Raw genomic sequence first — 57159 nt, 5'->3', positions numbered from 1 at the left:
AAGTACTGGCCCAGGAAGGTGGCCACCGGGTTGCCGAGCAACATGGCCAAGGTCAGGCCCATCATCACCCGGGCAACGGCACCCGCCCGATGGTCCTTCGCCACCATGCTCGAGGCCACCACTGCGGCAATGCCGAAGTAGGCGCCGTGGGGCAGGCCGCTGATGAAGCGGAAGGCGACCAGGCCGCTGAACGAGGGGGCAAAGGCCGTTGCCAGGTTGCCCAGCGCATACAGCAGCATCAACAGCAACAACATGTGCTTGCGCAGCAGTTTGGCACCCAGAATCGCCAGTGTCGGGGCGCCAACCATCACCCCCAGTGCATAGGCGCTGATGGCGTGGCCCACCTGCGGCTCGCTCAATTGCAGGTTGTTGGCGATGTCGGGCATCAGGCCCATGATGGCGAACTCGCCGGTGCCGATGGCGAAGCTGCCCAACGCCATGGCGGCTTCCATCTTGGCGACGGTGGTTTTGCTGGGGAGAGGGGGGTGTTCCTGGACTGACATCGGGATCCTTACTGAAACATGCTGAAACGTTCAAGGCGGGATCATAGTCAATCTGCGGCCGTAACGTCGAGAAAGCCGGCCGCCTTCCACGCGCGCCTGTTGGGTTCAGGCAGGTTCTGCGTACAGCCATTTTTTACCGGAGTGGACGGCAGGAGTACAAACGTACTCCAATACTGGGCCGGCAGCAAACACCTCCGGCATAACTGAAATGCCGGTAATTGATGGCAGCCCGTGTGCCTGCTCTTTTAGACTGCCGCTTGCGTGCGCCGACATCCGGCCCGCCTTTCATTTGGCTTGCATGGACAAGAACGATGTCGGATACACCACGTAACTCGTTACTGATCGATGGGCCGGTCGGCCAGATCGAACTGCTGATCGACAATCCGGCCGGACCACCCAAGGGGGTGGTGTTGGTCAGTCATCCACAGCCGCTGCTTGGCGGCTCTCCACGCCATATCGTCCCGCTGACGCTGGCGCGGCAGATGTGCGCAGCTGGTTGGCAAGTGGTACGGCCGAGTTTTCGTGGGGTGGGGCAGACGCAAGGCGCCCATGATGAAGGCATAGGTGAGGCCGAAGACAGCATTGCTGTCGTCCGTTACCTGACCCAGGCAATGCCGCAATTGCCCGTGGCCCTGGTCGGGTTCTCCTTTGGGGCCTATGTGTTTGCCCGTGTGGCCTGTGCACTTGAAGGACAGTTGCATGCAGTGGCGTTGTTAGGGCTGCCGGTGGACAATGTACCGGGCGGGCGCTACTACGAGCCTTTGCCAGTGCCGACGGATTGTCTGCTGCTGCATGGTGAACATGATGAAATGGCACCGCTGGCCAACCTGTTGCAATGGGCCGGGCCACAGCAACGGGCTGTTTCGGTTTACGCGGGTGCCAACCACTTTTTCAAAGGCTGCCTGGGAAGGGCGGCAGAACAGGTAATCGCGCATCTGGCGCTGAAGACCGCTCATCTGTAGGAGCGCCTTCAACCACAAAAGCGCCGCAACAGGCTGGCCTCAACGCTCCAGGTAATGTGTCTGCGCGGCAAAATCGATGAACCGCTTGCTGGCCAGCGACAGGTATTCCCCCGACCGCCAGCACAGGCGGAAGCTCATCAGTTGCGCTGGCCGGAACGGCACCCCGACGATGCCCGGTGTGCGCTGCTGCACCGAGCGCAGCAGGGTCGCCACGCCCATGTTGTCCAACGCGGCCTGCACCACCAGCGAGACGAAGTTGCTCTGCAGCGCCACCTGGTAAGTAATGCCATGTTCGGCGAAGAACGCGTCCAGCAGGTGACGTTGTACGAACGTTCGGTCGAACACCACCATGTCGGTATTGCGCAGGTCTTCCGCCGTGAGGAAGGCTTTGCCGGCATAGGCGTGGTCGGGGTGCATGCACGCCAGCATCTCGTCACTGCCCAGCAGGATCGACTCCTTGTCGGGCGGCACGCGCCTGGATTCCAGCAGTGCCAGGTCGATTTCACGCTGTTCCAGGCGGTGGCCAATGTCCTCGGCACTGCCTTCGAACACGGTCATGGCAATGCCGGGGTACAGCTTGCGAAAGGCATTCATCAAGCCGGGCACATAGTGCAGGCCGAACATCGGAGGAATACCCAGACGCACTTCACCGCGTTTCAGGTCGGACATGTCGCGCAGTTCTTGCCGGGCGACATCCATCTCACGCAGGGCCGATGCAATGCGCGGCAGAAACTGTTCGCCTTCGGCGGTGAGGATCACTTTGCGCGTGGTGCGGTTGAACAGGGTGACGCCCAGTTCTTCTTCCAGCCGGGTTACGGCCATGCTCAGTGCCGGCTGGGCGATGTGCAGGTGCTGCGCGGCTTTGGTGAAGCTGCCCTGGCGTACGATCTCGACGCAGCAGCGCAATGCCTTGAGGTTCATTGAGGCGTTCTACCATTCATAACAAGCTGTGATGCTAAGCATCATAACAATATATTTATTATTATTAACCAGAGGGCCTACGATGCGCGCCACTGAGACATCCTGCAACATCTCAGTCACGCAGTGTAATAACGCTGCAATCCCACAAAGATTTTGAGGTAGTACCCCAAATGGCCAAGGCCGCCGATGTCGTTGTGCAATGCCTGGAAAACGAAGGTGTCGAGTATGTGTTCGGCATTCCTGGTGAGGAAAACCTCGACCTGCTCGAATCCCTGCGCAAGTCGAAGATCAAGCTGGTACTGACCCGTCACGAGCAGTCTGCAGGCTTTATGGCTGCCACCTATGGCCGTCTGACCGGCAAGACCGGCGTCAGCCTGTCCACCCTCGGCCCTGGCGCCACCAACCTGGTTACCGCCAGTGCCTACGCCTACCTGGGCGGCATGCCGATGATGATGATCACCGGCCAGAAGCCGATCAAGAAGTCCAAGCAGGGCCGCTTCCAGATCATCGACGTGTGCGGCATGATGGACCCCATCACCAAGTACACCCACCAGTTCGCCTCGGCCGACAACATCCCGTCGCGCATGCGCGAAGCCTTCCGCCTGGCCGAAGAAGAAAAGCCGGGTGCGGTACACCTGGAGCTGCCGGAAGACATCGCCGCCGAGCAGACCGATGCACTGCCGATCCCGCGCAGCCTGCACCGCCGCCCGCTGGCCGAGCATGTGGCCATCGAAGCCGCCGTCGAGAAGCTGCTGAACGCCCGTAACCCGATCCTGGTGATCGGTGCTGGCGCCAACCGCAAGATGACCGCCAAGGTCCTCAAGCAACTGATCGACAAGACCGGCATCCCGTTCATCACCACCCAGATGGGTAAAGGTGTGGTCGACGAGCGCCACCCGCGCTTCCTGGGCAACGCCGCGCTGTCGTCCGGCGATTTTGTGCATCGTGCGGTTGAAGCCGCCGACCTGATCATCAACATCGGCCACGATGTGATCGAGAAGCCGCCATTCTTCATGGTGCGTGGCGGTACTGAGGTCATCCATATCAACTTCCGCTCTGCCGAAGTCGATGCCGTGTACTTCCCGCAGGTAGAAGTGATCGGCGACATCGCCAACGCCGTGTGGCAGATCAGCGAAGCGCTGAATGACACCTCGCACTGGGACTTCACTCGCCTGATGGCCATCCGTGAAGCCAACGAAGCGCAAATCGCCGAAGGCGCTGACGACAACCGCTTCCCGGTCTACCCGCAGCGCATGGTTGCCGACATCCGTCGAGTGCTGCCGTCCGAAGGCATCGTTGCGCTGGACAACGGCATCTACAAGATCTGGTTCGCCCGTAACTACAAGGCGCACAAGCCGAACACCGTGCTGCTGGACAACGCCCTGGCGACGATGGGCGCCGGCTTGCCATCGGCCATGGCCGCGCACCTGGTGCACCCGGACCGCCCGGTGATTTCGGTATGCGGCGATGGCGGCTTCATGATGAACAGCCAGGAGCTGGAAACCGCAGTTCGCTTAGGCATGCACATCACCGTGGTGATCCTGCGTGACGACGGCTACGGCATGATTCGCTGGAAGCAGGCCAACATGGGCTTCACCGATTTCGGCCTGGACTACGGCAACCCGGACTTCGTCAAGTACGCCGAAGCCTACGGTGCCAATGGCCACCGCGTGGAAAGCGCCGAAGGCCTGCTGCCACTGCTGGAGCACTGCATCAAGACCCCGGGCGTGCATGTGATCGACTGCCCGGTCGATTACAGCGAAAACGACCGCATCCTTAACAGCGAGCTGCGTGAGCGCGCGCTGGCGGTGTAATGCTTGACAGGTACGGCGCCACCTCAAGGCTGGCGCCGTACCCTGGAGCGGCTTGCGCTCCCTCCTTCCGTTCAGGAATCCCTTCTCTCAGCGATCAACCAGGGCCTGCAGACTGGTCAGGATGCTGTTGGCGTCATATGGCTTGCGGGTTACGGGCACATCCTTCAGATGCTCGGGAATGCTGATGCCGTCGCCATAGCCTGTAGCGAACAGAAACGGAATTTGCCGGCGCTGCAGTTCATCGGCGACGGAAATCGACGTCCCTGTTCCCAGGTTCACATCCAGTATCGCGACGTCCGGTGTGCGGCTGCTGATCAAGCGCATGGCCTCATCCTCGGAGCTGGCGGTCATCACGTCCTTGATCTGTGCATCGTTGAGAATCTGCTCAAGGCCAACCGCGATCACCAGCTGATCTTCAAGGATCAGCACGCACAAGCCCGTCCGGGCGGCAAAGGCATCGGCTGCACGGGTAACCGGCGCGGCCGTGCTCGCAGGCTCGGCCGCTTCGGCCACGGACAGGTGTTTTGCAGGAATCCTGAACAACCCTTCCACGCCTTCGGGGTGATATTCCACTGCGCTGGTGCCACTCAGGTCGAACGGAATACTGCGTTCTATCAGCACCGAGCCAAAGCCATTGCGGCTGGGCGGGCGAACCGTTGGCCCGCCGCTTTCGCGCCAGGTAATGCTGCAGCCGTTGCTGGCGTCGATGGCCCAGCTCACGGCAAGCTTGCCGTGAGCCTGCGACAGCGCGCCGTATTTGGCAGCATTGGTTGCCAGTTCGTGCAGCACCAAGGCCATGACCGAATAGGCGCGGGCATCCAGGATAACGTTCGGGCCTTGCAGTTCAATCACTCCGGCGGCGGTGCGGTAGGGTGAAAGCTCTGCCTCCAGCAGCTTGGCCAGTCGCCCGCCACCGTCACCGCGTACCACCTGGTCGTGAGCGAGGGACAGCGCATGGATGCGCCCCTTCAATGTCGCCACGTAGTCCTGCAGTGTCTGGCTCTCCGAGGTCGGGTGGGCAACCAGCGCGCCAATCAACGACAGGATGTTCTTGACCCTGTGGTTGAGCTCTTCATTGAGGATGCGCTGGCGCACTTCTGCCTTCGAACGCTCGCTGGCCAGCAACTCGCTGTTATACAGCACCACCTCGACGATAGCAGTACGGATGGCGTCGCCAAACTGGCGGTCCTGCTCGGTCCAGGGCAGTGACTGCTGGTGAACGGTTTCTTTCCAGATCGCAAAGCTCTTGCGTGGTGTCAGGCGGTCGCCCAGTGCGCCGCTGTCATAGGTCTTGTTCGGGTCCCCGGCCCAGTCGAGTGTCTCGACCATTTCCTTGCGGAAGAAGATCAGGTAATCCCTCGGTTGCTGCGACATCGGTATGATCAGCACACCCGACACATCGGTAAAGTACGCCTGGGCCGCAGGCAGCACCATCGACAGGCGGTTGGACGCCCAGGTACGACCGGAGCTGACGATATCTGCCAGGCGCAGCAGGTCGGGCACCGCCGATTTGGGCGGCGTCAGCCCGGCGGATGACCATCGGCCTTGCAGCGACATACCGATGCCGTCGCAGGGGATCAGCGACATAAGCCGGGGCAGGCGCGCACGGAAGAACCCATCGATGTCTGCAGCCTGGTTGGCGTCAAGCAGCATACTGTCCAGCGCTTTGTGAACGTGCACGGCGGCTTCAAGCTTTTGCCGGCTGCGCAGGGTCTCGATATGCAGCGAGAAGAATTCGCCGAACATTTCCGCCGCCACACGTTGCCCCATGGCCAGTGTGCGCGGTGCATAGTGGTGGCAGGCGATCATCCCCCACAGCTCTCCGTTGACGATGACCGAAATCGACATGGAGGCCCCCACGCCCATGTTGCACAGGTATTCGCAATGGATCGGCGAGACGCTGCGCAAGTGCGCATAGGAAAGGTCTAGCGGCTCGCCCGAGGGGTCGAGCACCGGGTCGATGGCGACTGTCTTGAACTGGGCATCCGAGATCACCCGGATCGGGTTGCGCAGGTAAAGTGCGCGGGCCTGCTGGGGGATGTCGGAGGCCGGGAAATACTGGCCCATGAAGCTTTCGAGGTCGCTGCGCCTGGCCTCTGCAACCACTTTGCCGGCGCCGTCGGCACCCAATTGGTAGATCATCACCCGGTCGTAACCGAGCACGGCCCGGACAAAGCGGGCAGCATCGCGGAACAGCTTGCTGGTCTGGTCGATTTCGCGCAGTTGGGCGATCAGCGTGCGGGCCAGTTCGATCGGCTCGGCGATGCTCGCGCCAGCAGGTTCGAACTCGAGGATAGCCGTGCCTTTGAACAAGTGGGCGGCAATGTCGACAGCCTCGCCGCTGGGCAGCTTCACACCGAAGCTGAGCGCCGGCCGCGAGGCCTCCCGGGTGCGGGCCAGCGCGTTGCGCAGGGTATGCGCCACCTCATCCCCGAGCACCGCATGCAGCTTCTGGCCGTTGATGTCGCTTGCTACGCCCAGCATTTGTGCAGCATTGGCCGAATGACGCAAAACGACGGTGGCCGAGGCATCGCATGCCAGCAGGCAGCCATGGGGCTGGATACTGCCGGGTATCTGAATAGGCTCGCGGTCGCAGTTGGTCAGGTTTACTTGGGGGTTGAATGTCATTGGCCGTGCCTGTGGGGGGATGAGGAGGCTGCCAGCAGGGCCGCCAACGTCAGCCTAGCAGGCATGCCGGCCTTTGGCATAGCGAGGCGAAAAGGGCTGTACCGGCTTATGACGGGTGTTCCCCTCGATCATCAGCGAACCCCAGCTCACGGATGAACATCGAAAACAGTTCAGGGTGAGACGAGATATTCAGTTTCGCGTACAGGTGGCGCCGGTGCACCTTGATGGTTTCTGGCGAGATGCCCAGCCGTTGCGCCATCGCCTTCGACGAATAGCCGCGCAGGATCAGGCGGGCAATTTCCAGCTCCCGCTCGGATAACAGGCCCTGGGCAAACCTGGCCAAGGCGTCGCCAACCGGTGGCTGTGCCGGCACCGAGATGCCGCTACGTGCCCAGTGCTGCTCAAGCAAGGCCAGCACCCAGGCACTGACCAGGTTCAACTTGCCCAGCTCTGCTGCGGTGAACGCACGGCGCATGCCCAACGACAGCGACAACACCCCTTCGGGCAACTGCAACAGGAACTGCACTTCGTCCACCAGTACGTGGTTTTGAAAGTAGTTCTGGTAATAGTCCGTTTGCCAGAAGTGGTCCGGCGCCACTTCTTCGAGGTGGTAGCAACCACTGGCCAGGCCTTCGCGCGCGGCCTGGTAGAACGGGTCGAGCAGGTACAGGCCGTCGAGGTAAAGCTCACCCGCAGCGGGCGCTGGCGCGGCGTCGTATTCCTCCAGCACGTGAGGCGCGCCCTGGGCCGCGAAGTGAATCACCAGCGCGTTGTCGAACGGCACCCAATGCCGCAGTACCAGGATCAGCTGGCGCCAGAAGCGCGGGCCGCCAATCTGCTCGATCGTTCTGGCCAGCGCGGTGTGGCCGGCCACTTCATGAAAGAGAATGTCCACGACAGCATCCTTGAAAGGGGTAAGGCATTGGCGCCCGGTTTGCCGCAGCTGTCAACGGGGGTACCCCTTAGTGGGAATTGCCCGGCAGGGTGACGCCGCATAGATTCCATACCCATCAAGCGGGCCGTCGAGCTCGCCATGCTTCGCTTTCTGGTTCTGCCTCCTGACACTAACAACAACGTGAGGATGAACAAATGACGTCCTGCAGTGCACCCGCCCCAGTCCTTAAACCGACGCTGAGCGTCGCAGATGTAGTTGCCATTACCGTCTCTTCGGTAACCCCCGCCAGTTCGGTCTTCGTCATCGCGCCATTTGCCATCGCCCAGGCCGGTACCGGGGTCATATGGGCCTTCATGCTGGGTGGCGTGCTGGCGCTGATGTTCGCGCTTTGCTATGCCGAACTGGGCCGTGCGCACAGTGCAGCAGGTGGGGAGTACGTGTTTGCCAAACGGGTATTTGGCGGCATGGTCGGTTACGCCACCTTTCTTACCGTGCTGGCGATGCTGGTGTTCATTCCACCGGTACTGGCCACCGGGGCTGCCACTTACCTGAATGCAGCACTGGGCACCCAGCTTGACGGGCAGACGGTGGCCCTGGTGATTGTGGCCTTGGGTTACCTGCTGGGTATCCTCAATATAAAGCTGAACGCGTGGGTCACCGGCGTGTGCCTGTTGCTTGAGGTGGCGGCGCTGATGGTGATTGTGGTGCTGGGCTTCGGCCATGCTCAGCAACCGGTCAGCAGCCTCGTCAGCCCGCTGGTACTCGACAACGGAATACTTCACGCGGCGCCTTGGGCGCTGGTGGTTGGTGCTATTGGCACGGCGTTGTTCTCGTTCAACGGTTATGGCGGCGCAGTGCTGCTGGCCGAGGACATGAAGTGCGGTGGGCGCGGCATCCCCAGAGCGGTGATGTGGTCACTGGTGCTGGTGGTGGCCATCGAAGTGATTCCGCTGGTTGCGCTGCTGATCGGTGCGCCCTCGCTGGAGGCGATGCTGGCCAGCCCCGACCCGATCGGCTACCTGTTGACGGCGCATGGCAACGAAACCCTGTCGCGCCTGGTGAGTGCCGGTATCTTCCTGTCGGTGTTCAACGCCATCATCGCCCTGGTGATCCAGAGCGGGCGGGTGATCTACAGCAGCGGGCGGGATGCGTTGTGGATGCCGAGCCTGAACCGCGCCTTTACCCGCATTCACCCCAAGTGGGAGTCGCCATGGCTGGCCACGTTGTTCCTTGCTGTGCCGTCTGCGGCCCTGACGTTCAGTTCCAACCTGGCGGAGCTCACATCGTTCACCGTGCTGCTGATCTTGTGCGTATACCTGGTCGTCGGTTTGTGCGCGCTGTTCAGCAGAGTCCTGCGCCGTGACCGCGAGCACCCGTACCGCATGCCGCTCTGGCCGCTGCCGGCACTGGCCGCCGTGACAGGTGCCGGATACCTGCTTTCGACGCTTTTGAGTTCGGCTTCAGCCCGGGACATTTTCATCATCGCTGGCATTCTGCTTACCTCCGTGGTGCTGTACGGCACCTACGGCAAGTTGAGCCCAGCCTTTCAGAAACTTTAAGCGAGAGACATGATGCGAGCACGCGATTTCGGGATCACGCTGGGCCTTGGCCAGCCAGGCCCGCACAACGCAATCACCGATGTACCCGGCGTACGGGTAGGCCACGCTACCCTGAACAAGGCCCATGCGGGAAAACCGGTGCGCACCGGTGTCAGTGTCATCGAGCCCCGCGAAGGCCCGGCGCGTTATCAGCCATGTTTTGCCGGTTGCCATGTGCTGAACGGCAATGGCGATGCCACGGGCCTTGAGTGGATCCGAGAGGCGGGTCTGCTGACCACCGCCATCGCGACCACCAACACGCACAGCGTTGGCGTGGTACGTGATGCGATGATCGCCCATGAGCATGCAACCTTGGGGGACAGCTCGACCTACTGGTGCATGCCGGTGGTAATGGAGACCTATGATGGCGTGCTGAACGATATCTGGGGCCAGCATGTAAATGCAGACCTGGTTCAGCAAGCATTGGGCGCTGCCCGTAGCGGGCCTGTGGAGGAGGGTGCGGTAGGCGGGGGTACCGGCATGATCTGCCATGAGTTCAAAGGCGGCATTGGTACCGCGTCGCGGGTACTGCCGGCAGAGCAGGGTGACTGGACGGTGGGAGCCTTTGTCCAGGCCAACCATGGCCAACGCCGTGAGCTGCGGGTGGATGGCTACCCAGTCGGCCGGGTGTTGCTCGATTTGCCTTCACCCTTCGAGCAGCAGGACACCCCAGGCATGGGCTCGATCGTGGTGGTATTGGCCACCGATGCCCCGTTGCTGCCGCATCAGTGCCAACGCCTGGCGCAACGTGCTGCGCTGGGCATTGCCCGCACGGGGGGCGGTACCGATGACTCCAGCGGCGATATCTTCCTGGCGTTCTCGACGGGCAATACCGGGCTGGCGCCGGCCGATTACAACCGCCGCGATCTGCCGATGACAGCGCACGTGGCGATGGTCAATAACGACCACATTTCGCCGCTGTTCGCGGCGGCGGCCGAGGCAGTAGAGGAAGCCATTGTCAACGCCATCCTGGCCGGTCGGCCCATGCAGGCTGAAGACGGGCGGGAGGTGCCTGGCCTGGAAGGGGCGCGCTTGCTGACCGCGCTCAAGCAAATGGGTTGGAAGGCCCAGGATTGATACCTGGGCAGGCAGTCGCCAGGAAGGGACGAGAAGGCGGCATGTGCCGCCTTTTGCCTGTGGAGTACAGATGTGCTCTTTTCGATATACCTTGAAGGCAAGCGGCGATCAATGGTCTCATCCGCACCTGAGCCAACTGGTATTGAACGATGATCCGCCCGCTGTTTGTTTCCATCGATGGGCCTAAAGGCACCGGCAAGACCACGCTGCTGGAGGCCGTCACCCAAGCCCTGAGGGTGGACGGGAAAAAGGTGATTCGCCTTTGTGAAAAAAAGAGCGATCCCTACCGGGGCGAAACCATGGCGCTGGTCAACAAGCTCGCCAGAAACCCGTGCCGAGATCTGGAGTTCAGGGTGTGCGAGCGCTTCGCTGAAAGCCGCGCCTGGATTTCCCGGCACGTACTGCCCAAGCAGCCAGCTGACAGCATCGTCCTGATTGATCGCTGGTACCCCTCTGACGCCGCGTTTCGCCGCACGGTGCCGTTTGACCAGATCTTGCGATTGAACCTCGACCTCAGCGTGCAAGTGCCAGATTTGCATGTCGGGGTTGTCACTGCCCCTGAAACCTCGTGGGCAAGGGCGGCGGCACGCACGCGTGGCCTGGGCAGTACGGTGATACACAACCTGAATGAACAGGTTGCCTGCACCGAGGCTTTCGAGCGGGCGCTCGTAAAGCACGGCTGGGTGTTGTGCCGTAATGAAGGAGCCATCGAAGACGCAACGCGGCAGGTGGTTGGCGAGATTGACCGCGTACTGCTAACGCGTTGAGCGCTCGTGCGCCGCTGCGCGAGCTGGCCTGGACAACCATGCGTGGATGATCAGGCGCCCTGGCGGTCGATATCACGGCGCAGGACAACCGACGTGGTAATGTCATCCACCGATTCGTGACGTGCCACGTTGTCGCGTACCTGATTGAGGTCGTCGATTGTCCGGGTTTCCACCTCAACCACCAGGTCAAGCTGCCCACTCACCGAGGAAACCCGCCGCACGCGTGCGTCCGTCGCCAACTGGTCGAGCAGCCCCATGGCAGGGGTGCGCTGCAAGGTCACCAGCAGTATCGCGCGTATGACATTGGCGTCTATTTCGCCGATATCTGCACGGTATCCACGAATGATCCCGCTGCGTTCAAGGTTGGCCACACGCTCGGTCGTGGCGCTTCTGGAAAGGCCGATGCGGCCGGCTAATGCCTTCAGCGCAATGCGCGCGTCCTTCGAAAGTACTTCAAGAATCTCACGATCTTTTGCGTCCAGTTCACGCATTGCACCACCTGATAAGCTCGCCGTCTTTATGCCGGTCGGTACCGGCATAATGCCTGTCGATCCCGACCGTATGCAGGGTGTCGGTTTCGGCAGTGCATGACAAGCTATTCAAAACAATTTGCTCGCTCGGAACGTGATGATATGACAGACCTTTCCCACCCGGCACCTCGGTTTTCGGCAAGCGATGCAGAGGGCCTCGCAAAAGATTTCTTCAATGTCACCGCTACAGCAACCCCCCTGGACGGGGAGCGTGACCGCAATTACCGGTTGGACACGGGCGTCGATGCGGGCTGGATACTGAAAATCGTCAATGCCAGCGAGCCCCGGGTAGAAAGCGAGTTTCAAACCGCGCTACTCGATCATCTGGCCGTGCATGGCGCGCACCTGGGTGTGCCTCACCTTCGGGCCAGTGTGGCGGGTGACTACCTGCCATCCGTGGCCAGCGCCACAGGTGAGCAGCATGCGATGCGCCTGGTCAGCTGGTTGGCCGGCACGCCGCTTGCCGAGGCCAAGCGCTCTTTCGCGCTGATGAGCAACTTTGGCCGGGCACTCGGTGAACTTGACCGCGCCCTGCAGGGGTTCATGCACCCGGGTGCCGTCCGTGACCTGGACTGGGACTTGCGCCATGCCGCACGCTCCCGTTCGCGCTTGCACCACATCAAAAGCCCCGAGCGCCGGGCCATTGTCGAGCGTTTTATCACCCGGTTCGAACACACTGTACAGCCCAGGCTGGCATCACTCAGGGCGCAGGTGATCCACAATGACGCCAACGACTGGAACATTCTGGTCGATGCCGAGACCACCCGCCATGTGACCGGCTTCATCGACTTTGGCGATGCCGTGCACACCGTGCTGATTGCCGAGGTCGCGATCGCCAGTGCGTACGCCATTCTCGACATGGACGACCCGATCGGCGCTGCCGCAGCGCTGGTGGCCGGTTTCCATGAAAAGTACCCATTGCAAGCGCAAGAGCTTGACGTGCTGTTCAACCTGATTGCCATGCGCCTGGTCATCAGCGTTACTTTCTCCGCTTCCCGGCAAGATCAGACAGAAGACAACCCCTACCTGGCAATCAGTGAAGCGCCAGCCTGGCGCCTGCTGGAACAGCTTGATTCGATGAATCCACGGCTGGCTACAGGCATCCTGCGCAAAGCCTGTGGTTTCGATGCCGTCGAGGGGGCGGGTGCAGTGCGCCGCTGGATCGCCGATAACCACACATCATTTGCCGACCTGGTGCGCCCGTCAGCCGCCACCCTCAACAAGGTGATCGCGCCGTTTGGCGACGCCAGCCACGAAATGACCATCGCCTCTGCCGAGCAGCGGCCTGCCGATGCGACGCGCTGGTGGGATGCGTTCTCTGCCGCGCACAACGTGCCGCTGGCCATTGGGCCATGGGGTGAGTTGCGTACCATTTATACGGACAGTGCCTTCGAGTCGCGCTTCATCAAGGGGCAGCGCCGCACCCTGCATGTGGGGGTCGATCTGGTGATGCCCGCCGGTACGCCGTTGTACGCTCCGGTCGCTGGTACCGTCAAAAGCGTTGAGGTTGAACCCGACCCGCTGGGCTATGGTGGGCTGGTGATGATCGAGCACAGCCCGCCAGGTTGCCCGCCATTTCTGACCCTGTGGGGGCACATGGCCCACGAGGCGCTCAGCCGCTTGAAGGCCGGTGACAAGCTCGAAGCCGGCGACCTGGTGGGCTACATGGGCACCGATACTGAAAACGGCGGCTGGATTCCCCACCTGCACCTGCAGATGACCACCGATACCCAGCTGAGCGCGAGTGAGGTCATTGGCGTTGGAGAGCCCGAGTACCGCGAGGTGTGGGCTGACCTGTTCCCTGATGCGTCGACCTTGGCCGGCATCCCGCCAGAAACCTACAACCAGCAGGGAATGACCAAGGCCCAGATCATTGCCAAGCGTAAAGAGCTGCTGCTACCTAACTTGTCAATTTCGTACACCGACCCGATCAAGTTCGTGCGCGGCGATGGCGTATGGCTGATCGACAACTTCGGGCGGGCCTACCTGGACTGCTTCAACAACGTGTGCCACCTGGGCCATAGCCATCCCGACGTGGTCGACGCCTTGACCCGCCAGGCTGCACGACTTAACACCAACACCCGTTACCTGCACGACAACATCGTCGAGTACGCCGAGCGGCTGACCGGCACGTTGCCAGAGGGCCTTTGTGTGGCGTCATTCGGCTGCTCGGGCAGCGAAGCCAACAGCCTCATGCTGCGCATGGCGCGCAACTACACCGGTAGCGACCAGGCGATCGTGCTGGACTGGGCTTACCATGGCACCACGCAAGAGCTCATCGACCTGAGCCCTTACAAGTACAAGCGCAAAGCCGGCAAGGGCAGGGCGGCGCACGTATACGAGGCGGTGGTTCCAGACAGCTACTACGCGCCCGGGCACTGGCCATTGGAAGAACACGGCAAACGGTTTGCCGAATCGGTGGCAGAGCAGCTGGACGCCATGCGCAAAGCCGGCAAGGGCCCGGGCTTCTTCCTTGCCGAGTCGATCCCCAGCGTGGCGGGGCAGGTGTTCCTGCCCGAGCATTACCTCAAGGAGGTATACGCCATGGTTCGCGCCGAAGGTGGGCTGTGCCTGGCCGATGAGGTGCAGGTCGGGTTTGGCCGCGTCGGTAGCCACTGGTGGGCGTTCGAGACCCAAGGCGTAGTGCCGGATGCTGTCACCATGGGCAAACCGATTGGTAACGGCCACCCGATGTCGGCGGTGGTGACCACGCGCGAAGTTGCCGATGCTTTCAACAACGGCATGGAGTATTTCAATACGTTCGCCGGCAACCCCGTGTCGTGTGCAGTGGGCCTGGCGGTGCTCAATGCAATCGAGCGCGACCAGTTGAAAGAGAACGCCTTGAGCATCGGCAATTACCTGCTCGAGGGTTTCCGCAAACTTCAGCAGCAATTCGATGTGATTGGTGATGTACGCGGGTTGGGCCTGTTCCTCGGCATCGTGTTGGTCACGGACCGCACCTCAAAGGCTCCGGCCACGGCCTTGGCCAGGAAAGTTGCCGATGGCGCCAGAGAACGCGGCGTGTTGATCGGTACCGAAGGCCCGCATGACAACGTGCTGAAAATGCGTCCTTCCATGATTTTCAGCCGGGCCAATGCGGACTTTCTTCTTGACGTGCTGCAAGACAGCTTCACTGCGGCGCTGAAGTAGCGCGTTTCAACCGGGCAGGGCGTGCCGATCGGCAAGCCCTGTTCGTGCGTTCAGGCTTTTTGGCGGTCGATATCGCGCCGCAGCACCACGGCAGTGGTGATGTCATCCACTGAATCGTGGCATGCCACGGCATCGCGCACCCGGTTCAAGTCATCAATCGTTCGTGCCTCGACCTCTACAACCAGGTCGAGTTGGCCGCTGACCGAGGATACCCGTTTCACTTGGGCGTTCTGTGCCAGCAGGTCCAGCAGGCCAAGCGCCGGTGTGCGTTTCAGCGAGACCAGAATGATTGCCCGTATAACGTTGGCATCAATTTCACCAATGTCCGCGCGATATCCCCGAATGATTCCGCTGCGCTCCAGGTGTAAAACCCGTTCGCTGGTCGCGCTTCTTGACAGGCCGATTCTTGCCGCAAGTGCCTTGAGTGCGACACGTGCTTCCTTGGAGAGTATTTCGAGGATTTCCCGATCTTTGACGTCTAATTCGCGCAATGCTGACACTCCTGTCTGATCGCCGGTAAAGGGCCGTCCGCCCCAATAAAGTGCAGGGAATAGTTAGCCATTTGCTTCTTTTTTGTGCATTGCAAGACACTACTCCAGTTTCTCCAAGGGTCGAAGTAGCGCCGGCATTATGTCGGTCGATTCCGGCAATGTGCCAGTCCTACACGCACTTTGCAGGGTGATTTCAAGGTTTCAGTGTGCAAAGCTTTCTGTGAAGGATGGGGCCTAAGAGCCCGGAACAATAAGAAATACAAACTTCCAAGGAGTGCCTCGATGCTGGCAAGAAAAACCAGAATGCTACTGGCTTCCACTGCGGTAGCGGCTGTCGCCTTGTTCTCTCAAGGTGTGGCATACGCCGACGACTTGCAGGCTGTTCAAGCGTCGAACGTGTTACGGGTGGCAATGAGCGGGCAGTATTCTCCCTTTAGCTTTGCCAATGAAAAGAATGAAATTGTCGGTTTCGACGCCTCCATCGGAGAAGCACTTGCCCAGCGCCTGGGCGTGAATATAAAAATCATCACTACACCGTTTGACGGCATTATTGCAGGGTTACTGGCCAAGAAGTATGACGCTGTCATCGCCTCGATGACCATTACGCCCGAGCGCCTTAAAGCCGTTGACTTCGTCGGGCCGTATTACCATGCGGGCCGTACCATTGGTGTCAAGGAAAGCTCTCCGATTAAAGAACTTGATGACCTCAAGGATGTTACCGTCGGCGTCACGTTGGGTGATTCGCATGACAAATGGGCGCGTGCGCGCGGCAATCTTAAAGTGCGCACCTATAAAGGCTTGCCTGAAATGCTGGTCGACCTGGATGCCGGGCGTATCGATGCGGTGGTGATGGACAGCATCCCGGTCATGGTTGCGGTAAAGGAAACCGGGCAAAAAGTGCGGATCATCAGTTTGCCGGACGAGCAGGGTGGCCGCGAAGGTCTGGGCATTGCCATTCGCAGAAACAACCCTGAATTCAAGGCCCAGTTGCAGAAGGCTCTGGACGAGATTCTGGCAGACGGCACGTACAAGGAAATTTCAATGAAATGGGTGGGCAGCGACATTCGCTGAAGCGCCCCAGGAATGGCCTGGCCGGTAGGCCGGGCCGGGTTGGCAGACTTTTTGTGAGTGGTTTCATGGACCTGTCATTAATCCATCGCACTTACCCGTTTTTTCTGGAAGCCGCTTGGGTCACCGTGCAGATCTCGTTGCTTTCATTACTACTTGGCCTGCTTCTCGCCATTGTGCTGGTAACCTGCAGGTTTTCGCCGTTCATTATCCTGCGGTGGGTGGCAAGCCTGTACGTCAGCGTGTTCCGCGGCACACCCTGCCTGGTGCAGTTGTTCATCATCTATTTTGGCGGGCCACAAATAGGCATAGAGCTGGAGCCGTTCGCTGCTGCGGTAATCGGTTTGGGCATGAACATCGCGGCCTATATGTCGGAGTCCATACGAGGTGCGATCGCCAACGTTGACCCAGGCCAGGAGGAGGGGGCACGGTCGATTGGTTTCAGCCGTAGGCAAACATTGTTATTCATCATCATTCCCCAGGCACTGAAACTCATGATTCGGCCGCTTGGTGTCAATGCCATTGGCCTGATCAAAGGCTCCGCCTTGGTGTCGGCCATTTCGGTGGTTGAACTGACATACACCGCGCAGCGCTTCATCAGTTCAACGTACAAACCATTCGAGATATTCATGGTGTCGGCGTTGCTTTATATCGTCATGGTCTACTCGGTCAAGTATCTGGTGGAAGTGCTGGACAAGCGATACGCGACCAAGTGAGGGGTTGGCAGTGGAAGGATTAAACCTGAGTGTCATCGCACCTTATTACGACATGCTGGCGACCGGACTGTGGTGGACGGTTGTCATGTTTCTCTGCAGCAGCGTCATCAGCCTGGTCGTGGGTGTGCTCATTGCCCTGATCGACTTGTATGCGCCTCACGCCATGGCGCTGCCTGTGCGCTTTATGACCTGGCTGTTGATGGGCACACCATTGTTGTTGCAACTCTATTTGATCTACTACGGGCTGGTTCAGGTGGGTATCGATATTCCGGCGCTGGCTGCGGGAATCATCGGGCTCAGCCTGCATTTTGCCGTGTACAACGCCGACGTGATCAAGTCCGGTATCGAGGCGGTTGACCCAGGCCAGATAGAAGGCGCGCGCTCAATCGGCCTGAGCAAGGCCATGACCCAGCGCTACATTATTGTTCCGCAGGCGCTCAGAAAAACCATCGCGCCACTGGGAAACAACCTCATCGTGTTGCTGAAGGACACGTCGCTGGTATCGATCATCGGTATTGCCGAACTCGTCTACAGCGCCCAGCTGGCCGTCAGCGAAACGTACAGCCCGTTCGAGTTCTACATCGCCGTCGCGGTGATCTACTACGTGGCCAACCTGGCGCTCGAAGCCGGGTTGCATCTTATTGAAGCAAAGGTCGAGATGTCACGATGAACAACAACGCTATGGTAGAAGTGAAGGGCGCTCGTAAAGCCTACGGTGCACTTGAGGTGCTCAAGGGGATCGATCTGTCGGTGTCGCGTGGGCAGATTTTCGCCATCATCGGCCCAAGCGGTTCGGGCAAAAGCACCTTGCTGCGCTCGATCAATCATCTCGAAGTGCTTAATGGTGGTGAAATCTGGCTTGACGGCGCTCAAGTCAATCAACCCTTGAAAGGCCGCGCCTTTGAGCAGCATATCAACAAGGTGCGCCAGCAGATGGGCATGGTGTTTCAGCATTTCAATCTGTTTCCGCACCTCACGGTCTGTGAAAACATCGCGATAGGGCCTGTGAAGCTCAAAGGCTATTCGAAACGTGCGGCCAGGGAGCTGGCCCTGGAGTACCTGCAGAAAGTCGGGCTGGGCAACAAGGTCGACGAGTACCCGTCGCGCTTGTCGGGTGGGCAAAAACAGCGTGTTGCCATTGCCCGGGCGCTGGCCATGCAACCGAAGGTCATGTTGTTCGATGAAGCGACTTCAGCGCTGGACCCGGAGCTTGTGGACGAAGTGAACCTGGTCATGAAGCAGTTGGCGGCCGAACACATGACCATGTTGATCGTTACACATGAGATGCGTTTTGCTGGCGAAGTCGCTGATCAGATCGTGTTCATGGATGGCGGTGTGGTGGTCGAACAGGGGGCACCGGATGAAATCCTGAAAAAGCCCGTTCAGGAGCGCACCCGGGCCTTTTTGAAGAAGCATCTTCACGACCGCTAGCCGTCACGAATGCTCGGCACTGCCAGAAAGCGCAGTCGTATCACTGCCGCCCAGGTAAGCGTAGGCCGATTCGCCACGGCTTTTCTGGTAGCCATCGCTGATCGTGTGAGCGCCGAATTTGTACCCAAAGTTTGTGCTGAGCGTCCTGTTATCCACGTCACCGGCCAAGGCTTATCCATCGTTTTCAGCATCGAAGTAACGGAGCTCGGCAAACGCCTTGCCAGCTCGACACGCCGCAATCAAGTGCATGCCGAGCAAGCCATCAGGTTGGACTGAGGTGCCCTGGAGGGGCACCAGGGATCAAGCGGTTTTACGGTCGTTGGGAATACCCCAAAGGATGACTGCGGCGCAGATCAGGCAGAACGGCGCCAGCGCTAACATACCCATGTAGGTATTACCGGTGAGGTCGTTTATGTAGCCGACCAGTAGCGGCGCCACCATGCCGCTGAGCTGGCCTACGGTATTGATCGCTGCAATGCCGCCAGCAATTGCCAAGCCTGCGAAGGCCTTCTGCGGAATAGTCCAGAAGATCGGAATGGCAATAAAGACGCCAGCGGTGGCCAGCACCAGAAACGCTGTCAGGAGATAATGATTGCTGTTGAAGTAGCAGGCCGCGAAGTAACCGATACCCCCTACCAGCATGCACTGCCACAAGTAGCGCTTGCGCTCGCCGGTGGCGTCAGAGCGCCGGGTGACGAAAATCATTCCGATGGCTGCGACCAGGTATGGCAATGCGGTGAGGAATCCGACGGCCATCTGATTATTGACGCCAGATGAACCAATCAAGTGTGGCATCCAGAAATTCAGCCCATAGCCCGTCAGCTTCACCATGAAATAAATCGCAGACAGTACCGCTACCTCGCGAGTGAGGATGACTTTCAGCAATGAAGCATGGATTGGCTTCGCGTCTTTTCGGTCATTATCCAGGTTACGCTGCAGTAGATCCTTTTCCGGCTGAGTCAGCCATTTTGCCGACTGGATATCACGGTCAAGCTTGTACAGCACGATAACGCCAAGCAGCGCACAGGGGAGACCTGAAAGGACGAACAGCCAATGCCATCCGGCCAACCCCAGGAAGCCGTTCATGTACTCAAGAATGCCCCCCGACACCGGCGCGCCCAGTACACCCGAGAGTGGAATGGACAGGAACCAGATACCGTTCATGCTGGCCAGATTCTTCTTCGGGAACCAGCATGCGAGGTAGAACAGCAAGGCTGGGCCGAAGCCAGCTTCCATGACGCCGATCAGAAACCGCAAGAAATACAGGGTGTACTCGTTATAGGCAAAGACCAGGCATGCCGTCGCGATGCCCCAGCTGACCATGATTCGGCAGATCCAGCTGGGCGCTCCGTATTTCTTGAGCCCGTAGCTACTGGGTACCTCAAACATCACGTAGCCGAAGAAAAAAATACTGGCAGCAAAGCCATAGGCGGCATCGCTGAGCCCCAGTTCAGCTTGCATCTGGGTCTTGGCAAAGCTGATGTTGATGCGATCGAAATACGAGAAAAGGAAGCAGACAATCGTCAGTGGCAGGATACGCCAGGCAATGCGACGGTAGAGCAATAGCTCTTGCACATCTGAAGCAACGTACGTTGCCTCTTGGGTCAAGGTAGCCATTCGCTTTCTCCATAATTGTATTTGTCGGAGAGATGAATTGGCTGATGGAGGCCCACCAGCCGCTAATCACGTTCCAAACTTGCGCATGATTCTGGCAGTGGCCGCAAGCTCAGTTCGTATTGAGTTGAACCTCGCTCAGCAAAACGCCATCCGCATCGGCATAAAGCCAGTTTCCAGGAGAGAGTCGCGCGCCGCCAATTTCAAGTGTGACGTCGCCCCTGCCGCCGGGCCCATTTTTTGACCGCGCGGGCCATGCACCTAAAGCCAGGACGGGCAGATCGATCGCAGAGAGCGCTCTGCTGTCACGCACGTTGCCGTTTATAAAAAAGCCGGCCCAACCATTAACCAGTGCCTTGATCGCCAGGTTGTCACCCAATAACGCACCAGGGTCGCCCCCGGCTTCGATCACCAGGATTCGGCCAAGGCCTGGCTGGTCTAACTGCTCGCGCAACTCTAAATTGCAGCCGCGTGCCTGGAGCGTGGCGATTGGGCCCGCCATGGAGGCGGCCTTGCCGAACCAGCGCCAGGCGCCTTGAAGAACTAAAAGACCGCCTGCGCCAATCATGTCTGAATGGCTATCGCACAGATCAGCTGTAGTGATCATGCTGACGTTACTTCAGCGGCGACGGACGCTTGCAAGGTTTCGAAGCTGCCAAGCTTTCCAAGCAACGCACTGGCTACCACTGTATACGGGCTGGCAAGCCAGACCTGGCCAGGGCCAGATCGACCTGGAAAATTACGGTTGATCGCGCTGACAGTCACCTGATCGGGTCGCGTTGACGACCCCGGGCCACAGTTTGCGCATGCGCCGCAGCCGGGCATGATCAGTTCGACACCCGCCTTCTCAAAGGTATCCAGGTAGCCTTGTTGCTGGCAGTAATCACGTACGGCGAGCGTGCCAAATTGCAGGAAAAGCTTGGTGTGACCGGGGATGCGGAGCCCGTGGTCGAGGCCCCACGCCAGTACTTCATGGTAGTAATCGAAGTCCTCACGCTTGCCGGCGGTGCAAGAGCCGCCATACGCGATATCGATCGGCACCTCTTCAGCAAGGTCATCCAGTGCAATGCCGTTGCCTGGATCACCAGGCGCTGCCAGCATCGGGGAGAGCGTGCGGCAGTCGATTTTGATGTGCTCTTTGTATTCTGCATCGGGATCGCTGAACAGCCAATCTTCGAGTTCGATCTTGACGCCACGGCGCTCATGAATGAAGTCCACCGCTTTCTGGTCGGGGATCACGATACCGGTGAAGCCCCCCAGCTCAGCGACCATGTTCGTGAGCGTTGCCCGTTCATCAATGGAGAGTGCTGCCACTGCTTCGCCTGAATACTCAAAGACCGCACCGATGGCCTGACCTTGGCGGATAGGTTCGCTGCGTAACAATTCCAGGACAATGTCTTTGGCTGTGACACCGGCTCGCAGCCTGCCGGTAAGCTCAACCTTGATGACCTCAGGCATACGGCAACGAATGAAACCCGTCGCCCAGCTGTTGGCGATATCCGTTGCCCCGGCACCAAAGGCCAGGCAACCCAATGCACCCGAATGCGGTGTATGCGAGTCGGTACCGACCACAACCTGACCGGGGAGTGCGTATTTTTCGGTCAGCAGGGCATGACAGATGCCTTCAGACCCGCTTTGACCTGCCAGAGCACCATGTGCCCGCACCGGATATCGGCGTACGAACGCGTCATGCGCAGATGCGAGGCCGCCGACCGCCCCAAGCAAATTGTCGCGAACATGTGGGAAGCTCTGGTTAGCCAGGATCAGGTGATCCTGGAAGGCAATGATCTCGCTTGGTCGGGCCAGCTCTAGCGCGTGGCCGAATGCGCCATGCATGAGGTGAGCACACATGCCGGTGAAGTAGTCATGACTGAATCGCCAGTCAGCGGACAGAAAAACGCCGTCGCCGCGGGCGAGATTACCTTCCGGTGCAACACGCCGACACTCAATGATCTTCTCGACTAACGTCATGGGTCGACGGTCAGGGGCAGAGGGGTTGAACACTTTCTCAGGGCGGCGGGGCAGATTCGCTTTGCTGTAGGGCAACAAGCCGCCAGCGCGAATCACCTCCTGAGTGACCTCGTCCCGGCCGACCAGAAACGCCTCCAGATCAATCTCTTCACCTGCGCGAATGCGATCAATCAATGAGAAATCGGTAGAGGTGTAAATGCCGATGTTGTCGCAGTTCTGCCGATAGATCCGCTCGAAGCTTTCGGCGATGATCAACCTGATTCCGGCAGACTTTTCTGCCAGTGGGCTGGATTCGCGGGACGAGCCTTTACCATAGCGTTTACCCGCAACCGTGATCTCAAAGCCGCCGTTCTTGACTGTGTCGTTACCGATCGGCAGCTTGCCTTCGGTTTTGAACCCGACGTAGGGGTAGGTACCCAAGCGCTCGTCGTAGGTCATCATGATGACGACCGGGGTAATTTCATCAGTGGAAATGTTGTCCCTGAGCGGCAGCGTTTGTTGCAGGCTGAGATCAGCGCCCTTGATCTGGCGTTGCACTGCTTCGCTGTCACAGGATAAAAATAGGAAGCGCCCGGCAAAGCGGATTTTTTTTGTCATGATCATCTCCTCAACGATGAGCATGATGAAAGCTATGCGATGAGCTTGCCGCGATAATTCTTCCTGCCTGCCACGATAAAATTTCCGGTTACCTATGCAAACCACCTGGCGCTACGACCCAACCACGCTTCGACTGTTTATCGCGACCTGCGCGGAGGGCAGCTTCGCCAAGGCAGCCGAGCGCGAATGCATGGGGGCTTCGGCTGTGAGCAAGCGCATCGCTGAATTGGAGGAGGCCGTAGGGTCTTCGTTGTTGTACCGGTTCAATAAAGGTGTTCAGCCAACGCCTGCCGGCCAGTGCCTGCTTGAGCACGCGCAGCGATTGCTCAACGAAATGCTCAAGATGAGCGCGGATTTATCCAGATTCACGAGCGGCGAAAAAGGGCATGTCAGAATCCACGCAAACCGCTCCAGTATCATTCAGTTCCTGCCCCATGACCTGAACAGTTTCCTCACCGTCCATCCCCATGTCGATGTCGAACTGGAGGAACGCACCAGTGAGCAGGTGATTGAGAACATCATGGGGAATCAGTGTGATATTGGTATCGGGGCAGGGCTGGAGTCGGCGAGCGAGGTAGGCTTGGCTATCCAGAATTATCACATTGACCACTTGGCACTTGTGGTCAGGGACGACCATCCGCTGGCAAGCCGAGCTAGCGTCGATTTTGCCGAAAGTCTCGTATACCGGCACATTGCACTGCATCGCGACAGCCCGCTGTATCAGACTTTGGACAAGGCAGCCTGTGCGGTACAGAGGCCCATCAACTACGGCGTGCACCTGCAGAGTTTTGATGCGGTGTGCCGGATGATTCAAGGTGGGCTAGGTATTGCCGTTCTCCCTGATCGAGCGATTAGCGAATCAGCCGAAGACCCACCTCTTATTACAATCCCGCTCAATGATGCCTGGGCCAAACGTCAGTTCCATGTAGTCAGCCAGCAAAGCGATAAACGCAGTGCAACCACGCAGAGCTTCCTGGATTTCGTGCGGTCGGTTGCTTAAGGGGACGCTGCAACCACTCAATAAGAGTGCTCTTGTCAATCAATGGCATCTACCTGGAGCTATGAATGGATGTACTTAATGCGATGCAGGTCTTCGTGAGTGTTGTGGAAACCGGCAGCTTTACCAACGCGGCGCATTCGCTTCACATGCACCGGCCGGCGGTGTCAAAGTCAATCCAGCTCCTTGAACAGCGGCTAGATGGGCGGCTGCTCAACAGGTCTACACGCAGGCTCAGCATGACCCCGGAGGGTGAGGCGTTTTACCACAGGTGCAAGGCCATCCTGGAGAATGTCGGGCAGGCGATGGCTTCGCTAAGTGGTCGTCCAGCGCGATTGGTCGGGAAACTGCGTGTCGACTTACCGGTGTCAGTTGGCCACCTGCTCATCATTCCGTCACTCATGGAGTTTCAGCAACGCTATCCTGGGATTGAGTTGACGCTGGGTACCAGCGATAAGCCGATCGACCTGATCAGCGAAGGCGTCGATTGCGTCGTGAGGCTTGGCGCACTGGAAGATTCCAGCCTGATTGCCAGCGGAATTGGTTATCTACCCATGGTGACCTGTGCTTCTCCAGCGTACCTCGCGCGACATGGGGTGCCCGAGCGCATTGATGATTTGAGCGAACACCTCGCGGTGAACTATTTCTCGGGCCGCAATCCTCGCACGCTGGAATGGTTGTTTGTTCAAGGCGACGAAATCCAGACCGTTCGGGTCAGGTCGGCAATCAACGTGAACGATACTCAGGGTTTTGTCGCATCGGCACTGGCGGGATTCGGCCTGATACAAGGCCCAGCGCTCAATGTTCAGGCTCATCTTGATTCCGGCGCGCTGGTGCGGGTGATGCAGCATTGTCCGGTACCCTCAAAGCGTGTCTCGATCCTGTACCCCCATCGCGAACTTATTCCGCCGGCGGTCGAGGCCTTTGTTGCCTGGCTACGGTCGCTGATGGCTGACAAGGGCTTGACCCAGCCTTGATTGGTAATTTTGGGATACCAGTCTGTAATTCGGACGCGTCTTTTTCTCCTGCGTGCAGCTCAGTAACTTTGAGCTTTGAGCATTCACAAGAGGAACAAAGACATGTCAAAGGTTATTCGATTCCACCGTCTTGGTGGCCCAGAGGTTCTTCAGATTGATGAGCTTGATGTCAGGGCTCCAGGCTCAGGTGAGGTGAAGATCAAGGTCAAGGCGCTTGGGCTCAATCGCGCGGAAGCGATGTACCGCTCCGGCCAGTACACCTTTACTCCCGACATGCCCGCGGCCCTGGGCTATGAAGCGGCAGGTACGATTGAATCGGTCGGAGAGGGCGTGACCGATTTTGCCGTCGGCGATGAAGTGAATGTGATCCCGGCATTTTCATTTGCGGACTACGGCATGTATGGCGAAGCCGTTGTCGCGCCGGCGCATGCATTGGTGAAGCAGCCAACGGGGCTGTCTTCGGTGGAGGCCGCGGCTACCTGGATGAAGTATGTCACTGCTTATGGCGCCTTGGTGGACATCGGCCAGCTACAGAAAGGTGAGGTTGTGCTGATCCGGGCTGCGTCGAGCAGTGTGGGACTGGCAGCTATTCAAATCGCCAATTCACTTGGCGCCATTCCGGTAGCGTTGACTCGCACCTCGAAGAAGCGCCAGGCGCTCGTGAACGCTGGGGCAGTGCACGTGATCGCTACGGATGAAGAGGATCTGGTCGCCGCTGTGGCTCGCATCACGGACGGGAAGGGTGCACGCATGGCATTTGACCCAGTGGGTGGCCCTGAGGTGGGTAACATCCTGCGGTCACTGTCTTTCCTCGGGATTTTCTTCCAGTACGGCGCGCTGGAGACGTCTGACATCAGCGTGCCGGTGATGGACCTACTTCGCAAAGACTTGACCATCCGGGGTTATCAGCTTTTCGAGGTTACCCAGGATGAGGCGCGGCTGAACAGGGCCAAGGCGTTCATCACCGACGGTTTGGAGAATGGCAGCTTGCGTCCGATTGTCGGCAAGGTATTCAAGTTCGACGAGATGGTAGAAGCGCACCGCTACATGGAATCAAACAGCCAGGTAGGCAAGATCGTTGTAGAACTCTAGATCGAACATGGCCCGGGCGGATGTAATTTGCACTGATGGCCGAGCGGGTAACGTTCAGTTCCACTGAGGACAGACGTGCATTTCAGAGAGGCGCCTGAGTTGTCCATCCGTTAGAGAAGGCCAGGAAGAGCCAGCTCTGGCGTGCCCTGGCCCTTTGCGCCTCTTCGTCTGCGCATTGCTTCATAACAATCCATGACACTGCGGGCAAGCCTGGCAGAGCAGACGCAAAGTGCTTCTAAACCGCCGCATTCAAGATCATACATTTGTACAAATCCATGCTCGAAAACCTGAACATTTAACAATTTTCAGTGCCGCCAAGGCGTTTTAGTCTCCTGTTCAAGCGTTGAACAATAATAACAGGAGACACGCAATGCCCATTCAGTCAGCGCATGATCCGCGCCTTAAACGATCATTGAAAACCCGACACATCAGCATGCTTGCCCTGGGCGGGGTAATCGGTGCCGGCCTGTTCGTGGGCTCCAGCGCTGTCATCGCCTCAACCGGTCCGGGTGCGTTCCTCACCTATGCCATCACCGGCATCATCGTCGCCATGGTCATGCGTATGCTCGGTGAGATGGCAGCGGCACATCCCACCAAAGGTTCTTTTGTTGACTACGCCCGAATGGCGTTCGGCCGGCCGGCGGGGTACATGACCGGCTGGCTGTACTGGTATTTCTGGGTCATTGTCGTCGGTTTTGAAGCCGTGGTTGGCGGCCAGATCATCAATGGCTGGTTCCCGGATATTCCGGTCTGGGTCATTGCGCTGGGGCTCATGATCAGCATGACCTTGCTGAACATGATGTCGGTGCACTCCTTTGGCGAGGCCGAATACTGGTTCGCCGGGGTTAAAGTGGCCGCCATCGTCGTATTCCTGCTGGTGGCGGGTGCATACGTGTTCCATCTGTGGCCCAACTCGACTGCCACGTTTGACAACCTCACCCAGCACGGCGGCTTCTTGCCCCACGGTGTTGGTGCGCTGTTCACGGGCGTCGTCGTGGTTATCTTCTCGATGACAGGTGTCGAGGTGGCGACACTCGCCGCAGCAGAATCGGAAGACCCTACTCGCAACATCCGCAAAGCAGTGAACACCGTCATGCTGCGCATCCTCGTGTTCTTTGTACTGGCCACGTTCTTCATCGTTGTCGCTCAACCATGGACCAGCCTGACCCCAGGCAAATCGCCCTTCGTGACCACACTGGAGCACATTGGCATTCCCGGTGCTGGCGAGATGCTCACTGCGGTCATTCTGGTTGCGGTGCTGTCGGTGCTCAATGCCGGCCTCTATACCTCTTCGCGCCTGCTGTTCGTCCTGGCGTCCAATGACGAGGCACCTCGCTGGATTGCTGGTGTGAACAAAAAAGGCGTGCCGGTTCGTGGCGTACTTGCCTCCACCTTGGTGGGCTATGGCTGCGTCGTCATTGCAGCACTGTGGCCGGATACGGTGTTCCAGTTCCTGATCAACTCCTCGGGCACGGTGTTCTTGTTTGTCTACCTGATGATCTGCTTGTCACAGCTCAAGCTGCGCCGCAAGTGGGTAGAAGAGGGCAGCCTGAAGTTCGCCATGTGGGCCCACCCATGGTTGCCGCTGCTGGTCACCGCCTCGATCATCGCCGTTCTGGTCAGCATGGCATTCGACCCCTCCATGCAAATGAGCCTCTTGCAGTGCGTGATTGCCATCTTCGCCATTGCTGCTTCTTACCTGGCACTGAGTCTCTCTCGCAAGCGTCAGCGAGCCGTCAAAGGCCAGCCCGTCACCACTGCCTAGTCAACAACGCCGTATCAGTACACCCCGGCCCCCGGGGCCCTCAATGGGAAGCCAACAGCATGTCAGCGAAATACGAATTGTCCCAGTTGCCCAACAAACCGCTGTGGTTCGCGCCAAGCCCGTTGCGTGAGCGACTGGACGGTGCGGTCCAAGCCGATGTCGTCATCGTCGGAGCCGGTTACACAGGGCTGTGGACGGCCTACTACCTGCTCAAGAGTGATCCTTCTCTGCGCGTAGTCCTGCTGGAGAAAAACGAAGTCGGTTTTGGCGCCTCCGGGCGCAATGGCGGTTGGGCATCGGCGATTTTCCCAATCTCGCTGCACCGCGTAGAGCAGTTGTATTCGCACAATGCGGCTCTGCATCTGCAGGCTGCAATGAACGAAACAGTCGATGAGATTGGCCGGGTTCTCGCCCTGGAAGGCGTGGACGCTGACTATGCCAAGCAAGGCTTCTTGTCGCTGGCGCGCAGCAAACCACAGATGGAGCGGGCGAGGGCAGCGGTGGAGTCTTCGGCACGCTTTGGTCTCCCCGATCAGTGGCGCGTGCTTGAGGCTGCTGAAGCCCAAACACGCATGGGTGCTCAAGAAACGCTGGGTGGCCTTTATACCGAGCATTGTGCGCTGATCCATCCCGGCAAGCTGGTCCGTGGCTTGGCGAAGCTGGTTGAAGGCCTGGGCGCGAAAATCTATGAGCAATCAGCTGTCACTCAGATGGCGCCGGGTGTGGTGCACACCGCCCATGGCTCGGTACGCGCTGAAATGACTGTGCGTGCCACTGAGGCATTCACTTCTCAGCAGCCCGGGCATTCGCGCTTCGTCATTCCGCTGTACTCGTTGGTTCTGGCCACCGAGCCACTACCTGGTGATCTGCTGGCCAAGCTCAAACTCGATCACCGCATGGCCTTCAACGACATGCGCCACCTGCGCGTTTACGGTCAGGTGACGGCGGAAGGCCGGTTGGTCTTCGGTGGTCGCGGGGCACCCTACAACTGGGGCTCGCGCATGTCTGCCGAGGACGATTTGGTCGACAACATCCACGGCAAGATCTACGACACCCTGCTCGAGTTCTTCCCGGCGCTGCGAGATGCACGCATCACTCACCGTTGGGGCGGCGCGCTAGGCGTCTCGCGCGACTGGTGCCCGACTGTGAGCATCGATCGCAGTAAGCGCATGGCCTGGGCGGGTAACTATGTCGGTGACGGCGTAGCCACCAGCAACCTGGCCGGGCGTCTGTTGCGCAACTTCATTCTGGAGCGCGACGAAGAAATCAACACGTTGCCTCTGGTCAACCACCGCTCGCCATCCTGGGAGCGCGAACCCTTGCGTTGGTTCGGTATCAACAGCGGCCTCGCCGCAGCCTCGCTGAGTGATATCGAAGAACGCTTCACCCACAAACCTTCGCGTACCGCGATGCTGCTGGAAAAGCTCACCGGCGCCCATTGATAAGGAGAAAACCCTATGCCTTCGTTCACCATCATCAAGCACGCCGACATCAAGGCCTTGCCACTTAAACCAGCCGGCCAGCGTGCAGGGGCTGACAAGGGTGACCCACAGATCGCCATCCAGACGCTTGCTCCAGATGCAGTCGGTAATCTCGGTGTGTGGGAGTGCCAACCCGGTGGTTGGCCAGTTATCGAGCGTCCCGACACCGAGTTCACTTACATCATTTCCGGCAAAGCCCTGCTCACCGACAGCAGCACTGACGAAGTCGTAGAAGTGAACGGTGGCGACCTGATCATCCTGCCGCCAGGGTGGACTGGCCGCTGGGATGTTCTCGAGACTGTACGCAAGGTCTACGCAATCTACTGAAACATGAGTACGGCGAGCAAAAAATGCACGCCACCGTAGTTACCCTTTGATGTGAGAAAGACAATGACCCAAACCATCATGAACTGGATCTGCGGCGCTCAAGCCGAGGCCACCAGCGGCCAGCAACTGCCGGTCTACAACCCGGCCACCGGCGTGGTCACAGGTCACGTGCAACTGTCGGCGCAGAAAGACGTGGATGCTGCCGTGGCATCGGCCAAGGCTGCCTTCCCGGCCTGGAGCAATCTGTCGCCGCTGCGCCGTTCGCGGGTACTGAACAAGTTTCTGGCGCTGCTGAATGAGCACAAAGACGACCTGGCGCGCATGATCACCGCCGAACACGGCAAGGTCTTCACCGACGCCCAGGGCGAAGTGATGCGTGGCATCGAGATCGTCGAATTCGCCTGCGGCGCGCCGCAGCTGCTGAAAACCGATTTCACCGATCAAGTCAGCACCAACATCGACAACTGGACCCTGCGTCAGCCGCTGGGCGTGGTCACTGGCATCACCCCGTTCAACTTCCCGGTGATGGTGCCGATGTGGATGTTCCCGGTCGCCCTGGCCACCGGCAATACCTTCGTGCTCAAGCCAAGCCCGCTGGACCCGAGCCCGAGCCTGTTCATCGCCGAACTGCTCAAGCAAGCCGGCCTGCCTGATGGCGTGTTCAACGTGGTGCAGGGCGACAAGGACGCGGTCAACGCCTTGATCGAGCACCCGGATGTACAGGCCGTGTCGTTCGTAGGTTCGACCCCGATCGCTAACCACATCTACGAAACCGGTGCTCGCCATGGCAAGCGCGTCCAGGCACTGGGCGGCGCGAAAAACCATCTGGTAGTAATGCCCGATGCCGATATCGACCAGGTGGTCGATGCCCTGATCGGTGCGGCCTACGGTTCGGCCGGTGAGCGTTGCATGGCCATCAGCGTAGCGGTATTTGTCGGTGATGGTACCGCTGAAAAAGTCATGCCCAAGCTGATCGAGCGCACCCGTGAGCTCAAAGTGCTCAACGGCACCAACCTCGAAGCCGAAATGGGCCCGATCGTTACCCGTGCGGCGCTGGAGCGTATTACCGGTTACATCGAGCAAGGTGTAAAAGAGGGCGCGACCATGTTGGTCGATGGTCGTGGCTTCAATGGCCAGACCGCAGGCGAAGGCTGTGGCGATGGTTTCTGGCTGGGCGGCACGCTGTTCGACAATGTCACGCCAGGCATGCGGATCTACAAGGAAGAGATCTTCGGCCCGGTGCTGGCGTGCATGCGCGTGAAAGACTTCGCCGAAGCGGTCGACCTGATCAACGCCCACGAATTCGGCAACGGCGTTAGCCTGTACACCCGCGACGGCCACATTGCCCGCGAGTTCGGACGCCGTATCCAGGTGGGTATGGTCGGTATCAACGTGCCGATTCCGGTGCCGATGGCCTGGCATGGCTTTGGCGGCTGGAAGAAGAGCCTGTTCGGCGACATGCATGCTTATGGCGAGGAGGGGGTGCGCTTTTACACCAAGCAGAAGAGCATCATGCAGCGCTGGCCGCAAGCCATCGCCAAAGGCGCAGAGTTCGCGATGCCGACCAGCCATTAAGGCTATCGGTTAGCTGACGGAAAAGACCCCGCCCACGCAGCGGGGTCTTTTACATTGCGCCGATTTCAATCGATCAGCTTTGTGTTCTTGCCCGCCTGAATCGCAATCCAGAAACGTGCGATGCCACTGGTAGTGGTTGGCTTCAGCCCTGTGAGTTGCTCAACCAGCTTCAAACGATAAACAAGCGTTTGGCGGTGAATATCAAGGTCGAAAGCGGTTGCTTTCCAATTACCGTCGTTCTTCAGGAAGGTAATCAATGTGGTCAGCAGCGCTGCACCCTGGGTACGGTCGTGCTCAATCAATGGGCCCAGATAGCGACCTACCAGTGCCCGTGCTTCAGGCATCGACTTGGGTGCCATGATCAACCCGGTTTCTGCCTCGCCATAGGCCAGGATTTCTTTTTCTATCTCCTGAGCCTGGGTAAGGGCGAGCCGGGATTGCCGGAAACTTTCCTTCAGGCCAGTTGCTGCGGAGATTGGCCCGCTAACGCCGATCACCGTGCCGGCACCAAGGTTGGTGCGCAATGCCTCAAATATTGATGGCTGATTTCGACTTAGCGCCATCAACAGTCCGCTCTCGACAAACAGCAATGGCGTTAGCGCGTGCAGGGCAGGGCAGTGATGAATATCTTCGATTGACCATGGGCCAGCTGGCCCTGGTAGTACCGCCAGACTTACCAATGTGCCTGTGAGCCCATGACGCTCCAGCATTGGCAACGCTAAAGCAAACTCGGTTGTACTGTCGACCAGGCTGCGGAGCAGCGATGCACCTTCTTCGCGTTGCAGGTCGCGCTGGATCATCAGTCGCTCCAGTTCGACACCCAGCAAACCGGCCAATGACCTCACCAAAATGGAGTCATCGGCCGAACGCCTGGCGCTGCTCGAGATAATGAGATTGGCGCGGGCTCGACCGCCGATCGGTATGCGTTCGATGTGATCGACATCGTCTGGGGATAGGGTTTGGGCTTCGACAATCTTGAGCCCACTGACGGCGTCTTCGATTGTCAGGCTCATACCCAAAGCATTGGCGAGAATCGATAGCCTACCAGCCATTTCTGGCTGCTTGCGCAGTGCTTCTGCGTAAGTCTGAAACAGCCGTTCACTGGCGTTAAACCGCTCCCTCTGCGCCTGCAGCACGCTTTCAATAACCTGGTGCGAAAGCTTGACGAACTCCAGTTGGAAGCTCGCGCGCAGCACCGGAAAGTGCAGCCTGTCGGCAGCGTCTAGCAGTGCTTGTGTCAAGTCTGGGGCATCTTGCCTTGGCGCGATAACCAATGCGCCAGGGTTGCTTTGTACCAGTTGCTCCAGCCATTCGACCTGTTCCTGCGAAGTCTGTGGCAGGCCCACGCCGGTAGTCATCACCAGGTCACCCGGCGACACCCAGCGCCAAGGGTCGGGTAGGTCAACCGTATGCGCCCAGGTGATAGTCCGTCCAATGCCTGCCATGCCGGCGGCAACCTGCAGTTTCAGTGGATCAATAGCAATTAGATTTTGCACCGTCAGCATAGAAGCTCTCGTGTCACGAGGATAGAACAACGCAATCTGCACAGACAGGTGAGCGTTTACCGCAGTGTGCGATAGGGAGGTGGGAGAGTAAATCCAATAGTCAATGCCTCGACTGACGCCATTCCAATCATTAGGTGGCGGTCACAATGAGGACATCACACAGACAGAGACGACGAGCTATATGGTATTTAACATAATATGCATTATGGGGTTACTAGATATTTCAAACGGCACCGTGGAGTGCCAGATGTTAAGCCAGCTCAAGCGCCTGGTTCATCCTTGCCGGCGAATTCGTTGACCCAGGTTAAGGTTGGGTACCTGTGCCTTGATTAAAATCCAGCCTACGCACCCTTACGGGGAATCTGGCATGACGATCATCGTAACCGGCGCTGCAGGCTTCATCGGCAGCAATCTCGTCCAGGCACTTAACCGGCGTAACGAAACGGAGATTATCGCCGTCGACGACCTGACCGATGGCGACAAATTCCGTAACCTGGCCGACAGTGAAATCGCTGATTACCTGGACAAGGACGATTTTCTCGATCGTTTTGCCCGTGGTCAGTTTGGCAAGGTTCGCGCCGTGCTGCACCAAGGCGCGTGTTCAAGCACTGTCGAAGCTGATGGTCGTTTCATGATGGACAACAACTACCGGTACAGCCACGAATTGCTTGTTTCTGCGCAGCGCCAGCAAACGCCGTTCTTATATGCGTCGTCGGCAGCTGTGTACGGTGCAGGACGAGATTTTCGCGAACAGCGCGAATGCGAGCGACCGCTGAACGTTTATGGCTATTCCAAATTCCTGTTCGATCAACAGGTACGCCGACAATTGACTACAGCACGCAGCCAGATCGTCGGTTTGCGTTATTTCAACGTGTACGGCCCCCAGGAACAGCATAAAGGCGCCATGGCGTCAGTGGCCCTGCACTGCTTCAACCAGTACCAGGCTCAAGGAAAAGTGACGCTGTTTGGCCGTTATGGTGATTATCCCAGCGGTGGCCACCTGCGTGATTTCGTCTCTGTGGATGATGTGGTCAAGGTCAACATGTTCTTCCTTGATCACCCGCAATCAAGCGGCATCTTCAATGTCGGCAGCGGTCGTGCCCAGCCTTTCAATGACGTAGCGTTGGCTGTAATCAATCGGCTACGTGAGCAACAAGACCACCCCCCGTTGTCACTTGAGACAGCCTTGCTCGAAGGTGTACTGGAGTACTGCGAGTTTCCGGATCATTTGCGTGGCAAATACCAGTGTTTTACCTGTGCCGACCTCGAGCGCTTACGCGCTGTCGGGTACAAGGCACAAACGTTGACAGTCCAGCAAGGCGTGGCCCGCTACTGCGACTGGTTGTTGGGTGCCCAGAGCCCGCCGCCTGCTCCATTCAAGCAAGCGGCGGAAGCTTAGCATTGCGAGAAAGTTGGATTAGACGGCGATTTCTTCTAATTTATAGGTAGGAATTGGCTGGTGATTACCGTTAACTACACTAAATAGTCATTTAGCGTAGTTATATAAAAGGGCAGATAACTGCCCTCTCTTTGCCCTTACGCCAATCCACCAAAACGCTTGTAAAAGCTTTCGTTAACATCCGGCAATGGTCCGTCTGCCGTCTCCAACGCTGCATTCAGCCATTCCTCCGCCTTGGCAAACACCAACCGGTAGAGGTTACGGCACAGCTGTCGTGCGGCCCTTCCCTCCCAGTCCCCTGGCAGTAACTCCTCTGGCAGTTGCGGGTCGCGCAACAGCAACCGGCGGTACTCGTGAATCAGCAGCGTGCGTGCCAGGAAGCAATCTTGCGCATCGAGCACCGTTTGCTCTTTCAACCCCTGCCACAGCGGCCTGAACAGCTGGATGAATTCGCTATACTGCTGCCCCAGCTCGTCGATGCGCCAGCTCTCCCGTACCTGGGCGCGCATGGCTTTTGACGCGAGTACTTCCTGTGTGTGGGTTTCAAAGACGATGCTGTCGTCGCTGGCCTCGAGTTCGCGCAACGTGGCAGCCAGGTCGGCACGGTCTGCCCGTGGGCAACCCATCAGGTTCGGCGCCATTACGCCAAACCCCTGCCACTCCAGTTCTTCACGCAAGGCCTTGCGTTTACCTGCCTCCAGTTGCGACAGCAGCACCAGCGTCCACGCCCCGTCCCAAGCGGGTTGGCTTGGGCTGTAGACGCGTTTGAAGGCTTTCTCGAAGCGCCTGCGACCCGTGCCCGTCAGGCTGTAGTAGCTGCGCCGGCCAACCTTTTCTGCCGTGAGCCAGCCTTCTTTGGTCAGGCGAAAGATCGATGTGCGAATCAGCCGTTCATTGATGCCGATTGGCTCCAGCAGGTTGATCAGGCTACCTAGCCAAACGGTACCGCCGTGGGGCTCGATGGCATCGCCGTACAAGGTGATGATCAGGGAGCTGGCGCGGATCGGCGTCTGCTCCTGGAAGCGAGTGATCAAGTTGTTCAGTGGGGCGAGATTGCTCATGGGCGAACTGTGCGCGGATAAAGCACCGACTATACCTGTGCGGCGGGCCGCCTGGCCATTGCGTGACGCAACCAGGCTCATGCCGTCGCCTGGCCTTTGGGCCTGATACCTGTGTCTTCCATACGCAGCCGCCCTGCTTCAACCTCGGCCAGTGGCGGGCATTCGACCATGGTGTTCATGCAGCGCTGCGCCAGTTGCTGGTATTGCGCGGTGCCGCGCTGCTTCCAGGCCAGCTCCTGCTCGCTCAGGCGCCGTTTCATCTGGGCTGGCGAGCCCATTACAAGGTTTTGAGCCTCGCACTCGAAGCCGGCTTTGACGAAGCTGGCAGCCGCTACGATGCAGCGTGGTGCGATATGGGCACCATCCATCACCACCGCATTCATCCCGATCAAGGCATCCTCGCCCACTCTGCACCCGTGCAACACGGCGCCATGTCCGATATGCCCGTTGCGTTCAACCACGGTATCGCCGCCCGGAAAGCCATGCATTACGCAGGTGTCCTGCAGGTTGGCGCCCTCTTCCAGCACGATACGGCCGAAATCACCCCGCAGCGATGCCAATGGGCCTATGTAGCAACCAGGGCCAACGATGACATCGCCGATCAGCACTGCGCTGGGGTGTACGTAGGCTGATGGATGCACCACGGGCGTCAGGCCGTCCAGTCGATAACAAGGCATGGCAATACTCCTGAAATGATTTGAGATACCGTTACAGCTTGTATCACATTCAGCTTACCCGTCAATCGTGTATCGCTTCTCTCATGAGTGGCGAATCGTGAAAAATTTAGGCAATAACGATGATTAATAGCCAGATGAAGCGTTTAAGCGAAGGGTCATCGATGCCTGTTTCTGAAGTTTCGATACGAACAAAGAGATACATAAAACAATTTTTAGCATTGCATAATGGTATCGCATGATGCATATACTGGCTGCACTTGGTCGTGATCCAGCATCACGCCTTGCAAAAAAACAATTCCAAGAAATGCCGGCGCCACGATGTGCCGTGCGTGTAGCCAGAGGAACCCGACATGCCGCGATATCTCGATGTGCAGGCGCCCGAACGTGGCGTTCAGCTCATCACCTTGCAACGGCCTGAGGCCCTGAATGCCCTGTGCACCGAGCTACTGGCAGAGCTGGCTGCTGCCTTGCAGCTTGCCGGGGGCGACGAGCAGATACGCGCCGTAGTGATTACCGGTAGCCCCAAGGCATTTGCCGCAGGTGCCGACATCCGTGAGATGGCCGAGCGCGATCTGGTCGGCATTCTCAACGACCCTCGTGTAGCCCATTGGCAAACGATCGCCGCATTCGCCAAGCCGCTGATTGCCGCCGTGAACGGGTATGCACTGGGTGGCGGTTGCGAGTTGGTGATGTGTGCCGACATCGTCATTGCCGGTACTGACGCCCGTTTCGGTCAGCCGGAAATCAACCTCGGCATCATCCCCGGCGCTGGCGGCACCCAGCGGCTGTTGCGCGCTGTCGGCAAGCCGTTGGCCATGCAGATGGTGTTGACAGGTGAAGCGATCACCGCCCGCCACGCCCTGCAAGCCGGCCTGGTCAGCGAAACCACTCAACCGGAATTCACCGTGGAACGCGCCCTGCAGGTTGCCCGCAGCATTGCCACCAAGGCGCCCCTGGCTGTGCGCCTGGGCAAGGAGGCGTTACTGAAAGCCGGCGACACCGACCTGGCCAGCGGCCTGCGTTTCGAACGGCATGCGTTCACCCTGCTTGCCGGTACCGCCGACCGCGATGAAGGTATCCGGGCATTCCAGGAAAAGCGCCAGGCCCGTTTCCAGGGCCGCTGACCATTTTTCCCTCGACTGACGGAGCGAGTCTGTCATGACTTTCCAGCACATCCTGTTTTCCATCGAGGACGGCGTCGCCCTCCTCTCGCTTAACCGCCCCGAGCAACTGAACAGCTTCAACACCGCCATGCACCTGGAAGTGCGCGAGGCACTCAAGCAAGTACGCCAGAGCAGTGATGCGCGAGTACTGCTGCTGACAGGCGAAGGCCGTGGCTTCTGCGCCGGCCAGGACCTGTCCGACCGCAACGTTGCCCCAGGTGCCGAAATGCCAGACCTGGGCGAGTCCATCGACAAGTTTTACAACCCGCTGGTGCGCACGTTGCGCGACCTGCCGCTGCCGGTGATCTGTGCGGTCAACGGCGTGGCCGCTGGCGCCGGTGCCAACATACCGCTGGCCTGCGATCTGGTACTGGCTGCCCGCTCTGCAAGCTTCATTCAGGCGTTCTGCAAGATCGGCCTGGTGCCGGACTCTGGTGGTACCTGGCTGCTGCCGCGCCTGGTCGGCATGGCACGGGCCAAGGCCCTGGCCATGCTGGGCGAACGCCTTGGCGCCGAGCAGGCCCAGCAGTGGGGGCTGATCCATCGCGTAGTGGACGATGCCGCACTGCGTGATGAGGCCCTCACCCTCGCCCGCCAGCTTGCCACCCAGCCCACTTACGGTCTGGCCCTGATCAAGCGCGGCCTTAATGCCAGCTTCGACAATGGCTTCGATGAACAGCTGGAGCTGGAACGCGATCTGCAGCGTCTGGCCGGGCGCAGCGAAGACTACCGCGAAGGTGTGGGCGCCTTCATGAACAAGCGCACGCCAGATTTCAAGGGGTGCTGAACATGAGTGCACTCGCAAGCGATGTGCAGGTGGCGGTGATCGGTGCGGGTGCCATGGGGGCCGGCATCGCCCAGGTCGCGGCCCAGGCCGGACACCCGGTGAAACTGTACGACAACCGCCCAGGCGCTGCTGCCCAGGCTGTGGCCGGTATTGATCGGCAACTCACCCGGCTGGTGGAAAAAGGCAAGTTGCAGGCAGCCGAACACGAAATGATCCGCCTGCGGCTATGCCCGGTCGACACCCTTGAAGCATTGGCTGATGCCGGCTTGGTGATCGAAGCCATCGTCGAGAACCTGCAGGTCAAGCAGACGCTATTGCGTCAGCTCGAAGCCCTGTGCGCCGACGATTGCATACTCGCCAGCAACACCTCGTCGTTGTCCATCACCAGCCTGGCCGCCGGCCTTGCACGCCCGCAACAGGTAGTTGGCATGCACTTCTTCAACCCGGCGCCGCTGATGGCGTTAGTCGAAGTGGTGTCGGGCCTGGCAACCGAACCGGCAGTGGCCTCTTGCATCTACGATACCGCCCAGGCCTGGGGTAAACAGCCAGTGCACACGCGCTCGACACCGGGTTTTATCGTCAACCGTGTGGCGCGGCCTTTCTATGCCGAAAGCCTGCGCCTGTTGCAGGAAGGTGCAGCCGACTGCGCCAGCCTCGATGCACTGTTGCGCGATGCGGGTGGTTTCCGCATGGGGGCGTTCGAACTCACCGACCTGATAGGGCACGACGTCAACTACGCCGTCACCTGCTCGGTGTTCGATGCGTTCTATGGAGATTTCCGCTTCCAGCCTTCGCTGGTGCAAAAAGAGCTGGTGGATGCCGGACGCCTTGGCCGCAAGACTGGCCAAGGCTTTTATAGCTATGCCGAAGGCGCCGAACGGCCAGCACCTGCTGAACTGTGCAGCCTCACCAGCGCCGAAGCCTGCGTCATCGAGGGAAACTTGGGTGTAATGCAGCCACTGGTAGAGCGCCTGAGCCTCAATGGCATCGCCGTCACCCGGCGTGCAGGTAGCGGTGTGATCCGGGTCGGCGATGCCACCCTGGCACTGTCCGATGGCCGCCTCGCCAGCCAGCGCGCCCGTGAAGATGGCCTGCGCAACCTGGTGCTGCTCGACCTCGCACTGGACTACAGCACTGCCACGCGAATAGCCATCAGCTGGTCGGCGGACATCACCGAAAGCGCACGCGACCACGCCGTGGCCCTGCTGCAGCGCGCCGGGCTCAAGGTCACGGCGGTCGCCGACCTGCCTGGCCTGGTGGTGCTGCGCACCGTGGCAATGCTTGCAAACGAAGCCGCCGATGCCGTGCTGCAAGGTGTCGGCAGCGCCGCCGACATCGACCTCGCCATGCGCGCCGGCGTCAATTACCCCTGCGGCCCGCTGGCTTGGGCCGGGAATATAGGTATTGCCCACACCCTGCACGTGCTCGACAACCTGCAGCGCAGCTACGGCGAGAGCCGTTACCGCCCTTCCCTGTTGTTACGCCGCTGCGAAGCCAAAGGAGGCACCCTGCATGACTGAAGTGGAACTGGCACACGCCTGTGCCGACGCCATGTACGCCCGCGACCAAGCCACCCAGAGCCTGGGCATCACCCTGCTGGATGCCGGCCCAGGCAGCGCCAGCCTGCGCATGCCGGTTCGTGCCGACATGATCCAGGGTCATGGCACCTGCCATGGCGGCTTCCTGTTCGCGCTGGCCGACTCGGCATTTGCCTTCGCCTGTAACAGCTACGATGAGGCCACCGTGGCGCTGGGCTGCAGCATCGACTACCTGGCTCCGGCGTTGCGCGATGACGTGCTCACCGCCCGCGCCAGCGAGGTCAGCCGCAAGGGCCGTACCGGCCTGTACGACGTGCGCATCGATAACCAGCGCGGTGAGCTGGTGGCGATGTTCCATGGCAAATCCTACAAAGTGCGCGGCACCGTGCTGGCGCAGGAGACGCAAGATGAATGAACACACTCTGCCCGATGCCTTGATCATCGACGCCGTGCGCACCCCTATTGGCCGCTACGCCGGCGCCTTGAGCGGCGTGCGGGCCGATGACCTCGCCGCAATCCCGCTCAAGGCGTTAATTCAGCGTCACCCCGAACTGGACTGGAAAGCCGTCGATGACGTCATGCTCGGGTGCGCCAACCAGGCCGGTGAAGACAACCGCAACGTGGCGCACATGGCCAGCCTGTTGGCCGGGCTGCCACTCGAAGTGCCTGGGACCACCATCAACCGCCTGTGCGGTTCCGGCCTGGATGCCATCGGCAATGCAGCCCGCGCCCTGCGCTGTGGTGAAGCTGGGCTGATGCTGGCGGGTGGCGTGGAATCAATGTCCCGTGCGCCATTTGTGATGGGCAAGTCAGATCAGGCATTCGGTCGTGCCGCCGAGCTGTTCGACACCACCATCGGCTGGCGTTTCGTCAACCCGCTCATGAAAGCTGCCTACGGTACCGATTCGATGCCGGAAACGGCCGAGAATGTGGCGGAACAGTTCGGTATTTCGCGCACCGACCAGGATGCTTTCGCCCTGCGTAGCCAGCACAAGGCAGCGCAAGCTCAGGCCCGCGGCCGCCTGGCCCGGGAAATCGTGCCGGTCGAAATCCCGCAGCGCAAAGGCCCGCCCAAAGTGATCGAGCACGACGAGCACCCACGTGGCGATACCACGCTTGAGCAACTGGCCCGGCTCGGGACGCCTTTCCGTGAAGGTGGCAGCGTAACAGCGGGCAACGCCTCCGGGGTCAACGACGGCGCCTGCGCCCTGCTGCTGGCCAGTAGCGCGGCTGCCCGCCAACACGGCCTCAAGGCGCGCGGCCGTATCGTCGGCATGGCCGTGGCCGGGGTCGAGCCCCGGCTGATGGGTATCGGTCCGGTACCGGCAACCCGCAAGGTGCTGGAATTGACGGGTTTGTCGCTGGCCGACCTCGACGTCATCGAGCTTAACGAGGCCTTTGCGGCCCAGGGCCTGGCGGTGTTGCGCGAACTGGGCCTGGCCGATGATGACCCGAGGGTGAACCGCAACGGCGGTGCCATTGCCCTGGGTCACCCACTGGGCATGAGCGGTGCACGCCTGGTGACCACTGCCTTGCATGAGCTGGAAGAAACCGCCGGCCGCTACGCCCTGTGCACCATGTGCATCGGCGTTGGCCAGGGCATTGCGATGGTCATCGAGCGCCTCTGAGCGGATCAGACCATCTGCCTGTTACCCAACCGAACGCAGCCGTATATGCTGCGCTCATGACACTCACCGCACGGCCTGCAACCGGTGCCGCGCGGCGTACAAGAACAATTCGAGTGAAGCCATGAACATGTACCATGATGCCGATCGTGCCCTGCTGGACCCGATGGAAACCGCCAGCGTCGATGCCCTGCGTCAGCACCAGCTGGAGCGGCTGCGCTGGAGCCTGAAGCACGCCTACGACAATGTGCCGCTGTACCGCAAGCGCTTTGCCGAGTGCGGCGCCCACCCCGACGACCTCAAAAGCCTTGAAGACCTGGCGAAGTTCCCCTTCACCGGCAAGAACGACCTGCGTGACAACTACCCCTACGGGATGTTCGCCGTGCCTCAGGAAGAGGTGGTGCGCCTGCACGCCTCAAGCGGCACTACAGGCAAGCCGACGGTGGTTGGCTATACGCAGAATGACATCGACACCTGGGCTAATGTCGTCGCCCGCTCGATCCGCGCGGCCGGAGGGCGTAAAGGTGACAAGGTGCACGTTTCCTACGGCTATGGGCTTTTCACGGGCGGCCTTGGCGCGCATTACGGCGCCGAGCGCCTGGGCTGCACGGTAATCCCGATGTCTGGCGGCCAGACCGAGAAGCAGGTGCAGCTGATTCGTGACTTCCAGCCTGACATCATCATGGTCACCCCCTCCTACATGCTCAACCTGGCTGACGAGATCGAGCGCCAGGGCATCGACCCGCACGACCTCAAGCTGCGGCTGGGCATTTTCGGTGCTGAACCCTGGACCGACGAGCTGCGCCGCTCCATCGAAGGGCGGCTGGGCATCAATGCCCTCGACATCTATGGCCTGTCGGAAATCATGGGCCCTGGGGTGGCGATGGAATGCATCGAAACCAAGGACGGCCCAACCATCTGGGAGGACCACTTCTACCCCGAGATCATCGACCCGGTCACCGGCGCAGTGCTGCCAGACGGCCAGCTCGGCGAGCTGGTGTTCACCTCGCTGAGCAAAGAGGCGTTGCCGATGGTGCGCTACCGCACCCGCGACCTCACACGGCTGCTACCGGGCACCGCTCGCCCTATGCGGCGGATCGGCAAGATTACCGGTCGCAGCGACGACATGCTGATCATTCGGGGGGTCAACGTGTTCCCGACCCAAATCGAGGAGCAGGTGCTTAAAATAAAACAACTCTCAGAGCTTTATGAGATACATCTGTATCGTAATGGAAACCTGGACAGTGTCGAGGTGCACGTGGAGTTGCGCGGGGAGTGCCAGCACCTTGATGACGGCCAGCGCAAGCAGGTGATCGGTGAGCTGAGCAAGCAGATCAAGACCTACATTGGCATCAGCACCCAGGTGCACCTGCAGCCTTGCGGCACGCTCAAGCGCTCCGAGGGCAAGGCCTGCCACGTGTTTGATAAACGGTTGGCCAGCTGATTCATTCGGCTGCCTTTTCGGCCCCGGCTCAGTCCGGGGCTTTTTTTTGCGTGTTGCAAGCCCTTACAGGGGCTGCGAGATCCCTTCGGGGGACGGTTTTGCCCGCGACGGGGCCTGAAAGCGATACACAAATCTTATTTGATACACACAAAACAGTTTGACGTTATGTTTTGTATCGCTTACAAATGACTCATGCCTTAGCAGGAGTCGCAGCACATGTACGCACAGCTAGTGGAAACCGGAGTCAAGCGCGTCAAGTCGCTGGAAGAGATGTCGCCCGAAGAGCGCAACTTCCAGGAAAAGATCGACGCTGAAATCAAGATCGAAGCCAAGAACTGGATGCCCGAGGCCTACCGCCAGACCTTGATCCGGCAGATCTCCCAGCACGCCCATTCGGAAATCGTCGGCATGTTGCCCGAAGGCAACTGGGTCACCCGCGCCCCCAGCCTCAAGCGCAAGCTGCAACTGATGGCCAAGATCCAGGACGAAGCCGGCCACGGCCTCTACCTGTACAGCGCCATGGAAACCCTGGGCGCCGACCGCGATGAAGAAATCGCCAAGCTGCACAGCGGCAAGGCCAAGTATTCGAGCATCTTCAACTACCCCACGCTCAGCTGGGCCGACATGGGCGCAGTGGGCTGGCTGGTGGATGGCGCCGCCATCGTCAACCAGGTGGTCTTGCAGCGCACCTCCTACGGCCCCTACTCCCGCGCGATGATCCGTATCTGCAAGGAAGAAAGCTTCCACCAGCGCCAGGGCTACGAAATTCTCCTGACCATGATGCGCCACGGTACCCAGGCCCAGCGCGACATGGTGCAGGACGCCATCAACCGCCTGTGGTGGCCCTCGCTGATGATGTTCGGCCCAAGCGACGAACATTCCCCGAACAGCGCCCAGTCCATGGCCTGGAAGATCAAGCGCCAGACCAATGATGAGCTGCGCCAGCGCTTCATCGACCAGACCGTGCCGCAGCTCGAACTGCTCGGCTGCACTGCCCCCGACCCTGAGCTGAAGTGGAACGCCGAACGCGGTCACTACGACTTTGGCGAAATCCAGTGGGACGAGTTCTACGAAGTGATCAAGGGCAATGGCCCGTGCAACCAGGAACGTGTCGCCACCCGGCGCAAGGCCATCGAGGACGGTGCCTGGGTACGCGAGGCCGCCGTGGCCTACGCGCGCAAGCAACAGAACAAGAACGCCGCCTGAGCGGCGATTGATGCGGAGATCGAAAATGTCTGTCTGGACCCTCTACGAAGTGTTCGTGCGCAGCAAGCACGGCCTTAACCACAAGCACGTCGGCAGTGTGCACGCCGCCGATGCCGCCATGGCCATCGAGAACGCCCGCGAGCTGTACACCCGTCGCAGCGAAGGCGTCAGCCTGTGGGTGGTGCCCTCGGCGCTGATCACCGCGTCGTCCCCCGACGAGAAAGACCCGCTGTTCGCCCCTTCGGACGACAAGGTCTACCGCCATGCCAGCTTCTACGAACTGCCCGACGAAGTCGGACACATGTGAGGTTGGCCATGCACAACGAAGCCCTTATCCCCTACCTGCTACTGCTTGGCGACAGTGCCCTGGTACAAGGCCAGCGCCTTTGCGAGTGGTGTGGCCACGCCCCGGCCATCGAAGAAGAACTGGCCCTGATGAACGTCGGCCTCGACCTGGTCGGCCAGGCGCGCAACTGGCTGGAGTATGCCGCCGAGCTGCTGGATGACGGCCGCGACGCCGATGCCCTGGCCTTCCGCCGTGACGAGCGAGCCTACCGCAACCTGCTGCTGGTCGAGCAACCTAACGGCGACTACGCCGTGACCATGACCAAGCAGTTCCTCTACGACGCCTGGCACTTCGCCCTGCTGCAGGGGTTGGCTGGCTCCAGCGATGAACGTATCGCCGGTATCGCCGCCAAGGCCTTGAAGGAAGTCACCTACCACCTGCGCCGCTCCAGTGAGTGGGTACAGCGTTTGGGTGGCGGCACGGAGGAAAGCCGCCAGCGCATGCTTGCCGCCATTGCGGCACTGTGGCGTTTCACGGTCGAGCTGACGGCCGGCAGCGACAATGAAGTGCAGCTGGCCAAAGCGGGTATCGCTGCCGACCCCGGTGCCGTGGGTGCTGCCTGGCTCAAGCAGGTGAGCGAAACCTTCGCCTCGGTCGACCTGCCGCTGCCAAAGGCTGCCAGCCACTTCTACCTGGACGGTCGCAAAGGCTTGCACACCGAGCACCTGGGCCTGCTGCTGGCCGAAATGCAGTTCCTGCCAAGGGCCTACCCCGATGCAACCTGGTGAGCTGATTGCCGGCGACCGGGGTGCGCGGGCGCAGCACGGTGACGACCTGGCCCGGGCATGGGCGGTGCTTGGCCAGGTCATGGACCCGGAAGTGCCTGTGGTCAGCGTGGTCGACCTGGGGATCGTTCGCGACCTCGACTGGCGCGCCGGCCACCTGCACCTGGTGGTTACCCCGACCTACTCCGGTTGCCCGGCCACCGAGGTGATCGAAGATGATATCCGCCAGGCGCTGGAACAGGCGGGTTTTGCCGCGCCAGACCTTGAGCGCCGGCTGACCCCGGCGTGGAGCACTGACTGGATCAGCGAACTGGGCCGCGAGCGCCTGCGGGCTTACGGCATTGCGCCCCCCCAAGGCAGCGCCAGCAAGCGAAGCCTGCTGGGCGAAGTGCCCCAAGTGTGCTGCCCACAATGCGGCAGCGCCCATACCGAATTGCTCAGCCAGTTCGGCTCCACCGCGTGCAAGGCCCTGTACCGCTGCCGCGAGTGCCTGGAGCCGTTCGACTATTTCAAATGCATTTGAGCCGTGGAGAATGCCATGAGCCAGTTTCACAGCCTGACCATCAAGCAAGTGCGCAACGAGACCCGTGACGCGGTGTCGATTGCTTTCGACGTGCCCGAGCACCTGCAAGCACAGTTTCGTTTCACCCAGGGCCAGTACCTGGTCATGCGTACCCAGCTGGACAACGAAGAGGTTCGCCGCTCCTACTCCATCTGCAGCGCTGTCCAGGACGGTGAGCTGCGCGTGGCCGTAAAGCGCGTGCCAGGCGGGCGTTTCTCGGCGTTTGCCAATGATGCGCTCAAAGCCGGCCAGCAACTGGACGTGATGCCGCCATCGGGCAGCTTCTTCGTGCCGCTGGACCCTGCCCGCCACGGCAATTACCTGGGCGTGGCCGCCGGCAGCGGCATTACCCCGATCCTGTCGATCATTGGCACCACCCTGGACAGTGAACCGCACAGCCGCTTCACCTTGCTGTACGGCAACCGTTCCAGCTCTGGCGCGCTGTTTCGCGACAAGCTCGAAGACCTTAAAAACCGGTACCTCGACCGCCTGAACCTGATTTTCGTATTCAGCCGCGAGCAGCAGGATGTCGACCTGTACAACGGTCGCATCGACGCGGACAAGTGCGGCCAGCTGTTTTCGCGCTGGCTGGACGTTCCAGGCCTGGACGCGGCCTTCATCTGCGGCCCCCAGGCGATGACCGAGACCGTACGCGACAGCTTGCAGGCCAACGGCCTGGGCAAGGAGCGCATCCATTTCGAGCTGTTCGCCGCTGCCGGTAACGAAGCACGACGTGAAGCCCGCGAAGCGGCGCGCCAGGTGGACGCAGCGCTCAGCCACATCACCGTGATCAGCGACGGACGCGCGCTCACCTTCGACTTGCCACGCAACACCCAGAACGTGCTGGACGCCGGCAATGCCATCGGCGCCGAGCTGCCCTACTCCTGCAAGGCCGGCGTGTGCTCTACCTGCAAGTGCCGGGTGATCGAAGGCGAAGTGGAAATGGACAGCAACCACGCACTGGAAGACTACGAAGTGGCGGCCGGGTATGTGCTGTCGTGCCAGACCTACCCGGTGAGCGACAAAGTGGTCCTCGATTTCGACCAGCTCTAAGGCCGCATCGCCTGCTTCGCGGGCGCGCCCGCTCCCACAGGGACCGCACAAAGGCGTAGAGCAACGCCATACCTGTGGGAGCGGGCAAGCCCGCGAAGAGGCCATCAGCGACACCGCAACACCCGCGTGACCTCAACAAAACAATTACAACACCCAGAGATCGCAACCCATGACACCCGAACGCATAGAAAGCATCGCCAACCACCCCGACTTCCAGCACCTGGTACGGCGCAAACGCCGCCTAAACGGCAGCCTGACCCTGGCCATGCTGGTGATCTACTACGGCTTCGTCCTGCTGGTGGCGTTTTCGCCCAGCACCCTCGGCCAGTCCCTCAGCGGCGGCGTGACCACCGTGGGCATGCTGGTGGGTGTGCTGATGGTGCTGCTGTCCTTCGCCCTGACCGGCATCTACGTGCACCGCGCCAACAACGTGCTCGACCCGCTCAACGAAAAGGTCAAGCAGGAGTGCGCACAATGAACTGGACAGCCATCTCGATGTTCATGGTGTTCGTCTGCTTCACCCTGCTGGTCACCCGCTGGGCTGCCCTGCGCACCCGCTCGGCCAGCGACTTCTATACCGCCGGCGGGGGACTGACCGGCATGCAGAACGGCCTGGCGATCGCTGGCGACATGATCAGTGCCGCTTCCTTCCTGGGCATCTCGGCCATGATGTTCATGAACGGCTACGACGGCCTGCTGTATGCCCTTGGCGTGCTGGCCGGCTGGCCAATCATCCTGTTCCTGATCGCCGAGCGCCTGCGTAACCTTGGCAAGTACACGTTCGCCGACGTGGTCAGCTACCGCCTGGCACAAACGCCGGTGCGCCTCACTTCGGCGTTCGGCACCTTGGTCGTTGCATTGATGTATCTGGTCGCGCAGATGGTCGGCGCCGGCAAGCTGATCGAGCTGCTGTTCGGCATCAGCTACCTGTACGCGGTCATGCTGGTCGGCGTGTTGATGGTGGCCTACGTCACCTTCGGCGGCATGCTCGCCACCACCTGGGTGCAGATCATCAAGGCCGTCATGCTGCTGTCGGGCACCAGCTTCATGGCCTTCATGGTGCTCAAGCATTTTGGCTTCAGCACCGAAGCCATGTTCGCCAGCGCCGTGGCCGTGCATGCCAAGGGGCAGGCGATCATGGCGCCGGGTGGCTTGCTGTCCAACCCGATTGATGCCATTTCCCTTGGCCTGGGCATGATGTTCGGCACCGCTGGCCTGCCGCATATCCTGATGCGCTTCTTCACCGTGAGCGACGCCAAGGAAGCACGCAAGAGCGTGTTCTATGCCACCGGCTTTATCGGCTACTTCTACCTGCTGCTGATCGTCATTGGCTTTGGCGCCATCGTCATGGTCGGTACCGAGCCGTCCTACCGCGATGCCACCGGCGCCATCATCGGCGGCGGCAACATGGTCGCCGTGCACCTGGCCCAGGCCGTGGGCGGCAACCTGTTCCTTGGTTTCATCTCTGCCGTGGCCTTCGCCACCATCCTTGCCGTGGTAGCTGGCCTTGCGCTATCTGGCGCATCGGCCGTGTCCCACGATCTGTACGCCTGCGTGTTCCGTCAAGGCAAGGCCACCGAGCAGGAAGAAATGCGTGTGTCGCGTATCGCCACCCTGCTGATCGGCCTGCTGGCGGTGATCCTCGGCCTGCTGTTCGAGTCGCAGAACATCGCCTTCCTCTCCGGCCTGGTACTGGCAGTGGCGGCCTCGGTCAATTTCCCGGTGCTGCTGCTCTCGATGTTCTGGAAGGGGCTGACCACCCGTGGCGCGGTATGCGGCAGCATGGCTGGCCTGGTTTCGGCCGTGCTGCTGGTGGTGCTTGGCCCGGCGGTGTGGGTCAACGTGCTGCACAACGAAACAGCATTGTTCCCTTACAGCAACCCGGCGTTGTTCTCCATGAGCCTGGCGTTCCTCAGCGCCTGGGTGTTCTCGGTCACCGACAGCTCCGAGCGTGCCACTGAAGAGCGTGGCCGCTACCTGGCCCAGTTCATCCGCTCCATGACCGGTATCGGCGCCGCCGGCGCCAGCAAGCACTGACTTCAAGGACGAACAATCATGTCGGGTAAAACAACAACAATGAACCGCACGCACTTCATGTCAGCTGCCTGGCTGGCCACCCTCGCACTGCCATTGCCAGCGATGGCAGACTTCATCAGCGACAGCCACGCGCGGCTGGAGCTGCGTAACCACTACATCAACCGCGACTTCCGCCAAAGCAATGCCCCGCAGGCCAAGGCCGAGGAATGGGGCCAGGGCGTTACCGCCAAGCTGGAGTCGGGCTTTACCGAAGGCCCGGTCGGTTTTGGCGTCGATGCCATGGGCCAGCTGGGTATCAAGCTCGACTCCAGTCGCGACCGCCGCAACACCGGCCTGCTGCCCTTTGGCCCGAACAGCCATGAGCCGGTCGATGACTACAGCGAACTGGGCCTGACCGGCAAGGTGCGCGTGTCCAAGAGCACACTGCGCCTGGGCACACTGCAACCCATCTTGCCGGTGGTGGTCTACAACGACACCCGCCTGTTGGCGTCCACCTTCCAGGGTGGCCTGTTGACCAGCCAGGACCTTGATGGCCTCACCTTCAACGCCGGCCGCCTGACCAAGGCCAACCTGCGCGATTCCTCGGGCCGGGACGACATTGGCTACGGCGCTGCTACCAGCGACCACCTGGACTTCGGCGGTGGCAGCTATGCCATCACCCCGCAAACCAGCGTCAGCTACTACTACGCCAAGCTCGAAGACATCTACCGCCAGCAGTTCGTGGGCCTGATCGATACCCGCCCATTGAGCGAAGGTGTGAGCCTGCGCAGCGACCTGCGCTACTTCGACAGCCGCAACGACGGCGCCGAGCGTGCCGGCAACATCGACAACCGCAACTTCAACGCCATGTTCACCCTCGGCGTGCGGGCGCACAAGTTCACCGCCACCTGGCAGCAGATGTCCGGCGACAGCGCTTTCCCGTTCGTCAACGGCGGCGACCCTTTTACGGTCAACCTGGTCACCTACAACACCTTCACCCGTGCCGGGCTGGACTCATGGCAAGTGCGCTATGACTACGACTTTGTGGCGATGGGCATCCCCGGGCTGAGTTTCATGACCCGCTACACCGACGGCCGCCACGCCGAAACCGCCACCGTCAGCAATGGCCGCGAGCGCGAACGCGACACCGACATCACCTACGTCATCCAGAGCGGCCCGTTCAAAGACGTGAGCCTGCGCTGGCGCAATGTCACTTTCCGTTCCGGCAACGGCCTGACCAATGCCGTGGACGAAAACCGCCTGATCATCGGCTACACCCTGGCGCTGTGGTAACAGCGCGCCCCTACATTTGAACAGCATGGAGAACAGCATGTCTGCCGCCCCTACCCTGCAAAGCTTCATTGCCGGCCGTTGGCTGGGCCAGCATGGCGCTCAGGCCCTGCGCAGTGCCCTCGACGGCCATGTGCTTGCCTTCAGCCATGAAGAGCGCCCGGACTTCGCCGAAGCCGTGGACTACGCCCGAGCCAGTGGCCTTGCCAGCTTGATGGCCATGGACTTCCAGCAACGCGCCCAGCGCCTCAAAGCCCTGGCCTTGTACCTGGCCGAACGCAAAGAACAGCTTTACGCCCTGTCCCACCACAGCGGCGCTACCCGTGCCGACAGCTGGATCGACATCGAGGGCGGTAACGCCACGTTGTTCTCGTACGCGGGCATTGGCAGCCGTGAGTTGCCGTCGGGCAACCTGGTGCACGAAGGCCCTGCCATTGCGCTGGGCAAACAAGGCCATTTCGCCGGCAGCCACATCCTGGTGCCGCGTGCAGGCGTTGCGGTGCACATCAACGCGTTCAACTTCCCCATCTGGGGCATGCTGGAAAAATTCGCGCCGACCTTCCTGTCCGGCATGCCTTGTATCGTCAAGCCTGCGACCTCCACCAGCTACCTGACCGAAGCCGTCGTACGCCTGATGAACGCCTCCGGCCTGCTGCCGGAGGGTAGCCTGCAACTGGTGATCGGCAGCACTGGCGACTTGCTCGACCGCCTGCAAGGTCAGGATGTGGTGACCTTCACCGGCTCTGCCGATACCGCTGCCAAATTGCGCGTCACGCCGAACCTGATACGTAATTCGGTACCTTTCACCGCAGAGGCGGACTCGCTGAACTGTGCCATCCTCGGGCCGGACGTAAGCCCGGACAGCGAAGAGTTCGATCTGTATATCAAGGAGGTGGTGCGTGAAATGACCACCAAGGCCGGGCAGAAATGCACGGCCATCCGCCGGGCCATTGTGCCGGCCAGGCACATCGATGCCGTTGCCACACGCTTGCGCGAGCGCCTGAGCAAAGTCGTGGTTGGCGACCCCTCGCTGGAAGGCGTGCGCATGGGTGCCCTGGCCTCCCATGACCAGCAGCACGACGTGGCCGAGCGGGTGCGCAGCCTGCTGCAAAGCTGTGACCAGCTGTTCGGCGCCAGCGATGGCTTTGCCCCGCGCGGCGAAGGTGTGGCCGAGGGGGCGTTCTTCGCCCCGACCCTGCTGCAAGCCCGCGACCCGCACGCCGAAGGCGGCGCCCACGACATCGAAGCGTTCGGCCCGGTCAGCACGCTGATGGCTTACGATGACCTTGACGAAGCCTTGGCGCTGGCCGCACGGGGCAAAGGCAGCCTGGTGGCAACCCTGGTCACCGCCGACCGTCGCGTGGCTGCCAAGGCCATTCCGGTGGCGGCTGCCTGGCATGGTCGCCTGCTGGTGCTCGACAGCGAGGCCGCGAAGGAGTCCACCGGCCACGGCTCGCCACTGCCGCAACTCAAGCACGGCGGCCCTGGCCGGGCCGGTGGCGGTGAAGAGCTGGGTGGCCTGCGTGCGGTCAAGCACTACCTGCAGCGTGCCGCTGTCCAGGGCTCGCCGAGCATGCTCACGGCAGTCACCGGCGAATACGTACGCGGTGGCGAAGTGATCGAAACCGAAGTCCACCCGTTCCGCCGCTACTTCCAGCAACTGCGCATCGGCGAGTCGCTGCTGACCCCCCGCCGCACGGTGACCGAAGCCGACCTGGTCAACTTCGGCTGCCTGTCGGGTGACCACTTCTACATGCATTTCGACGAAATCGCGGCCAAGGAATCGCAGTTTGGCAAGCGCATTGCCCATGGCTACTTCGTGCTGTCGGCGGCAGCCGGCCTGTTCGTGTCGCCAGGTGCCGGGCCGGTGTTGGCCAACTATGGCCTGGACACCCTGCGCTTCATCAACCCGGTGGGTATCGGCGACACCATCCAGGCGCGCTTGACCTGCAAGCGCAAGATCGACCAAGGCAAGACCAGCCCGTTGGGCCAGCCGCAGGGTGTGGTGGCGTGGGATGTGGAAGTCACTAACCAGCTGGGTGAACTGGTGGCCAGTTATGACATCCTGACCCTGGTGCTGAAGCAGCCCGAGTGATGGCTTGACCTCGCCGGCCACTTCACGGGTTCAACCGCGAAGTGGCCGGCAGCGTCACGTGTGGCATCATCGCATTGCCGCTGGATCCCCCACCGACTGGTTCGGCTTGCTCCCTGAAATCCGCCACGTCACGGCGGTAATCCCGTAGCGCTCGGCCATGGGCCGGCTGATCTTCCTGATCTTCTCGCGCCCGAACTTGGGAATGATGCCGATGCCCGCATCGCAACTTGCCCAATGCCAGGCCTCGGCATTGTCCAACCGCTCCAGACGAATGATGAAACTGCGCGGCTGGCCATGCAGTTGGTAATCGATGATGTACAGTTGTGGGCTAGGCATCGCAGGGGGCCTCCTCTTCTCCATGGATGACAACCTGATTGATTCGGGCAGGGCCAGATAATTCAAAATTTTGTCGAACAATTGCAGCCCGCAACCCGACACCCGGCCCGCTCAATCACTGGCTGCGGCCGCCCCCGTGACTGTTCTGCCCGCCTTTGCGGCCCGCTTCCGACGCCCGTTGGCGATCATTGGCAAAATTGCCGCCAGAAGCCTGGCCACCCTTCTGCCCGGCGCGGGAAGCACGCTCCCGGTCATTGGCGAAATTACCTGGATTGGTTTCTTTGCTGCCACCACGCTGGCGTGTTTGCGCTTGGTCCTGTGCCATGTCGTTTCTCCTTGCGAGGGATTGGCGAATTGCATGGATTCGCGCCATGCCTAAGTTACGAGGCGCTGAACACGGGCTCTGCTCAATGTATTTCTCACCGACTGACCAGTGGCACGAAATACACGGAGCCAAGAAGTTTGCGTGGCGTACATGCCTTGGAGAATTGGCTTGTCAGGCATGCACACTCCACTGAACCGCATCCCGCTCGATCGGCATTTCATCAATGGCATGGATCATCCCGTTTTCCAGCGCTTCCCGTGGCTCCAGTATTCGCGGGTTCGCCATCAGATACCGTGGCACATCCAGCACTTCGGCCGCCCCCGCAGTCCGTTCGGCGACAATCTGCGCATACAGCTGCAAATCATAATCCAGGCTCATTGCATACTCGGCCATCCGCGAGTGGTCCACCGCACCATGCAAGGTCCAATGAAACGGATGGAACAGAAACTTGCTGAAACTGCAGGCCGTGCGCCACTCACCAGCCAGGAACAGGATGTTGCCCATCGACTCCACCGTGCCCAGGTTGTGCGTATGCACCTCCACCGGCAGCGCCCGCAGGAAGTTGTACAGGGTAAACCCGTAGCTGCACTCGCCCCCCATGGTGGCGATGTTCAACTGCAGCACTTCGGCACCCTGTTGCAATGCCCGCGAACAGGTATTGATGAGGTTGCCACAGGTTGACGAGTTGATCGGCCCGGTGAAATGGATGATGTGTCGTGCCATGTTTGCCTCCAGGGTAGGCAGGTCATTCCTTGGTCTGGCGGGTATGCGGTGGAAACGCAAGCCGCCGCAAAGTTCAACCCGACATCAACGTTTCCGTTGGTCATGCATGCTGAACCCCAAGTGATCTGCACCGGTCGCACGTTCAAAGCAACCGAATGGAGGGGGCCTTGTGAACAGGACCCTGCCCGCCCCAAACCGCATCATCGACAAGGTCACCGCGGTACGCCGGCTCAATGTGCTGACGCTGAACGTGCACAAGGGTTTCACCTTTTTCAACCGGCGCTTCATCTTGCCGGAGCTGCGCGAAGCCGTGCGCGCCACCGGCGCCGACCTGGTGTTTTTGCAGGAAGTGCACGGTAGCCATGAACGACATGCCCTGCGCCACCCCGCCTGGCCAGAAGCGCCCCAGTACGAGTTTCTCGCCGACAGCATGTGGCCGCAGTTCGCCTATGGCCGCAATGCCGTATACCCCCATGGCGATCACGGCAATGCGTTGTTGTCGAAGTTCCCCATCCGTAGCTACAACAACCTGGACGTTTCGGTGCAAGGCAACGAGCAGCGCGGGCTGCTTCATTGCCAGCTGGAGGTGCCGGGCCACGAACAGATGCATGCCATATGCGTGCACCTGGGCTTGCGTGAGGCCCACCGGCAAAGCCAGGTAAAGCTGCTGCTGGACCTGCTGACCAGCTTGCCGCCAAAGGCGCCCGTCATCATTGCCGGCGACTTCAACGACTGGCGGCTGAAGGCCGACGCCGTGCTGTGCGAACACTTGATAGAAGCCTTCGGCGAGCATTTTGGCTCCCCGGCGCGCAGCTTTCCTGCGCGCCTGCCGCTGTTGCGGCTGGACCGCATCTACTTGCGCAATGCAATGCCGGGCAATGCCCAGGTGTTGTCGAACTACCCGTGGTCGCATCTGTCCGACCATGCCCCATTGGCTGCGGAGATCAACCTGTGAACCGACCTTGGGTAGACGGCAACAACGTGCAGTTGCTGATCAATGGCGAGCAGTATTACCCCTGTGTGTTCAAGGCGATGGCCCAGGCGCGAGAAGAAATACTGCTTGAGACCTTCATCATCTTTGACGACAAGGTCGGCCAGCAACTGCAACAGGTATTGATCGAAGCGGCCCGGCGCGGAGTGCGTGTGGAGGTGGTGGTGGATGGTTACGGCACCGCCGATCTGCCAACGGCCTTCATATCCGCCATGACCGATGCGGGAGTCAGTCTCCATGCATTCGACCCGCAGCCGCGCCTGGTAGGTCTGCGAACCAACCTGTTTCGGCGCCTGCACCGCAAGATCGTGGTCATTGACGGAGAGCGAGCCTTCATCGGCGGCATCAACTATGGCGCCGACCACCTGAGCGACTTTGGCGCCATGGCCAAGCAGGACTACGCCGTGGAGGTGGCCGGCCCGGTGGTGGCGCAGGTGCACGCGGCCAGCAAACGCCTGATGTCTACGGTGTTGCAACCGCCCAGCGCGGTCCGGCCCGTTACCGAGCCCGCCGGGGCCAGCAGCGCCGTGCTGGTGGAACGCGACAACGGGCTGCGCAGTACCGATATAGAAAACCATTACCTGGAGGCATTTCGTGGTGCCAGGCAGCGCATCGTGGTCGCCAACGCTTACTTTTTCCCGGGCTACCGGCTGATGCGTGAGCTGCGCAATGCGGCCCGACGTGGCGTGGATGTGCGGCTGATTCTGCAGGGCCAGCCCGACATGCGCTGGGTCCGGGCACTCTCGCGGCTGTTGTACAACTACCTGCTACGCGACGGCGTGGCCATTCACGAATACTGCCAGCGTCCTTTGCATGGCAAGGTGGCGCTGGTGGATGACGAGTGGGCCACCGTTGGCTCCAGCAACCTCGATCCTTTGAGCCTGTCGTTCAACCTGGAAGCCAACCTGTTCATCCGGGACCGCGCGTTCAACCAGCAACTCAACCGGCATCTGCAGGCTTTGGCCTGCGACCAGTGCAAGCCGGTCACGCTGGAACGCATGATTCGCGGTTACTGGTGGCGGGCGCCGTTGATCTTCGTGTGTTTTCACGTGATTCGGCATTTCCCGCGCATTGCCGGCTGGTTCCCGGCACACCGCCAGCGTTTGCGCTCGGTACAGCCGGAAGTCGCGGCCCAGGCAGACCTGCACGAGGGCAATACCTGATGCCGCGCACAAACTGGCAAGCCCGGGGCAAACGCGTGTTGACGATGGCGTTCCTGATTCTGGTACCCGTGCTGCTTTATCTGCTGGCACGCAACCTGGACTGGAACGAAGTGCGCCAATCGTTGCTGGCGTACAAACCCGGCACCTTGGTCATCGGCCTTGCAATAGCGCTGTGCAGCTACCTGACATTCACCAGTTACGACCTGCTGGCACGGGCCTACACTGGTCATCATTTGCCGGTTCGGCAAGTGCTGCCAATCGCTTTCGTGTGCTATGCATTCAACCTCAATTTCACGACCTGGGTGGGCGGTGTTGCCCTGCGTTACCGGCTTTACAGCCGCCTGGGGCTGGACACGCCCACCATCACACGCATTCTCACCCTGGGCCTGCTGACCAACTGGATGGGCTACATGTTGCTGGCCGGCACGGTGTTCGCCCTGGGCCTGGTCGAGCTGCCCAGCAACTGGGCGGTGGGTGCCACCGGCCTGCGCCTGATCGGTGTGCTGTTACTCGGTATTGCCGTGAGCTACCTGCTGGCCTGCGGTTTTGCCAAAAAGCGCACGTGGCGCTGGCGCAACCACGAAGTGACTTTACCTTCACTGCGCCTGGCGCTGTACCAAGTGGTACTGGGTGCCAGCAACTGGGCGCTGATGGCGTTACTGATCTTCTGGTTGCTGCCGGGGGAAGCGTTCTACCCGTCGATACTGGGCATTCTGCTGATCAGTTGCGTGGCAGGTGTGGTCGCACATATCCCGGCCGGGCTGGGGGTGCTGGAGGCGGTTTTCCTGGCCTTGCTGCACGGGCAAATGGCCCAAGGCACGCTGGTCGCTGCCCTGCTCGGCTATCGCACGTTGTACTACCTCTTACCGCTGCTGCTGGCCGTGATTACCTACCTCATCCTGGAAAAACGCGCCAAGGCCATGCGCCAGCATGACAAGCCCGCCCAGACCTGACAAGGGCCGTTGAACGGATCACCCCTGGTTGAACAGCACCCGCTTGAACGCCTCGGCCGCCAGATGCACCTGCACCGCCCAGTCATCTGCAGCTTCGCTGCCGGCATCGTCGGAAATGTACTTCAGGCACACAAACGGAATGCGTTCGTCGCGCGCGATCAACGCCAGCACATAGGCTTCCATGTCGACCACGTCATAAGGCGCATCGCCATGGTTGATCTCGAAGTTGTCACCGCTACCACAGGTTTCCAGTGCCAGGCCCGGAATTGTGGTGCCGTGCTCCAGAACCACCGGTATGTCCGACAGCGGTGTTTCATAACGGGCAAAGCCCAGCGGGGTCACGTCCATGTCGCGTTGCACGAAGCGGTTACAGCACACCACCTCGCCCTTGCCATGGCGCTGGCTGCCCGCCGAGCCCAGGTTCACGATCAGCTTTGGGCGTTGCGCCGCAATGGCTTTGGTCAGGGCGATGGCAGCATTCACTTTGCCAATACCCGTGAATACGGTGCGTACCTCGGTGAATACATCGCCCGCCTCGGCCTCAAGGGCGAAGACGAAGAGCGTGTCATCCAGCGAAATGTCAGGGAATTGCTTGATCAGCATCATGGAGCAGATGATTCCGGGTGGCTGCAAGGGGCGCCGCCATTGTCAGCCAACCTTGCCTAATTGCAAACCCCCGGTTCGTTGCAGTGCCAGGTTGCCCCGGCACTGCCATCAGGTCACTTACGAGCGGCCGCCCTTGCGGCCCGACTCGCGATCGTGGGGCATGTTGCTGCCCGAAGACTGGCCGCCCTTGCGCCCGGCTTCGGAGGCCTTTTCTCGGTCGTTGGCGAAGTTGCCCGGGTTCTTGCTACCACCCTGGCTGCCTTGTTGATTGCCGGTACGGCTGTTTTCTTTGTTGGCCATGGTCTTGAAACCTCGTATGACTTGGGTGTGCACGGCACGCTGCCGTACACAGGTTGTGAGTACGGCCCCCTCGGGGGATTCGGTTTATTGCGAAGGGTTCGGACCGGTGGCGTTAAATAAGCGACAACGCCATATTTGGGGCGCCTGTCAGTCGTGCGGCGGGCTATCCAGGCGTGCTTGTCGGCGGCCAAGCCAGCCGCCGGTCACTGCCCAGCCCAAGGCAATCAATGCGCCTATCAGCATTGCCAGTTGCGGGTGCTCGCCCATCACGTCCAGTGCCCGCTTGACCCATCCGCTCAAGGCATCGCCACCCCGGTAGACCA

Annotated in this window: 53 protein-coding genes and 2 pseudogenes (2 of these 55 cut by a window edge); 36 read left to right on the top strand and 19 right to left on the bottom strand. The window is 60.3% G+C overall.

The annotated features are described in order from the left end of the window. Window positions 1–503, bottom strand: partial view of an MFS transporter gene (locus tag A0O30_RS23255; protein ID WP_105948202.1) — the 5' end (the start) only. It extends 682 nt beyond the left edge of the window; 503 of the gene's 1185 nt are visible here — the first part of the coding sequence; it begins with the start codon at window positions 501–503; its stop codon lies off the left edge, out of view. 311 nt (window positions 504–814) lie between these two features. Between A0O30_RS23255 and A0O30_RS23250 the strand changes: the two genes are divergently transcribed. Beyond that, window positions 815–1465 (top strand): alpha/beta hydrolase, encoded by a 651-nt coding sequence (locus tag A0O30_RS23250; RefSeq protein WP_105948201.1) that lies wholly within the window; start codon window positions 815–817, stop codon window positions 1463–1465. Between the two features lie 39 nt (window positions 1466–1504). On the opposite strand, the gene A0O30_RS23245 is transcribed toward A0O30_RS23250, so the two are convergent. After that, on the bottom strand, window positions 1505–2386 hold the full coding sequence (locus A0O30_RS23245; protein WP_105948200.1) for a LysR family transcriptional regulator: 882 nt from the start codon (window positions 2384–2386) through the stop codon (window positions 1505–1507). A gap of 170 nt (window positions 2387–2556) precedes the next feature. On the opposite strand from A0O30_RS23245, the gene A0O30_RS23240 reads away from it, so the two are divergent. After that, complete coding sequence (locus tag A0O30_RS23240) at window positions 2557–4200, top strand: acetolactate synthase large subunit (protein ID WP_105948199.1); 1644 nt, start codon at window positions 2557–2559, stop codon at window positions 4198–4200. Between the two features lie 87 nt (window positions 4201–4287). Here the strand turns inward: A0O30_RS23240 and A0O30_RS23235 are convergent, their stop codons facing one another. Together A0O30_RS23235 and A0O30_RS23230 are read right to left on the bottom strand one after the other, a co-directional pair. After that, complete coding sequence (locus A0O30_RS23235; RefSeq protein ID WP_105948198.1) at window positions 4288–6828, bottom strand: HWE histidine kinase domain-containing protein; 2541 nt, start codon at window positions 6826–6828, stop codon at window positions 4288–4290. A gap of 106 nt (window positions 6829–6934) precedes the next feature. After that, a complete protein-coding gene (locus tag A0O30_RS23230; RefSeq protein ID WP_105948197.1) occupies window positions 6935–7723 on the bottom strand; it encodes a helix-turn-helix transcriptional regulator in 789 nt (262 codons plus the stop codon). A gap of 194 nt (window positions 7724–7917) precedes the next feature. On the opposite strand from A0O30_RS23230, the gene A0O30_RS23225 reads away from it, so the two are divergent. The 3 genes from A0O30_RS23225 (at window position 7918) to A0O30_RS23215 (ending at window position 11165) form a co-directional block, all read left to right on the top strand. Continuing rightward, window positions 7918–9282 (top strand): APC family permease, encoded by a 1365-nt coding sequence (locus tag A0O30_RS23225; protein ID WP_105948196.1) that lies wholly within the window; start codon window positions 7918–7920, stop codon window positions 9280–9282. Between the two features lie 12 nt (window positions 9283–9294). Continuing rightward, entirely contained in the window at window positions 9295–10398 is a 1104-nt protein-coding gene (locus A0O30_RS23220; RefSeq protein WP_105948214.1) for a P1 family peptidase, read from the top strand. 149 nt (window positions 10399–10547) lie between these two features. Further along, window positions 10548–11165, top strand: coding sequence for a dTMP kinase (locus A0O30_RS23215; RefSeq protein ID WP_105948195.1), 618 nt, complete (start codon window positions 10548–10550; stop codon window positions 11163–11165). Window positions 11166–11215: 50 nt separating this feature from the next. Here the strand turns inward: A0O30_RS23215 and A0O30_RS23210 are convergent, their stop codons facing one another. Continuing rightward, window positions 11216–11656 carry an Lrp/AsnC family transcriptional regulator gene (locus A0O30_RS23210; protein ID WP_016714074.1) on the bottom strand — a complete coding sequence of 147 codons (441 nt, stop codon included), beginning with the start codon at window positions 11654–11656 and terminating at the stop codon, window positions 11216–11218. Between the two features lie 141 nt (window positions 11657–11797). Here A0O30_RS23210 and A0O30_RS23205 point away from each other — a divergent pair, with 141 nt between their 5' ends. Next, window positions 11798–14845 (top strand): aminotransferase class III-fold pyridoxal phosphate-dependent enzyme, encoded by a 3048-nt coding sequence (locus tag A0O30_RS23205; protein ID WP_105948194.1) that lies wholly within the window; start codon window positions 11798–11800, stop codon window positions 14843–14845. 50 nt (window positions 14846–14895) lie between these two features. Here the strand turns inward: A0O30_RS23205 and A0O30_RS23200 are convergent, their stop codons facing one another. Beyond that, a complete protein-coding gene (locus A0O30_RS23200; protein ID WP_060499927.1) occupies window positions 14896–15336 on the bottom strand; it encodes an Lrp/AsnC family transcriptional regulator in 441 nt (146 codons plus the stop codon). A 282-nt stretch (window positions 15337–15618) separates the two neighbouring features. Here A0O30_RS23200 and A0O30_RS23195 point away from each other — a divergent pair, with 282 nt between their 5' ends. The 4 genes from A0O30_RS23195 (at window position 15619) to A0O30_RS23180 (ending at window position 18551) form a co-directional block, all read left to right on the top strand. Then, window positions 15619–16407 carry an ABC transporter substrate-binding protein gene (locus A0O30_RS23195; protein WP_105948193.1) on the top strand — a complete coding sequence of 263 codons (789 nt, stop codon included), beginning with the start codon at window positions 15619–15621 and terminating at the stop codon, window positions 16405–16407. A gap of 65 nt (window positions 16408–16472) precedes the next feature. Next, a complete protein-coding gene (locus tag A0O30_RS23190; RefSeq protein ID WP_105948213.1) occupies window positions 16473–17120 on the top strand; it encodes an amino acid ABC transporter permease in 648 nt (215 codons plus the stop codon). Window positions 17121–17130: 10 nt separating this feature from the next. Continuing rightward, window positions 17131–17790 carry an amino acid ABC transporter permease gene (locus tag A0O30_RS23185; RefSeq protein WP_105948192.1) on the top strand — a complete coding sequence of 220 codons (660 nt, stop codon included), beginning with the start codon at window positions 17131–17133 and terminating at the stop codon, window positions 17788–17790. Window positions 17791–17801: 11 nt separating this feature from the next. Next, a complete protein-coding gene (locus A0O30_RS23180) occupies window positions 17802–18551 on the top strand; it encodes an amino acid ABC transporter ATP-binding protein (RefSeq protein WP_105948212.1) in 750 nt (249 codons plus the stop codon). Window positions 18552–18554: 3 nt separating this feature from the next. Here A0O30_RS23180 and A0O30_RS28060 read toward each other — a convergent pair whose 3' ends face one another. From A0O30_RS28060 to A0O30_RS23160, 4 genes are all read right to left on the bottom strand, one after another. After that, window positions 18555–18707, bottom strand: coding sequence for an OprD family outer membrane porin (locus tag A0O30_RS28060; protein ID WP_256589764.1), 153 nt, complete (start codon window positions 18705–18707; stop codon window positions 18555–18557). 144 nt (window positions 18708–18851) lie between these two features. Then, window positions 18852–20168 (bottom strand): MFS transporter, encoded by a 1317-nt coding sequence (locus A0O30_RS23170; protein WP_105948191.1) that lies wholly within the window; start codon window positions 20166–20168, stop codon window positions 18852–18854. A 109-nt stretch (window positions 20169–20277) separates the two neighbouring features. Further along, on the bottom strand, window positions 20278–20772 hold the full coding sequence (locus A0O30_RS23165; protein WP_105948190.1) for a ribonuclease: 495 nt from the start codon (window positions 20770–20772) through the stop codon (window positions 20278–20280). Continuing rightward, entirely contained in the window at window positions 20769–22757 is a 1989-nt protein-coding gene (locus tag A0O30_RS23160) for an aconitase family protein (protein WP_218274926.1), read from the bottom strand. The genes A0O30_RS23165 and A0O30_RS23160 overlap by 4 nt, the downstream gene beginning before the upstream one ends. Window positions 22758–22827: 70 nt before the next feature. Here A0O30_RS23160 and A0O30_RS23155 point away from each other — a divergent pair, with 70 nt between their 5' ends. The 7 genes from A0O30_RS23155 (at window position 22828) to A0O30_RS23125 (ending at window position 30947) form a co-directional block, all read left to right on the top strand. Then, window positions 22828–23733, top strand: coding sequence for a LysR substrate-binding domain-containing protein (locus A0O30_RS23155; protein WP_105948189.1), 906 nt, complete (start codon window positions 22828–22830; stop codon window positions 23731–23733). 65 nt (window positions 23734–23798) lie between these two features. Continuing rightward, on the top strand, window positions 23799–24707 hold the full coding sequence (locus tag A0O30_RS23150) for a LysR family transcriptional regulator (RefSeq protein ID WP_105948188.1): 909 nt from the start codon (window positions 23799–23801) through the stop codon (window positions 24705–24707). A gap of 102 nt (window positions 24708–24809) precedes the next feature. Further along, the gene (locus A0O30_RS23145; protein WP_105948187.1) at window positions 24810–25799 is read left to right on the top strand and encodes a zinc-dependent alcohol dehydrogenase family protein; all 990 of its coding nucleotides are present in this window, start codon (window positions 24810–24812) and stop codon (window positions 25797–25799) included. A 370-nt stretch (window positions 25800–26169) separates the two neighbouring features. Further along, window positions 26170–27564, top strand: coding sequence for an amino acid permease (locus A0O30_RS23140; protein WP_105948186.1), 1395 nt, complete (start codon window positions 26170–26172; stop codon window positions 27562–27564). Between the two features lie 59 nt (window positions 27565–27623). Then, window positions 27624–29006, top strand: coding sequence for an FAD-binding oxidoreductase (locus tag A0O30_RS23135; RefSeq protein WP_105948185.1), 1383 nt, complete (start codon window positions 27624–27626; stop codon window positions 29004–29006). A gap of 15 nt (window positions 29007–29021) precedes the next feature. After that, entirely contained in the window at window positions 29022–29372 is a 351-nt protein-coding gene (locus A0O30_RS23130) for a cupin domain-containing protein (RefSeq protein WP_105948184.1), read from the top strand. Window positions 29373–29435: 63 nt separating this feature from the next. After that, on the top strand, window positions 29436–30947 hold the full coding sequence (locus A0O30_RS23125; protein WP_105948183.1) for a CoA-acylating methylmalonate-semialdehyde dehydrogenase: 1512 nt from the start codon (window positions 29436–29438) through the stop codon (window positions 30945–30947). A gap of 65 nt (window positions 30948–31012) precedes the next feature. Here A0O30_RS23125 and A0O30_RS23120 read toward each other — a convergent pair whose 3' ends face one another. Continuing rightward, window positions 31013–32452, bottom strand: a complete 1440-nt coding sequence (locus tag A0O30_RS23120) for a PucR family transcriptional regulator (protein WP_105948182.1) — start codon at window positions 32450–32452, stop codon at window positions 31013–31015. A gap of 367 nt (window positions 32453–32819) precedes the next feature. On the opposite strand from A0O30_RS23120, the gene rfaD reads away from it, so the two are divergent. Beyond that, window positions 32820–33851, top strand: coding sequence for an ADP-glyceromanno-heptose 6-epimerase (gene rfaD, locus A0O30_RS23115; protein WP_105948181.1), 1032 nt, complete (start codon window positions 32820–32822; stop codon window positions 33849–33851). Window positions 33852–33988: 137 nt separating this feature from the next. Here the strand turns inward: rfaD and paaX are convergent, their stop codons facing one another. Next, window positions 33989–34912: a phenylacetic acid degradation operon negative regulatory protein PaaX gene (gene paaX, locus A0O30_RS23110; RefSeq protein WP_177410304.1), complete on the bottom strand. Its 924-nt coding sequence runs from the start codon at window positions 34910–34912 to the stop codon at window positions 33989–33991. Between the two features lie 77 nt (window positions 34913–34989). After that, window positions 34990–35589 (bottom strand): phenylacetic acid degradation protein PaaY, encoded by a 600-nt coding sequence (gene paaY, locus A0O30_RS23105; protein ID WP_105948179.1) that lies wholly within the window; start codon window positions 35587–35589, stop codon window positions 34990–34992. Between the two features lie 350 nt (window positions 35590–35939). Here paaY and paaF point away from each other — a divergent pair, with 350 nt between their 5' ends. The 15 genes and pseudogenes from paaF to paaZ all read left to right on the top strand — a co-directional run bounded on the left by paaF (window position 35940) and on the right by paaZ (window position 51439). After that, a complete protein-coding gene (paaF, locus tag A0O30_RS23100; RefSeq protein WP_105948178.1) occupies window positions 35940–36713 on the top strand; it encodes a 2,3-dehydroadipyl-CoA hydratase PaaF in 774 nt (257 codons plus the stop codon). 34 nt (window positions 36714–36747) lie between these two features. Beyond that, a complete protein-coding gene (gene paaG, locus A0O30_RS23095) occupies window positions 36748–37539 on the top strand; it encodes a 2-(1,2-epoxy-1,2-dihydrophenyl)acetyl-CoA isomerase PaaG (protein WP_105948177.1) in 792 nt (263 codons plus the stop codon). 2 nt (window positions 37540–37541) lie between these two features. After that, on the top strand, window positions 37542–39059 hold the full coding sequence (gene paaH, locus A0O30_RS23090) for a 3-hydroxyacyl-CoA dehydrogenase PaaH (RefSeq protein WP_105948176.1): 1518 nt from the start codon (window positions 37542–37544) through the stop codon (window positions 39057–39059). Beyond that, on the top strand, window positions 39052–39492 hold the full coding sequence (paaI, locus tag A0O30_RS23085; RefSeq protein ID WP_105948175.1) for a hydroxyphenylacetyl-CoA thioesterase PaaI: 441 nt from the start codon (window positions 39052–39054) through the stop codon (window positions 39490–39492). The genes paaH and paaI overlap by 8 nt, the downstream gene beginning before the upstream one ends. Further along, window positions 39485–40705, top strand: a complete 1221-nt coding sequence (gene pcaF / locus A0O30_RS23080) for a 3-oxoadipyl-CoA thiolase (protein ID WP_105948174.1) — start codon at window positions 39485–39487, stop codon at window positions 40703–40705. The genes paaI and pcaF overlap by 8 nt, the downstream gene beginning before the upstream one ends. A gap of 121 nt (window positions 40706–40826) precedes the next feature. Beyond that, window positions 40827–42146: a phenylacetate--CoA ligase PaaK gene (gene paaK / locus A0O30_RS23075; RefSeq protein ID WP_104834707.1), complete on the top strand. Its 1320-nt coding sequence runs from the start codon at window positions 40827–40829 to the stop codon at window positions 42144–42146. Window positions 42147–42362: 216 nt separating this feature from the next. Continuing rightward, window positions 42363–43352 (top strand): 1,2-phenylacetyl-CoA epoxidase subunit PaaA, encoded by a 990-nt coding sequence (gene paaA / locus A0O30_RS23070; protein WP_025754119.1) that lies wholly within the window; start codon window positions 42363–42365, stop codon window positions 43350–43352. Window positions 43353–43377: 25 nt separating this feature from the next. Continuing rightward, window positions 43378–43659, top strand: coding sequence for a 1,2-phenylacetyl-CoA epoxidase subunit PaaB (gene paaB, locus A0O30_RS23065; RefSeq protein ID WP_004374528.1), 282 nt, complete (start codon window positions 43378–43380; stop codon window positions 43657–43659). Window positions 43660–43667: 8 nt separating this feature from the next. Beyond that, on the top strand, window positions 43668–44426 hold the full coding sequence (gene paaC, locus A0O30_RS23060; protein ID WP_105948173.1) for a 1,2-phenylacetyl-CoA epoxidase subunit PaaC: 759 nt from the start codon (window positions 43668–43670) through the stop codon (window positions 44424–44426). After that, window positions 44413–44946: a 1,2-phenylacetyl-CoA epoxidase subunit PaaD gene (gene paaD, locus A0O30_RS23055; RefSeq protein WP_105948172.1), complete on the top strand. Its 534-nt coding sequence runs from the start codon at window positions 44413–44415 to the stop codon at window positions 44944–44946. The genes paaC and paaD overlap by 14 nt, the downstream gene beginning before the upstream one ends. A 15-nt stretch (window positions 44947–44961) precedes the next feature. After that, window positions 44962–46038, top strand: a complete 1077-nt coding sequence (paaE, locus tag A0O30_RS23050) for a 1,2-phenylacetyl-CoA epoxidase subunit PaaE (RefSeq protein ID WP_105948171.1) — start codon at window positions 44962–44964, stop codon at window positions 46036–46038. Window positions 46039–46207: 169 nt separating this feature from the next. Next, window positions 46208–46516, top strand: a complete 309-nt coding sequence (locus A0O30_RS23045; RefSeq protein ID WP_016499671.1) for a DUF485 domain-containing protein — start codon at window positions 46208–46210, stop codon at window positions 46514–46516. Next, window positions 46507–48075 (top strand): annotated as a pseudogene (locus A0O30_RS23040) (cation acetate symporter); the annotation flags it as partial. The gene A0O30_RS23045 and the pseudogene A0O30_RS23040, both read left to right, overlap by 10 nt. A 39-nt stretch (window positions 48076–48114) precedes the next feature. Next, complete coding sequence (locus A0O30_RS23035) at window positions 48115–49347, top strand: OprD family porin (RefSeq protein WP_105948169.1); 1233 nt, start codon at window positions 48115–48117, stop codon at window positions 49345–49347. 37 nt (window positions 49348–49384) lie between these two features. Beyond that, complete coding sequence (gene paaZ, locus A0O30_RS23030) at window positions 49385–51439, top strand: phenylacetic acid degradation bifunctional protein PaaZ (protein WP_105948168.1); 2055 nt, start codon at window positions 49385–49387, stop codon at window positions 51437–51439. Between the two features lie 66 nt (window positions 51440–51505). On the opposite strand, the gene A0O30_RS23025 is transcribed toward paaZ, so the two are convergent. The 3 genes from A0O30_RS23025 to A0O30_RS23015 all read right to left on the bottom strand — a co-directional run bounded on the left by A0O30_RS23025 (window position 51506) and on the right by A0O30_RS23015 (window position 52823). Beyond that, on the bottom strand, window positions 51506–51775 hold the full coding sequence (locus A0O30_RS23025) for a DUF6555 family protein (protein WP_105948210.1): 270 nt from the start codon (window positions 51773–51775) through the stop codon (window positions 51506–51508). A 115-nt stretch (window positions 51776–51890) separates the two neighbouring features. Next, the gene (locus tag A0O30_RS23020; RefSeq protein WP_105948167.1) at window positions 51891–52100 is read right to left on the bottom strand and encodes a general stress protein; all 210 of its coding nucleotides are present in this window, start codon (window positions 52098–52100) and stop codon (window positions 51891–51893) included. A gap of 171 nt (window positions 52101–52271) precedes the next feature. Beyond that, complete coding sequence (locus A0O30_RS23015; protein WP_105948166.1) at window positions 52272–52823, bottom strand: ATP-dependent Clp protease proteolytic subunit; 552 nt, start codon at window positions 52821–52823, stop codon at window positions 52272–52274. Window positions 52824–52992: 169 nt separating this feature from the next. Here A0O30_RS23015 and A0O30_RS23010 point away from each other — a divergent pair, with 169 nt between their 5' ends. From A0O30_RS23010 to A0O30_RS23000, 3 genes are read left to right on the top strand one after another with little or no spacing between them, the layout of a single operon-like run. After that, a complete protein-coding gene (locus A0O30_RS23010) occupies window positions 52993–53778 on the top strand; it encodes an endonuclease/exonuclease/phosphatase family protein (RefSeq protein ID WP_105948165.1) in 786 nt (261 codons plus the stop codon). Then, window positions 53775–54977 carry a cardiolipin synthase ClsB gene (gene clsB / locus A0O30_RS23005; protein ID WP_105948164.1) on the top strand — a complete coding sequence of 401 codons (1203 nt, stop codon included), beginning with the start codon at window positions 53775–53777 and terminating at the stop codon, window positions 54975–54977. The genes A0O30_RS23010 and clsB overlap by 4 nt, the downstream gene beginning before the upstream one ends. Next, window positions 54977–55930 carry a lysylphosphatidylglycerol synthase domain-containing protein gene (locus A0O30_RS23000; RefSeq protein WP_105948163.1) on the top strand — a complete coding sequence of 318 codons (954 nt, stop codon included), beginning with the start codon at window positions 54977–54979 and terminating at the stop codon, window positions 55928–55930. The genes clsB and A0O30_RS23000 overlap by 1 nt, the downstream gene beginning before the upstream one ends. Window positions 55931–55948: 18 nt before the next feature. Here A0O30_RS23000 and A0O30_RS22995 read toward each other — a convergent pair whose 3' ends face one another. The 3 genes and pseudogenes from A0O30_RS22995 to A0O30_RS22985 all read right to left on the bottom strand — a co-directional run. Then, window positions 55949–56536: a nucleosidase gene (locus tag A0O30_RS22995; RefSeq protein ID WP_105948162.1), complete on the bottom strand. Its 588-nt coding sequence runs from the start codon at window positions 56534–56536 to the stop codon at window positions 55949–55951. A gap of 117 nt (window positions 56537–56653) precedes the next feature. Beyond that, window positions 56654–56779 (bottom strand): annotated as a pseudogene (locus tag A0O30_RS22990) (general stress protein); the annotation flags it as partial. Between the two features lie 204 nt (window positions 56780–56983). Beyond that, window positions 56984–57159, bottom strand: partial view of an NTP/NDP exchange transporter gene (locus tag A0O30_RS22985; RefSeq protein WP_105948160.1) — the 3' portion only. Its footprint extends 1105 nt past the window's final position; the window shows 176 of its 1281 coding nt (coding positions 1106–1281); its start codon lies off the right edge, out of view — the gene reads right to left on this strand; the stop codon is at window positions 56984–56986.

Origin of the sequence: Pseudomonas sp. LLC-1, from assembly GCF_002992185.1 — a bacterium.
GTDB classification, from domain to species: Bacteria; Pseudomonadota; Gammaproteobacteria; order Pseudomonadales; family Pseudomonadaceae; genus Aquipseudomonas; species Aquipseudomonas monteilii.
Note: the sequence above shows the minus strand (reverse complement) of the source record. Positions and strands in the feature narration are given on the sequence as shown.

Excerpts from the sequence above, each read along its gene's own strand:
- A0O30_RS23250 (WP_105948201.1), top strand. The coding sequence starts at position 815 with ATGTCGGATACACCACGTAACTCGTTACTGATCGATGGGCCGGTCGGC.
- A0O30_RS23245 (WP_105948200.1), bottom strand. The coding sequence starts at position 2,386 with ATGAACCTCAAGGCATTGCGCTGCTGCGTCGAGATCGTACGCCAGGGC.
- A0O30_RS23240 (WP_105948199.1), top strand. The coding sequence starts at position 2,557 with ATGGCCAAGGCCGCCGATGTCGTTGTGCAATGCCTGGAAAACGAAGGT.
- A0O30_RS23235 (WP_105948198.1), bottom strand. The coding sequence starts at position 6,828 with ATGACATTCAACCCCCAAGTAAACCTGACCAACTGCGACCGCGAGCCT.
- A0O30_RS23225 (WP_105948196.1), top strand. The coding sequence starts at position 7,918 with ATGACGTCCTGCAGTGCACCCGCCCCAGTCCTTAAACCGACGCTGAGC.
- A0O30_RS23220 (WP_105948214.1), top strand. The coding sequence starts at position 9,295 with ATGCGAGCACGCGATTTCGGGATCACGCTGGGCCTTGGCCAGCCAGGC.
- A0O30_RS23215 (WP_105948195.1), top strand. The coding sequence starts at position 10,548 with ATGATCCGCCCGCTGTTTGTTTCCATCGATGGGCCTAAAGGCACCGGC.
- A0O30_RS23210 (WP_016714074.1), bottom strand. The coding sequence starts at position 11,656 with ATGCGTGAACTGGACGCAAAAGATCGTGAGATTCTTGAAGTACTTTCG.
- A0O30_RS23205 (WP_105948194.1), top strand. The coding sequence starts at position 11,798 with ATGACAGACCTTTCCCACCCGGCACCTCGGTTTTCGGCAAGCGATGCA.
- A0O30_RS23195 (WP_105948193.1), top strand. The coding sequence starts at position 15,619 with ATGCTGGCAAGAAAAACCAGAATGCTACTGGCTTCCACTGCGGTAGCG.
- A0O30_RS23190 (WP_105948213.1), top strand. The coding sequence starts at position 16,473 with ATGGACCTGTCATTAATCCATCGCACTTACCCGTTTTTTCTGGAAGCC.
- A0O30_RS23180 (WP_105948212.1), top strand. The coding sequence starts at position 17,802 with ATGGTAGAAGTGAAGGGCGCTCGTAAAGCCTACGGTGCACTTGAGGTG.
- A0O30_RS23170 (WP_105948191.1), bottom strand. The coding sequence starts at position 20,168 with ATGGCTACCTTGACCCAAGAGGCAACGTACGTTGCTTCAGATGTGCAA.
- A0O30_RS23165 (WP_105948190.1), bottom strand. The coding sequence starts at position 20,772 with ATGATCACTACAGCTGATCTGTGCGATAGCCATTCAGACATGATTGGC.
- A0O30_RS23160 (WP_218274926.1), bottom strand. The coding sequence starts at position 22,757 with ATGCTCATCGTTGAGGAGATGATCATGACAAAAAAAATCCGCTTTGCC.
- A0O30_RS23155 (WP_105948189.1), top strand. The coding sequence starts at position 22,828 with ATGCAAACCACCTGGCGCTACGACCCAACCACGCTTCGACTGTTTATC.
- A0O30_RS23150 (WP_105948188.1), top strand. The coding sequence starts at position 23,799 with ATGGATGTACTTAATGCGATGCAGGTCTTCGTGAGTGTTGTGGAAACC.
- A0O30_RS23145 (WP_105948187.1), top strand. The coding sequence starts at position 24,810 with ATGTCAAAGGTTATTCGATTCCACCGTCTTGGTGGCCCAGAGGTTCTT.
- A0O30_RS23140 (WP_105948186.1), top strand. The coding sequence starts at position 26,170 with ATGCCCATTCAGTCAGCGCATGATCCGCGCCTTAAACGATCATTGAAA.
- A0O30_RS23135 (WP_105948185.1), top strand. The coding sequence starts at position 27,624 with ATGTCAGCGAAATACGAATTGTCCCAGTTGCCCAACAAACCGCTGTGG.
- A0O30_RS23130 (WP_105948184.1), top strand. The coding sequence starts at position 29,022 with ATGCCTTCGTTCACCATCATCAAGCACGCCGACATCAAGGCCTTGCCA.
- A0O30_RS23125 (WP_105948183.1), top strand. The coding sequence starts at position 29,436 with ATGACCCAAACCATCATGAACTGGATCTGCGGCGCTCAAGCCGAGGCC.
- A0O30_RS23120 (WP_105948182.1), bottom strand. The coding sequence starts at position 32,452 with ATGCTGACGGTGCAAAATCTAATTGCTATTGATCCACTGAAACTGCAG.
- rfaD (WP_105948181.1), top strand. The coding sequence starts at position 32,820 with ATGACGATCATCGTAACCGGCGCTGCAGGCTTCATCGGCAGCAATCTC.
- paaX (WP_177410304.1), bottom strand. The coding sequence starts at position 34,912 with ATGAGCAATCTCGCCCCACTGAACAACTTGATCACTCGCTTCCAGGAG.
- paaY (WP_105948179.1), bottom strand. The coding sequence starts at position 35,589 with ATGCCTTGTTATCGACTGGACGGCCTGACGCCCGTGGTGCATCCATCA.
- paaF (WP_105948178.1), top strand. The coding sequence starts at position 35,940 with ATGCCGCGATATCTCGATGTGCAGGCGCCCGAACGTGGCGTTCAGCTC.
- paaG (WP_105948177.1), top strand. The coding sequence starts at position 36,748 with ATGACTTTCCAGCACATCCTGTTTTCCATCGAGGACGGCGTCGCCCTC.
- paaH (WP_105948176.1), top strand. The coding sequence starts at position 37,542 with ATGAGTGCACTCGCAAGCGATGTGCAGGTGGCGGTGATCGGTGCGGGT.
- paaI (WP_105948175.1), top strand. The coding sequence starts at position 39,052 with ATGACTGAAGTGGAACTGGCACACGCCTGTGCCGACGCCATGTACGCC.
- pcaF (WP_105948174.1), top strand. The coding sequence starts at position 39,485 with ATGAATGAACACACTCTGCCCGATGCCTTGATCATCGACGCCGTGCGC.
- paaK (WP_104834707.1), top strand. The coding sequence starts at position 40,827 with ATGAACATGTACCATGATGCCGATCGTGCCCTGCTGGACCCGATGGAA.
- paaA (WP_025754119.1), top strand. The coding sequence starts at position 42,363 with ATGTACGCACAGCTAGTGGAAACCGGAGTCAAGCGCGTCAAGTCGCTG.
- paaB (WP_004374528.1), top strand. The coding sequence starts at position 43,378 with ATGTCTGTCTGGACCCTCTACGAAGTGTTCGTGCGCAGCAAGCACGGC.
- paaC (WP_105948173.1), top strand. The coding sequence starts at position 43,668 with ATGCACAACGAAGCCCTTATCCCCTACCTGCTACTGCTTGGCGACAGT.
- paaD (WP_105948172.1), top strand. The coding sequence starts at position 44,413 with ATGCAACCTGGTGAGCTGATTGCCGGCGACCGGGGTGCGCGGGCGCAG.
- paaE (WP_105948171.1), top strand. The coding sequence starts at position 44,962 with ATGAGCCAGTTTCACAGCCTGACCATCAAGCAAGTGCGCAACGAGACC.
- A0O30_RS23045 (WP_016499671.1), top strand. The coding sequence starts at position 46,208 with ATGACACCCGAACGCATAGAAAGCATCGCCAACCACCCCGACTTCCAG.
- A0O30_RS23035 (WP_105948169.1), top strand. The coding sequence starts at position 48,115 with ATGAACCGCACGCACTTCATGTCAGCTGCCTGGCTGGCCACCCTCGCA.
- paaZ (WP_105948168.1), top strand. The coding sequence starts at position 49,385 with ATGTCTGCCGCCCCTACCCTGCAAAGCTTCATTGCCGGCCGTTGGCTG.
- A0O30_RS23025 (WP_105948210.1), bottom strand. The coding sequence starts at position 51,775 with ATGCCTAGCCCACAACTGTACATCATCGATTACCAACTGCATGGCCAG.
- A0O30_RS23020 (WP_105948167.1), bottom strand. The coding sequence starts at position 52,100 with ATGGCACAGGACCAAGCGCAAACACGCCAGCGTGGTGGCAGCAAAGAA.
- A0O30_RS23015 (WP_105948166.1), bottom strand. The coding sequence starts at position 52,823 with ATGGCACGACACATCATCCATTTCACCGGGCCGATCAACTCGTCAACC.
- A0O30_RS23000 (WP_105948163.1), top strand. The coding sequence starts at position 54,977 with ATGCCGCGCACAAACTGGCAAGCCCGGGGCAAACGCGTGTTGACGATG.
- A0O30_RS22995 (WP_105948162.1), bottom strand. The coding sequence starts at position 56,536 with ATGATGCTGATCAAGCAATTCCCTGACATTTCGCTGGATGACACGCTC.